The sequence below is a fragment of the Methylobacterium sp. WL69 genome, from assembly GCF_008039485.1.
In the GTDB taxonomy this organism is placed as follows: domain Bacteria; phylum Pseudomonadota; class Alphaproteobacteria; order Rhizobiales; family Beijerinckiaceae; genus Methylobacterium.
In genome coordinates this window covers 1-57,031 of sequence record NZ_VRUZ01000018.1, presented here as the reverse complement: position 1 = coordinate 57,031, position 57,031 = coordinate 1, and the positions used below count along the sequence as shown (strand labels likewise).

50 protein-coding genes and 2 pseudogenes (1 of these 52 cut by a window edge) are annotated in these 57,031 nt (G+C 70.2%); 15 read left to right on the top strand and 37 right to left on the bottom strand.

Annotated features, from left to right (window positions below; all coding sequences use genetic code 11):
* Both FV218_RS07980 and serA read left to right on the top strand, forming a co-directional pair.
* Positions 1–490: the 3' end of a phosphoserine transaminase gene (locus tag FV218_RS07980; protein ID WP_147709330.1), read on the top strand. It extends 677 nt beyond the left edge of the window; only the last 490 of its 1,167 coding nucleotides appear in the window; its start codon lies off the left edge, out of view; it ends in the stop codon at positions 488–490.
* 206 nt (positions 491–696) lie between these two features.
* On the top strand, positions 697–2,289 hold the full coding sequence (gene serA / locus FV218_RS07975) for a phosphoglycerate dehydrogenase (RefSeq protein ID WP_147709329.1): 1,593 nt from the start codon (positions 697–699) through the stop codon (positions 2,287–2,289).
* Between the two features lie 81 nt (positions 2,290–2,370).
* Here serA and FV218_RS07970 read toward each other — a convergent pair whose 3' ends face one another.
* The 6 genes from FV218_RS07970 to FV218_RS07945 form a co-directional block, all read right to left on the bottom strand.
* Positions 2,371–4,521, bottom strand: a complete 2,151-nt coding sequence (locus FV218_RS07970; RefSeq protein WP_147709328.1) for a methyl-accepting chemotaxis protein — start codon at positions 4,519–4,521, stop codon at positions 2,371–2,373.
* 246 nt (positions 4,522–4,767) lie between these two features.
* Positions 4,768–6,372, bottom strand: a complete 1,605-nt coding sequence (ilvA, locus tag FV218_RS07965; protein ID WP_281407807.1) for a threonine ammonia-lyase, biosynthetic — start codon at positions 6,370–6,372, stop codon at positions 4,768–4,770.
* A 33-nt stretch (positions 6,373–6,405) separates the two neighbouring features.
* Complete coding sequence (locus FV218_RS07960; RefSeq protein ID WP_147709327.1) at positions 6,406–6,960, bottom strand: pyridoxamine 5'-phosphate oxidase family protein; 555 nt, start codon at positions 6,958–6,960, stop codon at positions 6,406–6,408.
* 66 nt (positions 6,961–7,026) lie between these two features.
* Positions 7,027–7,374, bottom strand: coding sequence for a diacylglycerol kinase (locus tag FV218_RS07955; protein ID WP_147709326.1), 348 nt, complete (start codon positions 7,372–7,374; stop codon positions 7,027–7,029).
* Positions 7,375–7,376: 2 nt separating this feature from the next.
* Positions 7,377–8,438 (bottom strand): AbrB family transcriptional regulator, encoded by a 1,062-nt coding sequence (locus FV218_RS07950; RefSeq protein ID WP_246685029.1) that lies wholly within the window; start codon positions 8,436–8,438, stop codon positions 7,377–7,379.
* Positions 8,439–8,478: 40 nt separating this feature from the next.
* The gene (locus FV218_RS07945; protein WP_147709324.1) at positions 8,479–9,453 is read right to left on the bottom strand and encodes a LysR substrate-binding domain-containing protein; all 975 of its coding nucleotides are present in this window, start codon (positions 9,451–9,453) and stop codon (positions 8,479–8,481) included.
* 160 nt (positions 9,454–9,613) lie between these two features.
* On the opposite strand from FV218_RS07945, the gene FV218_RS07940 reads away from it, so the two are divergent.
* A complete protein-coding gene (locus FV218_RS07940) occupies positions 9,614–11,203 on the top strand; it encodes a catalase (protein ID WP_147709323.1) in 1,590 nt (529 codons plus the stop codon).
* Positions 11,204–11,728: 525 nt separating this feature from the next.
* Entirely contained in the window at positions 11,729–13,738 is a 2,010-nt protein-coding gene (locus FV218_RS07935; protein WP_187272998.1) for an EAL domain-containing protein, read from the top strand.
* A gap of 40 nt (positions 13,739–13,778) precedes the next feature.
* On the opposite strand, the gene FV218_RS07930 is transcribed toward FV218_RS07935, so the two are convergent.
* From FV218_RS07930 to FV218_RS07885, 10 genes are all read right to left on the bottom strand, one after another.
* Positions 13,779–14,948, bottom strand: coding sequence for an MFS transporter (locus tag FV218_RS07930; protein ID WP_348642017.1), 1,170 nt, complete (start codon positions 14,946–14,948; stop codon positions 13,779–13,781).
* 29 nt (positions 14,949–14,977) lie between these two features.
* Positions 14,978–16,651 carry an apolipoprotein N-acyltransferase gene (gene lnt, locus FV218_RS07925; RefSeq protein ID WP_147709320.1) on the bottom strand — a complete coding sequence of 558 codons (1,674 nt, stop codon included), beginning with the start codon at positions 16,649–16,651 and terminating at the stop codon, positions 14,978–14,980.
* Positions 16,652–16,667: 16 nt separating this feature from the next.
* Positions 16,668–17,777, bottom strand: a complete 1,110-nt coding sequence (locus tag FV218_RS07920) for a hemolysin family protein (RefSeq protein WP_056093755.1) — start codon at positions 17,775–17,777, stop codon at positions 16,668–16,670.
* Between the two features lie 36 nt (positions 17,778–17,813).
* Positions 17,814–18,302, bottom strand: coding sequence for an rRNA maturation RNase YbeY (gene ybeY / locus FV218_RS07915; RefSeq protein WP_056093753.1), 489 nt, complete (start codon positions 18,300–18,302; stop codon positions 17,814–17,816).
* Positions 18,299–19,369, bottom strand: a complete 1,071-nt coding sequence (locus tag FV218_RS07910) for a PhoH family protein (protein WP_246685031.1) — start codon at positions 19,367–19,369, stop codon at positions 18,299–18,301. Before FV218_RS07910 ends, ybeY begins: the two co-directional genes overlap by 4 nt.
* 81 nt (positions 19,370–19,450) lie before the next feature.
* On the bottom strand, positions 19,451–20,791 hold the full coding sequence (gene miaB / locus FV218_RS07905) for a tRNA (N6-isopentenyl adenosine(37)-C2)-methylthiotransferase MiaB (RefSeq protein ID WP_147709318.1): 1,341 nt from the start codon (positions 20,789–20,791) through the stop codon (positions 19,451–19,453).
* An 85-nt stretch (positions 20,792–20,876) separates the two neighbouring features.
* The gene (locus FV218_RS07900) at positions 20,877–21,752 is read right to left on the bottom strand and encodes a lysophospholipid acyltransferase family protein (protein WP_147709317.1); all 876 of its coding nucleotides are present in this window, start codon (positions 21,750–21,752) and stop codon (positions 20,877–20,879) included.
* Between the two features lie 16 nt (positions 21,753–21,768).
* Complete coding sequence (locus tag FV218_RS07895; protein WP_056093747.1) at positions 21,769–22,290, bottom strand: GNAT family N-acetyltransferase; 522 nt, start codon at positions 22,288–22,290, stop codon at positions 21,769–21,771.
* Positions 22,287–22,964: a tRNA (adenosine(37)-N6)-threonylcarbamoyltransferase complex dimerization subunit type 1 TsaB gene (gene tsaB / locus FV218_RS07890; protein ID WP_056094238.1), complete on the bottom strand. Its 678-nt coding sequence runs from the start codon at positions 22,962–22,964 to the stop codon at positions 22,287–22,289. The genes FV218_RS07895 and tsaB overlap by 4 nt, the downstream gene beginning before the upstream one ends.
* Positions 22,965–23,151: 187 nt before the next feature.
* Positions 23,152–23,718: a NifU family protein gene (locus FV218_RS07885; protein ID WP_147709316.1), complete on the bottom strand. Its 567-nt coding sequence runs from the start codon at positions 23,716–23,718 to the stop codon at positions 23,152–23,154.
* Positions 23,719–24,004: 286 nt separating this feature from the next.
* On the opposite strand from FV218_RS07885, the gene rplS reads away from it, so the two are divergent.
* Positions 24,005–24,460, top strand: coding sequence for a 50S ribosomal protein L19 (gene rplS, locus FV218_RS07880; protein ID WP_056093741.1), 456 nt, complete (start codon positions 24,005–24,007; stop codon positions 24,458–24,460).
* A gap of 230 nt (positions 24,461–24,690) precedes the next feature.
* Here rplS and FV218_RS07875 read toward each other — a convergent pair whose 3' ends face one another.
* The gene (locus FV218_RS07875; protein ID WP_147709315.1) at positions 24,691–25,881 is read right to left on the bottom strand and encodes a lytic murein transglycosylase; all 1,191 of its coding nucleotides are present in this window, start codon (positions 25,879–25,881) and stop codon (positions 24,691–24,693) included.
* Between the two features lie 80 nt (positions 25,882–25,961).
* Complete coding sequence (leuD, locus tag FV218_RS07870) at positions 25,962–26,564, bottom strand: 3-isopropylmalate dehydratase small subunit (protein WP_147709314.1); 603 nt, start codon at positions 26,562–26,564, stop codon at positions 25,962–25,964.
* 141 nt (positions 26,565–26,705) lie between these two features.
* Between leuD and FV218_RS22685 the strand changes: the two genes are divergently transcribed.
* Complete coding sequence (locus tag FV218_RS22685) at positions 26,706–26,873, top strand: hypothetical protein (protein WP_187272997.1); 168 nt, start codon at positions 26,706–26,708, stop codon at positions 26,871–26,873.
* 11 nt (positions 26,874–26,884) lie between these two features.
* Here FV218_RS22685 and ccrA read toward each other — a convergent pair whose 3' ends face one another.
* Positions 26,885–28,165, bottom strand: a complete 1,281-nt coding sequence (gene ccrA, locus FV218_RS07865) for a crotonyl-CoA carboxylase/reductase (RefSeq protein WP_056093729.1) — start codon at positions 28,163–28,165, stop codon at positions 26,885–26,887.
* Positions 28,166–28,559: 394 nt separating this feature from the next.
* Between ccrA and FV218_RS07860 the strand changes: the two genes are divergently transcribed.
* The 3 genes from FV218_RS07860 (at position 28,560) to FV218_RS07850 (ending at position 32,791) form a co-directional block, all read left to right on the top strand.
* Complete coding sequence (locus FV218_RS07860) at positions 28,560–30,605, top strand: protein meaA (protein ID WP_147709313.1); 2,046 nt, start codon at positions 28,560–28,562, stop codon at positions 30,603–30,605.
* Positions 30,606–30,845: 240 nt separating this feature from the next.
* Positions 30,846–31,850: a glycosyl transferase gene (locus tag FV218_RS07855; protein ID WP_147709312.1), complete on the top strand. Its 1,005-nt coding sequence runs from the start codon at positions 30,846–30,848 to the stop codon at positions 31,848–31,850.
* A 14-nt stretch (positions 31,851–31,864) separates the two neighbouring features.
* Positions 31,865–32,791 (top strand): NAD-dependent epimerase/dehydratase family protein, encoded by a 927-nt coding sequence (locus tag FV218_RS07850; RefSeq protein ID WP_147709311.1) that lies wholly within the window; start codon positions 31,865–31,867, stop codon positions 32,789–32,791.
* A gap of 70 nt (positions 32,792–32,861) precedes the next feature.
* On the opposite strand, the gene FV218_RS07845 is transcribed toward FV218_RS07850, so the two are convergent.
* The 7 genes and pseudogenes from FV218_RS07845 to FV218_RS07815 all read right to left on the bottom strand — a co-directional run bounded on the left by FV218_RS07845 (position 32,862) and on the right by FV218_RS07815 (position 39,328).
* Complete coding sequence (locus FV218_RS07845; protein ID WP_244475021.1) at positions 32,862–33,197, bottom strand: PepSY domain-containing protein; 336 nt, start codon at positions 33,195–33,197, stop codon at positions 32,862–32,864.
* A 70-nt stretch (positions 33,198–33,267) separates the two neighbouring features.
* Positions 33,268–35,283 (bottom strand): SDR family NAD(P)-dependent oxidoreductase, encoded by a 2,016-nt coding sequence (locus tag FV218_RS07840; protein WP_147709310.1) that lies wholly within the window; start codon positions 35,281–35,283, stop codon positions 33,268–33,270.
* A gap of 58 nt (positions 35,284–35,341) precedes the next feature.
* Positions 35,342–36,190, bottom strand: a complete 849-nt coding sequence (locus FV218_RS07835; protein WP_147709309.1) for a DUF1206 domain-containing protein — start codon at positions 36,188–36,190, stop codon at positions 35,342–35,344.
* A 25-nt stretch (positions 36,191–36,215) separates the two neighbouring features.
* On the bottom strand, positions 36,216–36,557 hold the full coding sequence (locus FV218_RS07830; RefSeq protein WP_056093714.1) for a hypothetical protein: 342 nt from the start codon (positions 36,555–36,557) through the stop codon (positions 36,216–36,218).
* 40 nt (positions 36,558–36,597) lie between these two features.
* The gene (locus FV218_RS07825; protein WP_147709308.1) at positions 36,598–37,161 is read right to left on the bottom strand and encodes a Uma2 family endonuclease; all 564 of its coding nucleotides are present in this window, start codon (positions 37,159–37,161) and stop codon (positions 36,598–36,600) included.
* A 72-nt stretch (positions 37,162–37,233) separates the two neighbouring features.
* Positions 37,234–37,800, bottom strand: coding sequence for a Uma2 family endonuclease (locus tag FV218_RS07820; RefSeq protein ID WP_147709307.1), 567 nt, complete (start codon positions 37,798–37,800; stop codon positions 37,234–37,236).
* Positions 37,801–37,882: 82 nt separating this feature from the next.
* Positions 37,883–39,328 (bottom strand): annotated as a pseudogene (locus FV218_RS07815) (saccharopine dehydrogenase NADP-binding domain-containing protein).
* A 297-nt stretch (positions 39,329–39,625) separates the two neighbouring features.
* On the opposite strand from FV218_RS07815, the gene FV218_RS22680 reads away from it, so the two are divergent.
* Entirely contained in the window at positions 39,626–39,796 is a 171-nt protein-coding gene (locus tag FV218_RS22680; protein ID WP_187272996.1) for a hypothetical protein, read from the top strand.
* A 17-nt stretch (positions 39,797–39,813) separates the two neighbouring features.
* Here FV218_RS22680 and FV218_RS07810 read toward each other — a convergent pair whose 3' ends face one another.
* Positions 39,814–40,377 carry an N-acetyltransferase gene (locus FV218_RS07810; protein WP_147709306.1) on the bottom strand — a complete coding sequence of 188 codons (564 nt, stop codon included), beginning with the start codon at positions 40,375–40,377 and terminating at the stop codon, positions 39,814–39,816.
* A 127-nt stretch (positions 40,378–40,504) separates the two neighbouring features.
* A complete protein-coding gene (locus FV218_RS07805) occupies positions 40,505–41,671 on the bottom strand; it encodes a type III PLP-dependent enzyme (RefSeq protein ID WP_147709305.1) in 1,167 nt (388 codons plus the stop codon).
* A gap of 671 nt (positions 41,672–42,342) precedes the next feature.
* Here FV218_RS07805 and FV218_RS23175 point away from each other — a divergent pair.
* Together FV218_RS23175 and FV218_RS23170 are read left to right on the top strand one after the other, a co-directional pair.
* Positions 42,343–43,905, top strand: a complete 1,563-nt coding sequence (locus FV218_RS23175; RefSeq protein WP_147709304.1) for a glucan biosynthesis protein G — start codon at positions 42,343–42,345, stop codon at positions 43,903–43,905.
* Complete coding sequence (locus tag FV218_RS23170) at positions 43,902–44,399, top strand: N-acetyltransferase (protein ID WP_246685028.1); 498 nt, start codon at positions 43,902–43,904, stop codon at positions 44,397–44,399. Before FV218_RS23175 ends, FV218_RS23170 begins: the two co-directional genes overlap by 4 nt.
* 82 nt (positions 44,400–44,481) lie before the next feature.
* Here FV218_RS23170 and FV218_RS07790 read toward each other — a convergent pair whose 3' ends face one another.
* From FV218_RS07790 to FV218_RS07780, 3 genes are all read right to left on the bottom strand, one after another.
* Positions 44,482–44,721 carry a hypothetical protein gene (locus FV218_RS07790; RefSeq protein ID WP_147709303.1) on the bottom strand — a complete coding sequence of 80 codons (240 nt, stop codon included), beginning with the start codon at positions 44,719–44,721 and terminating at the stop codon, positions 44,482–44,484.
* A 412-nt stretch (positions 44,722–45,133) separates the two neighbouring features.
* Positions 45,134–47,257, bottom strand: coding sequence for a glycine--tRNA ligase subunit beta (gene glyS, locus FV218_RS07785; protein ID WP_147709302.1), 2,124 nt, complete (start codon positions 47,255–47,257; stop codon positions 45,134–45,136).
* A gap of 99 nt (positions 47,258–47,356) precedes the next feature.
* Positions 47,357–48,304 (bottom strand): glycine--tRNA ligase subunit alpha, encoded by a 948-nt coding sequence (locus FV218_RS07780; protein ID WP_147709301.1) that lies wholly within the window; start codon positions 48,302–48,304, stop codon positions 47,357–47,359.
* 201 nt (positions 48,305–48,505) lie between these two features.
* Between FV218_RS07780 and FV218_RS07775 the strand changes: the two genes are divergently transcribed.
* Positions 48,506–48,745, top strand: coding sequence for a hypothetical protein (locus FV218_RS07775; RefSeq protein ID WP_056093688.1), 240 nt, complete (start codon positions 48,506–48,508; stop codon positions 48,743–48,745).
* Between the two features lie 17 nt (positions 48,746–48,762).
* Here the strand turns inward: FV218_RS07775 and FV218_RS07770 are convergent, their stop codons facing one another.
* The 3 genes from FV218_RS07770 to FV218_RS07760 all read right to left on the bottom strand — a co-directional run bounded on the left by FV218_RS07770 (position 48,763) and on the right by FV218_RS07760 (position 50,721).
* Positions 48,763–49,638, bottom strand: a complete 876-nt coding sequence (locus FV218_RS07770; RefSeq protein WP_147709300.1) for a S49 family peptidase — start codon at positions 49,636–49,638, stop codon at positions 48,763–48,765.
* Between the two features lie 95 nt (positions 49,639–49,733).
* The gene (locus FV218_RS07765) at positions 49,734–50,516 is read right to left on the bottom strand and encodes a methyltransferase (protein ID WP_147709299.1); all 783 of its coding nucleotides are present in this window, start codon (positions 50,514–50,516) and stop codon (positions 49,734–49,736) included.
* The gene (locus FV218_RS07760; protein ID WP_147709298.1) at positions 50,497–50,721 is read right to left on the bottom strand and encodes a DUF2007 domain-containing protein; all 225 of its coding nucleotides are present in this window, start codon (positions 50,719–50,721) and stop codon (positions 50,497–50,499) included. The genes FV218_RS07765 and FV218_RS07760 overlap by 20 nt, the downstream gene beginning before the upstream one ends.
* 191 nt (positions 50,722–50,912) lie before the next feature.
* On the opposite strand from FV218_RS07760, the gene FV218_RS07755 reads away from it, so the two are divergent.
* The gene (locus FV218_RS07755; RefSeq protein ID WP_147709297.1) at positions 50,913–51,932 is read left to right on the top strand and encodes a polyprenyl synthetase family protein; all 1,020 of its coding nucleotides are present in this window, start codon (positions 50,913–50,915) and stop codon (positions 51,930–51,932) included.
* A gap of 73 nt (positions 51,933–52,005) precedes the next feature.
* On the opposite strand, the gene FV218_RS07750 is transcribed toward FV218_RS07755, so the two are convergent.
* From FV218_RS07750 to FV218_RS07740, 3 genes are all read right to left on the bottom strand, one after another.
* A complete protein-coding gene (locus tag FV218_RS07750) occupies positions 52,006–52,881 on the bottom strand; it encodes a 4-(cytidine 5'-diphospho)-2-C-methyl-D-erythritol kinase (protein WP_147709296.1) in 876 nt (291 codons plus the stop codon).
* An 81-nt stretch (positions 52,882–52,962) separates the two neighbouring features.
* Complete coding sequence (locus FV218_RS07745) at positions 52,963–54,804, bottom strand: tetratricopeptide repeat protein (protein ID WP_147709295.1); 1,842 nt, start codon at positions 54,802–54,804, stop codon at positions 52,963–52,965.
* 139 nt (positions 54,805–54,943) lie between these two features.
* On the bottom strand, positions 54,944–56,605 hold the full coding sequence (locus tag FV218_RS07740; RefSeq protein WP_147709294.1) for an electron transfer flavoprotein-ubiquinone oxidoreductase: 1,662 nt from the start codon (positions 56,603–56,605) through the stop codon (positions 54,944–54,946).
* 211 nt (positions 56,606–56,816) lie between these two features.
* On the opposite strand from FV218_RS07740, the pseudogene FV218_RS22670 reads away from it, so the two are divergent.
* A pseudogene (locus FV218_RS22670) lies at positions 56,817–57,031 on the top strand (uracil-DNA glycosylase); the annotation flags it as partial.

Here is a 57,031-nt window from a genome sequence, read left to right as displayed (position 1 = left end):
CATGGCCAAGGACGGCAAGCTCATCGAGGGCATCTTCAAGGGCGACACCATCAACACGCCGTCCATGCTGGCGGTGGAGGATTACCTCGACACCCTGAAATGGGCCCAGGGCATCGGCGGCCTCGACGCGCTCCACGCGCGGGCCGACGCCAACGCGAAGGTGGTCCACGACTGGGTGGCCCGCACGCCCTGGATCGGCCATCTCGCCGCGGATTCCGCCACCTACACCAACACCGGCGTGTGCCTCGTCATCACCGATCCGGACGTGCTGGCCAAGGGCGACAAGGCCGTGGAGGCCGTGGCCAAGGGCATGGCCGACACCCTCGACCGCGAGGGCATCGCCTACGACATCGGCGCCTACCGCGACGCCCCCGCGGGCCTGCGCATCTGGTGCGGCGGCACGGTGGAGGCCTCGGACCTCGAAGCCCTGATGCCGTGGCTCGACTGGGCGTTCGCCGCCGAGAAGGCGAAGCTCGCGCAGGCCGCGTAGGACTGCGGCGCGCTTCCTTCCCCCATAAGGCAGCCCTCCCACCGACGGATGTGTCGGCGTAAGGCGCAACGGGCTCCCTCTCCTTCCAGGAGGGGGAACCCGTGCGTCCCGCGCCCCGTGTGCAGGCGGTCATTCGCAGGGAGGGGGTGAGGTACCCTGCGCGTCACCCGAAAAATCCCCTTTTCCCCAAAATCCCGGAGGCCGTCATGGCTGCTCCCAAGGTGCTTATTTCCGACGCCCTCTCCGACGCCGCCGTGCAGATCTTTCGCGATCGCGGCATCGACGTCGATTTCATCCCCGACCTCGGCAAGGACAAGGAGGCGTTCGCGGCCATCATCGGCCATTACGACGGCCTCGCCATCCGCTCGGCCTCCAAGGTCACCAGCAAGGTCATCGCCGAGGCGGGCCGCCTCAAGGTCATCGGCCGGGCCGGCATCGGCGTCGACAACGTCGACGTGGCGGCCGCCACCGCGCGGGGCATCATCGTGATGAACACGCCGTTCGGCAATTCCATCACCACCGCCGAGCACGCCATCGCGCTGATGTTCGCGCTGGCCCGCCAGCTGCCCCAGGCCGATGCCTCGACCCAGGCCGGCAAGTGGGAGAAGAACCGCTTCATGGGCGTCGAGCTGACGGCCAAGACGCTCGGCGTCATCGGCTGCGGCAACATCGGCGCCATCGTGGCCGACCGGGCCATCGGCCTCAAGCTCAAGGTCGTGGCCTACGACCCCTACCTGTCGCCGGAGCGCGCCGTCGAACTCGGCGTCGAGAAGGTCGAACTCGACGCCCTGCTGGCGCGGGCCGACATCATCACCCTGCACGTGCCGATGACGGACAAGACCCGCAACATCCTGTCGGCCGAGGCGCTGGCGAAGACCAGGCGCGGGGTGCGGATCATCAACTGCGCCCGCGGCGGCCTCGTCGACGAGGTCGCCCTGCGCGCCGCCCTCGATTCCGGCCACGTCGCGGGGGCGGCGCTGGACGTGTTCGTCACCGAGCCGGCCAGGGAGAACCCGCTGTTCGGGCACCCGAACGTCATCTGCACGCCGCATCTCGGCGCCTCCACCAACGAGGCGCAGGAGAACGTCGCCCTTCAGGTGGCCGAGCAGATGTCCGACTACCTGCTCCAGGGCGCCATCACCAACGCCATCAACTTCCCGTCCATCTCCGCCGACGAGGCGCCGCGCCTGAAACCCTTCGTCGCCTTGGCGGAAAAGCTCGGCTCGTTCCTCGGCCAGCTCACGGAAGCGCCGATCAAGGGCATCCGCATCACCTACGAGGGGGCGGTGGCCGCCATGAACACCCGCGCCCTGACCTCGGCGGCCATCACCGGGGTGCTGCGGCCGTTCCTCCAGGACATCAACATGGTGTCGGCGCCGGCACTGGCGCGGGAGCGCGGCATCGTCGTCGACGAGATCAAGCGCGAGGGCGCGGCCACGGACTTCGAATCGGTGATCCGCATCACCGTCGACGCCGAGGACATGCCGCGCGACGCCGCCGGCACTGTGTTCCACGACGGCAAGCCCCGCGTCATCGAGATCCGCTCCATCGCCATCGACGCGGCGTTCGCGCGCCACATGCTCTACGTGCGCAACCACGACAAGCCGGGCTTCATCGGGCGGCTCGGCAGCATCCTGGGCGACGCCGGGGTGAACGTCGCGACGTTCAACCTCGGCCGCGAGGAAGAGGGCGGCAGCGCCATCTGCTTCTGCGCGGTGGATGCGCCAGTCTCGGAGGCGGTAGTGAAGCAGATCGACGCGATCCCGCAGGTGCGCCGGGTCCGGGCGGTGAGCTTCTGAGACGACTCAGTAAACGTCCGACGCTCGGGCGATCCCGAGCGTCGGAGCAGACCGGGATCGTCCGATCGGTGGGAAGCCGGCTCAGGCGGCCCGCACGGTGGCGAGGAACCCGTCGACTTCCGCCCGCAGGCTCTCGGACTGGCGTGCGAGGTCGGCGGAGGCCTGCTGGACCTGTCCGGCGGAGGTCCCGGCTTCGTCGGCGGATCGGGCCACCGCCGCGATGTCCTGCGTCATCGCCCCGGTGCCGGCCGAGGCCTGGCCCATGTTGCGGACGATCTCCTGGGTGGTGACGCCCTGCTCCTCGACGGCCGCCGCGATGCTGCCGGTGACCTGGCTCATGCCCTCGATGCGGCTGACGATGCCCTGGATCGCGCCGGCGGCCTCCCCGGTGGCGGCCTGGATCGCCTCCACCTGCTGGCCGATCTCCGTGGTCGCGCGCGCGGTCTGCTCGGCCAGGCTCTTGACCTCGGCCGCGACCACGGCGAAGCCGCGTCCGGCTTCGCCGGCCCGGGCCGCCTCGATGGTGGCGTTGAGCGCCAGCAGGTTGGTCTGGCCGGCGATCTGCGAGACGATCCCGACGACGTCGCCGATGCGGGCGGCGGCGGCCGAGAGCCGGCGCATGGTCTCGGCAGTGCGGCTCGCCTCGTCCACGGCATTGCGCGACATGTCGGCGGCCTGTTCGACCTGACGGCCGATCTCCTCCACCGTCGCGCCGAGTTCCTCCGCCGCCGCCGCGACGGCGTCGACGTTCCCGGCGGTCTCGTGCGCCGTCGCCGCCACGGTGCCGGAGCGCCGCGCGGTCCCGGCCACGGCGCTGATCATGCTGTCCGAGGCGTGGTTGAGGCCGGAGGCCGCCTGCGAGACCGTCTCGACGATGCGGCCGACCGAGCGCTCGAAGCCGTCGGCGAGGTCGGCGAGCAGGGCGCGCCGATCGGATTCCTCGCGCATCCGCGCGGCCGCATTCGTCTCGAGCTGCCGGGCCGCGTCCTCGAGGGAGATGTCCCGGATGGTGACGACGGCGCGGGCGATGCCGCCGATCTCGTCGGTGCGGCCGGCGCCCGGCACGTCGGCCAGGGTCTCGCGGCGGGCGAGGGCGTCCAGCGCCCGGGTGAGGGCGCCGAGGGGACGGACGATGGAGCGCGCGAACAGCAGGCCGAGGAGCGCCGTGGCCGCGAGGACGCCGAGGGCCGCAAGGGCGAGGGCGCGGGTGAGGGTCGCCACGGCACCGAGGATCTCGTCGTCGGATTGCGTGGCGACCAGGGTCCACGGCGCGCCCATGACCGAGACCTTGGCCGTCGCCGCCATGCGCTCGCCGTCGGCGGCCGCGTAGCCGAAGGCGTGGCCGGTGCCGAGGAGGGCCGGCGTCAGGCCGAACCCCGCGGCCTCGGTTCCGGCGGTCGCACCGCCACCCAGGGGGGCATTGCTGCGCAGGCGCCCGTCGGCGCCGACCGCCACGACCTGACCGGTGTCGCCGAGGCCGCCGCGATCGGACAGGGTCCGGTCGAACAGGGCGGGCGTGACGCGCATCACCACGAAGCCGACGCGCTCGGCCGCCTGGCCGGTTCCCATGGCGACGTTGGCGCGGCGCGCGATGGACCGCCCGAGGAAGGCGGAGGGACCGGCCTCGGCCGGGTAGGGCGCGAAATCCTCGAACAGGGTCGCGTCCGCCTCGCCCGCCCTCAGGCGCTGGACCAGGCGGGCGAGGCCGGTTTCGGCGAACGCGCGCTCGGACAGGGCGTGGGCGAAATCCGCGCCTTTCGTGGTGGTGTAGACGAGGCGCCCGTCCTCGGAGACGAAGATGAGGTCGGCGTAGCCGCGCCGCTCGACGAGCTTGCGCGCCACCTCCTGCACCTTGCCGTGACGGCGCCCGTACATGGTGCCCGTCGCCTCGGCGGTGAGGCGATCCTCCGGTCTGGCCGAAGACGTGTAGGCCTGGACGATCTGGGCGAAGTCGGCCTTGGCCGGATCGAGGGCTTCGACGAGGTCCGCGAAGTTGCCGCCGACCTGCGGGTTGGCCGCCGTGGTGGCGAGATCGCCGGCGGCCCGCTCCGCCACGAGTTCGATGCCGATCTTGCGGGCGTCCGCCGCCAGTTCCAGCCGGTTCTGGGCGCCCTCGACGAGGCCGGACCGGGCGAAGTGCCAGCTCAGGCCCCCCATGGCCGTGGCGCTGACGAGGGCGAGGCCGACCGTGATGGCGGGGAGGCGGACCTTGAGACTGGCGAAAGCGGACATTCGGCGGCACCACGAGAAGGGGCCTTTCCTCTGCCGAAAGAACTCTAAGAATCTCTTATTAAGGCGCCTGCACGCAGGACCATCGTCCGATCAAGTCCAGACAAGTCCCTATAATAGGTCTGAATCCTGATCCTATTGCTAGTGTTGCCTCAGTAAACAACCGTAAGTTTTGCTTCTGATGCACAATTCGCGTTTTCGGACCCAAGCGGCCGCACGCGGAGAACCCGGCCGCGGGCGACCGATCGCTCAAGCGTGCGTCGCCGCCGTCCCGTCGTCGAGGAACATCCGGTAGGCCGGGTTGTCGGTCTCGTCGATGCAGGGATAGCCCAGTGCGTCGATGGCGGCGTCGAAGCGGGCGCGCTCGGCGGGCGGCACCGCGATGCCGGCCAGGACCCGGCCGTAATCGGCGCCGTGGTTGCGGTAGTGGAACAGGGTGATGTCGAACCCGTCGCCGAGGCCGTCGAGGAACTTCATCAGGGCGCCCGGGCGCTCGGGGAACTGGAAGCGGCAGAGGCGCTCGTCGGCGAGACCCGTCGCCCGGCCGCCGACCATGTAGCGGATATGGACCTTGGCCATCTCGTTGTCGCTCATGTCGAGGGCGCGGTAGCCGGCCGCCGCCAGTTCGGCGATGAGGGCGCGCTTCTCCGGCGCGCCGCCGGGCAGGTTGATGCCGACGAAGATCTGGGCGTCGCCACCCCGCGCGTAGCGGTAGTTGAACTCGGTGATGGCGCGCGGGCCCAGGGTCCGGATGAAGGCGCGGTAGGCGCCGGGCCGTTCGGGGATCGTCACGCCGAGCAGGACCTCGCGCTGCTCGCCGAGCTCGGCGCGCTCGGCGATGTGGCGCAGGCGGTCGAAGTTGAGGTTGGCGCCGCTGGAGATCGCCACCAGCGTCCCGGTGCCGCCGCCTTCGCGCGCCGCGTAGGCCTTGGCCCCGGCGAGCGCCAGGGCGCCGGACGGCTCCGAAATGGCGCGGGTATCATCGAAGATGTCCTTGACCGCCGCGCACATGGCGTCGGTGTCGACGGTGATGACCCCGTCGAGGTGTTCGCGGCAGAGCCGAAACGTCTCCGCGCCGGCCTGGCGCACGGCGACGCCGTCGGCGAACAGGCCGACGGTGGGCAGGATGACGCGCTCGTTCGCGGCGAGCGCCGCCGCCATGCAGGCGGCGTCGTCCGGCTCGACGCCGATCACCCTGGTCTCGGGCCGCAGGTACTTCACGAAGGTCGCGATGCCGGCCGCCAGGCCGCCGCCGCCGATGGGCACGAAGATCGCCTCGATGGGCCCGGAATGCTGGGTCAGGATCTCCATGCCGATGGTGCCCTGGCCGGCGATCACGTCGGGATCGTCGAACGGGTGCAGGAAGGTCAGGCCCTGGGCCGCCTCCAGTTCGCGGGCGTGGCCCAGGGCCTCGTCGAAGGCGTCGCCGAACAGGATCACCTCGGCGCCGCGTGCCCGGCAGGCATCGACCTTGATGGCCGGGGTGGTGCGCGGCATCACGATGACGGCGCGCACGTTCAGGCGCGCGGCGGCGAGCGCCACCCCCTGGGCGTGGTTGCCGGCCGAGGCGCAGACGACGCCCCGCGACAACACCTCCGCGGAGAGGCCCGACATCTTGTTGTAGGCCCCGCGCAACTTGAACGAGAACACCGGCTGCAGGTCCTCGCGCTTCAGGAGGACCGGGCGCCCGAGGCGCGCGGACATGCGCGGCATCGGATCCAGCGGGCTCTCGATGGCCACGTCGTAGACGCGGGCGGTGAGGATCTTTCGGATGTAGTCGGTCAAGGAGACACGGGCTCCGGCGGTGGTGCGGTGCGGAAGATTGTTGCCCGCACATAGGCCGTTGCCGGACAAGAAGCGAGGGAGGCCGATTCGCGAAGGGCGCGATTAGGGGTCGCGAAACCCCGTCGGCAGCCCGTCGATGCTGGCCGCGTTCTTCTCGGCCCGGTAGGCGCGTAAGCCCTCCTCGCCCTGGGCTTGCGCCCAGCGGTCGAGGATGGGGCGCTCGCCGACATGGTCGAAGAGCGGCACCGCATAGCCGCAGCTCGTCTGTACGAGGTCGACGGCGAGGAAGACGATCTGGCGCCCCCCGGCAGGCTCCGCGCTGCCATAGAAGCGATCGAGGACGGCGACGTAGTCCGGCGTTCCCCGGAACGCGATGCAGCCCTTTCCGTACAGGCGCAGAATCGAGGGCGGACCGTCGAAGGCGCACAGCATCACCGTCAGGGCGCCTTCGGCCTTCACGTGGGCCGCCGTTTCGCTGCCGCTGCCGGTGAGATCGAGATACGCGACCGCGTTCGGGCCGAGGACGTGAAGATGCTCGGTGGAGCGCGGCGAGATGTTGACCCGCGCCCCCGCGGCACAGGAACCGGTGAAGAAGACCTTCTGCGCTGCGATGAAGTCCCGATGCCGGTCACTGATCGACGAGAACTGCTTTGCCATCGTGGCCCACCTCCCGAACGGGCGGTAGGGGCAAATCGACGGCAATGCAAACGCCCCGCTCCCGCGTCAAGCGAGCCGCTCGATGAGGGCGGCGATCCAGATCAGGGCCGCGATGCCCTGAGCCGAGAAGGTCCCGGCCGAAGCCAGATCCTTGACGATTCCGATCCTCGGGTGATGGTCCGGATGGAGATGGTCGCACAGCTTCTCGATGGCGGTGTTGAGGAACTCGGCCGCCAGCATGAGGAGCAGGCTCGCCAGCAGGCCGACGCGCACCCACAGGGTCGTGCCCAGCAGCAGCCCCAGGGGCATGCCGAGGACGAGGAGAACGAGTTCGAGGCGCACGGCGCGCTCGGTGCGCGCTCCGTGGACGAGGCCGCGCCAGGAATTGAGGAAGGCGAGGTACAGGGCGTGCATGGTCAGGTCTGCGCCGGAGCGTCCTTGTCCGGCGCGCCCTTGGCGATCCACTTGGCCAAAAGCGGTCCGGTGAGCAGCACCACGAACAGCCGCAGGGTCTGCACCGCGAGGACGAACGACACGTCCGCCTTCGAGCCCACCGCGATGATCGCCACGGAATCGAGGCCGCCGGGGCTGGTGGCAAGGTAGGCCGTGAGGAAATCGATGCGCAGCAGGCGGGTGAGGCCGTAAGCCCAGACCGCGCAGAGGGCGATGACCGCCACCGTCGCCACGAGGATGCCCGGCAGGGCGACGACGGTCTCCCGCAGGGTCTCGCGGCGGAAGCGCAGGCCGACGTACCAGCCGATGGTCGCGTAGGCGAGGTCGAGGAGCGGCATCGGCAGGGCCATGCTGACGAGGCCCAGGGCGTGCAGCAGGGCGCCGAGGAGCATCGGCCCGATGAGGGCGGCGGCCGGCATCCGCAGGAGATGCGCGAGGCCGAAGCCCGCCGCCGCCACCGCGAGGGTCGCCAGCACGGCCAGCGGCGGCGTCGCGTCGGGCGCGGGCGCGGCGGGGGCGGTGACATCGGTGAGGAGGCGCGCCACCGCGGAGGCCGACAGCACCACGGCGACGACGCGGACGTACTGCATGAAGGCGACGAGGCGCGGGTCGGCGCCGTACTCTTCCGACATCGCCACCATGGCGGCGGCCCCGCCGGGCGAGGACCCCCAGGCGGCGGTGGTGCCGGGCAGGATGCGCAGGCGGGTCAGGGCCCAGCCGACGACGGCGCCCGCCACCACGGTGACGAGGACCACGGCGAGGATGAGCCAGCCGTCCTCCGTGATGGTGGCGACGATCTCCGTGGTCACGGCTTTCGCCACGAGGCAGCCGATCATCGCCTGCGCCGCGAGGAAACCGGGTTTCGGGACCCCGAGCCCGGCGCCGCCGACGCCGAACGCGATGGCGGCGAGCATCGGCCCGAGCAGGAGGGCGGCGGGGAAATGCGCGACGGCGAGGCCATACGCGAGGGCGCCCGAGGCCGCGACGAGGGCCGTCCAGAGGCCGAGGGACCGGAAAGGGAGCAAAGTCGAGAGCCGGGGGCAGGGGGGGACGGAGACCTGCGCGCTACACCGGATCGGCCACGCTGTCACGGCGCGCCCGTGGGAGGCGGGCGGCACCGTCGTCGCGGCAGGCGGCGGTCCCCATGGGCGCATGGGCCCGGAAAAACGCGGCCAGATGCGACAGGCCGGCGCCGCGCGGATCGCTGGCCCGCCAGGCAAGGGCGATGGTGCGGCCGGGTCCGTCGACGTCGAAGCCGCGCGTCACGGTCAAGCCGCTGGGATCGGGGCTGGTCGGCGCGGCCAGCGCCGGCAGCAGGGTGTAGCCCGCACCCGCCGCCACCATGGAGCGCAGGGTCTCGAGGCTCGTGGCGTGGCGGCCCGCGGCACTTCCGGCGCCGCAGGCCGCCACGGTCTGGTCGCGCAGGCAGTTGCCCTCGTCGAGGAGCAGGAGGTCCGGCCCGGCGATGTCGCGGGCCCGCAGCGCTCCGCCCCGGGCGAGGGCGTGATCGGCCGGGCAGGCGAGGAGGAACGGCTCGATGAACAGCGGCGAGAGCGTCAGTCCCGACGACGGCACCGGCAGGGACAGCAGGGCGGCATCGATGCGCCCGTCGCGGAGTCCCTCCAGGATCTCGGCCGTGCGGGCCTCGCTGAGCGCCAGGGCCAGCAGGGGAAACTCCTGGCGCAGGCTGCGCAGGACGAGGGGGAAGAGGTACGGTCCCAGGGTCTGAATCGCGGCGAGCACGAGGCGGCCGGTGAGGGGCGCCCCGCGTCCCTCGCTCGCCAGGACGAGCAGGCGCTGCGCCTCGGCCAGGACCGTGCGGGCCTGGCGGACGATGCCCTGCCCGGCGGGGGTGAGCATCACCCTGCGGTTGCCGCGCTCGAACAGGACGAGGCCCAGGGCTTCCTCGAGCTTGCGTACCTGCACGCTCAGGGTCGGCTGGCTGACGTTGCACCGTTCGGCGGCACGGCCGAAATGCGATTCCTCGGCGACGGCCACCACATATTCGAGGTCGCGCAGGGACAGGCCGGACAGGTTCATAGGCTTAGCCTATCAGAACGTTTGCCACGATGCATTGGCCAAACGATCGGGGAGGGTTCATAAGGCTGTCTCAGAACTATTCCAGGGTCGATGTGTTTTTGAGCCGTTCGGCTCCCGATCCGTCCCCTGGCTCGACACAACCTCTCGGAGAGACTGCCCGATGACCGACCAGCGCCCGATCCTGACCACCCGCCAGGGCCACCCGGTCCGCGACAACCAGAGCACCCGCACGGTGGGCGAGCGCGGTCCGGCGACCCTCGAGAACTACCAGTTCATCGAGAAGATCACCCATTTCGACCGTGAGCGCATCCCCGAGCGCGTGGTCCATGCCCGCGGCGCCGGCGCGCACGGCTACTTCGAGGCCTATGGCAAGATCGGCAACGAGCCGGCGTCCAAGTACACCCGTGCCCGCGTGCTCAACGAGACCGGCGTGAAGACCCCGATGTTCGTGCGCTTCTCCACGGTCGCGGGCGCCAAGGAGTCGCCTGAGACCGAGCGCGATCCGCGTGGCTTCGCGGTGAAGTTCAAGACCGTCGACGGCAACTGGGATCTGGTGGGCAACAACCTCAAGGTCTTCTTCATCCGCGACGCGATCAAGTTCCCCGACATGATCCACGCGTTCAAGCCCGACCCGGTGACGAACCGCCAGGAGGCGTGGCGCTTCTTCGACTTCGTGGCCCAGCACCCCGAAGCCATCCACATGGTCACCCACCTGAAGTCGCCCTGGGGCATTCCGGCCAACTATCGCGAGATGGAGGGCTCGGGCGTCAACACCTACAAGCTCGTCAACGACCAGGGCGAAGCCGTGCTCTGCAAGTTCCACTGGGAGCCGAAGCAGGGCATCCGCAACCTGACCTCGGCCCAGGCGTCCGAGATCCAGGCGAAGGACGTCGGCCACGCCACCCGCGACCTCTACGACAACATCTCCAAGGGCAACTTTCCCGAGTGGGAATTCTGCGTGCAGATCATGCCCGACGGTCCGAACGACCACCTGTCGTTCGATCCCCTGGACGACACCAAGCTGTGGCCGGTGGAGGACTTCCCGCTCCTGCCCGTGGGCCGCATGGTGCTCGACCGCGTGCCGGACAACTTCTTCGCGGAAGTCGAGCAGTCTGCCTTCGGCACCGGCGTTCTGGTCGACGGCATCGACTTCTCGGACGACAAGATGCTCCAGGGGCGCACGCTGTCCTACTCGGACACGCAGCGCTACCGCGTCGGCGCCAACTACCTGCAGCTGCCGATCAACGCGCCGCAGCCCGGCGTGAAGGTCTATTCGAACCAGCGCGACGGCCAGATGACCTACGGCGTCGACGGCACCGGCCGGAACCGGCACATCAACTACGAGCCCTCGACTCTCGGCGAGGGCCTCGCCGAGGCGCCGAAGCCCGCGAAGGACTATCACCAGCCGGTGCAGGGCCAGCTCGGCCGCTACCAGACCTCGCGCACCGAGGACGACTACGCTCAGGCCGGCGTGCGCTACCGCTCGTTCCAGGATTGGGAGCGGGACGACCTCATCGCCAACCTCGTCGGCGACATGAAGCAGTGCCCCGAGGCGATCCAGCTCCGGATGGTCTGGCACTTCTCGCACGCGGATGCGGATTACGGCCGCCGCGTCGCCGAGGGTGCGGGCATCGACCTGCAGAAGGCCCTGGCCCTGCCGCCCCTGCCGGGCCGCGCGGCCCCGGGCAAGCGCCTCCAGGCCGAGACCTACACGGATGGCAGCCAGGCCCACCGCGTCGCCGCCGAGTAACCTGAGACCCGCAGCGTTCGTGCGCGGCTAGAAGCCCCGCAGGGTCCGACCCTGCGGGGCTTTTCTTTGCGCGCAGGCCGTGCGTCGCCGGTCGCGGATGGATTTGGCCGCGACCGTCATGCACTGCGAGACATGTCGGAAGACGACGCGGCGCAAGCGACACGACGTTCGCGCGTCGAGGGACGAAACGGAAGTCGGCGCGTCCTGGGATATCATGCGTCATGGCTGCCACCACTTGCGCTGGAATGCCCCGATGCTTGCGGGCAGACCACGCGTCGTCGACATACAAATCTCGCCATGACTCAAATCCAGGGAAATTCGACTGTAAACTTCGATCAAAACAGGATCGCGAGGCCGACAGAACTCTGTACGATATGGTCTATTCTGGATTTATGGGGCAGGACTAGTCTCCTCCACTCGTCGGAGTCGCCCTCCGGCAAGATATTTTTCACGTTTCTCGCTGCCTTATGCCAACATCCGAAGGTGCGATGTTTGTGCTGGTTCGGCGGGAAAGTTGAGCAAGCGATGCGTAGAGGGCCGCAGACCATCGAGTCGCTCGTGATGCGCGATCAATTGAGCGCCGTCCATCATGCCCTGCTCCCGGCGCTGATCTCGAACGTCTTCGTGTCCTGCTCGTTCGCCATCATGATGTGGCCCAGCGTCGACCATGGTTTCCTGCTCGCCTGGGTCGGTTCCAATGCCGTCATCAATGCCACGCGCCTGACCTTGGCCTCCTACTGGTGGAAGACGGGAAGGTCGGAGAGAGAGCCCGCGCGAATACTCGTCGGTTATACGCTCGGCGCGTTTCTCTCCGGCTTCTGCTGGGCGGTGGGCCTCATCGGGGTCGCCGTCGCGGGGCAGGCTTTCACCATCGGCACGGGCCTGGCCTTCTGTGGGATCACCGCCGGTGCCGCCATCCAGTCGACGGCACACCGCGGGGTCGTCCTCGCCTTCGTCGGCCCGCACAATCTCGTGCTGATCCTGCTCCTCGCGACGGCCGATCCCATCGAGTCGCGGATCATCGCCCTGAACCTGTTCCTGCTCGCCGTCATGATGATCAAGGCGTCCACCAAGACCGAGCAGCAGTTCAAGCACGCCGCACGGCTGAAATACGAACCCACCCACCTCGCCGCGTCGTTGCAGGCCGCGAACGACGTTGCGACGCAGGCCGTCCATCGCCTGGAATACGTCGCGACCCACGACCATCTCACCGGACTCGCCAACAGGGTCGCCTATCAGAGGGCCTTCGACCAGTTCCTGGCCCGTTCCGCCTCGGGCGAGGGTGACCTCACGGTCATGTTGATCGACCTCGACCGCTTCAAGGAGATCAACGACACCCTGGGCCATGCGGAGGGCGACGCGGCGCTGATGGAAGTGGCCCGGCGCCTGAAAGACCTCCTGGGGCCCGACGATCTCATCGCGCGCCTGGGCGGCGACGAGTTCGCCGCGCTCATCTTCCGGCCCGGGATGGCGGCGGAGGACGAAGCGATCGCCGGGAGGATCGTGAGGCGGCTCGGCGAACCGTTCCTGCTCTCCGACCGGGCCTGGCAGACCGGCGCCAGCGTGGGTTTCGCGCGCTATCCCACGGACGGCGTCACGGTGAAGGACCTGCAGGGCTGCGCCGATCTCGCGCTCTACCGGGCCAAGTCGGAGGGACGCGCGACATGGCGCGCGTTCGGCGACGACATGAGGCGCGGGGCGGTGATCCGCCAGCTGATCGGCCGGGACCTCATCGAAGCCGTGGACGGGGGCGGAATCGAAGTGTGGTTCCAGCCGCAGGTCGAGAGCGGGACCGGCGAGGTCTGCGGATTGGAGGCCCTCCTGCGCTGGAACCATCCGGAACTCGGATGGCTGTCGCCGCCGGACGTGGTCAGGGCCGCCGCCGCCACGCGGCAGTCCGAGCGTCTCACCCGGGCGGTGGTCCAGGGCGTGTGCCGCATGGCCCAGAAGCTCGCACAGCTCGGACGCCCCAGCATCGTCGTCTCGCTCAACGTCTCGCCCGATGAGTTCGGCACCTACCGGGTCGCCGACATGATCGCCTGGGAGCTGACGGCCCACGGCGTCGCGCCGACCGCCATCGCCATCGAGATCACCGAAGAGGCCGTGTACTCCACCGAGCGCGGCGGGGCCGATCTCGCCGCCCTGAGGCGGATGGGCGTGCGCATCATCGTCGACGATTTCGGCGTCGCCTACTCGTCCATCGGCTCCCTGCGCACCATCAACTTCGACGGCATCAAGATCGACAAGAGCTTCATCCAGAATTTGGGCGACGTGCAGAAGGATCGCCGGCTGACGGGCGCGATCTTCGCGTTCGCCCAATCCCTCGGCGTCGACGTGGTGGCCGAGGGCGTGGAGACCAGGGCGCAGGCGGACATCCTGGTCGGACTCGGATGCCCCATCCTGCAGGGATACCATTTCGCGCGGCCGATGCCCCAGGCGCAGACCCTCGCCTGGATCATGCAGAACGGCCTCACCGCGTCGCGCCCGGCGGTCGGCATGACGGTGTACCACCCGCCCATGCGGGCGATCGCCTGAGCGCGTCGGGCATCCGCCATCGCGACGCGCGGCGCGGCCGTCAGGGGCCGCCGACCTTGCGGTCGCGGCCGGCCCCGAGGCCGAATAGCAGGGCGCCGAACGCGATGGCGCAGAACAGGCCGACGGAGGCGCCCCAGCGTCCGGTGAGGTCGTGCGCGAGGCCGAAGCCCAGGGGCCCGAGGGCGGCGAGGGTGTAGCCGACGCTCTGCGACATCGCCGCGAGGGACGCCGTCGCGGCGGCGTCGCGGGCGCGCAGGACGATGAGGGTGAGCCCGAGGCCGAACAGGCCGCCGATGCCGAAGCCGAGCACCATCCCGAAGGGCCGCACGAGGTCGACGGGGCCGATGGCGAGGGCGAGCAGGGCGACGACGGCCACGGCGAGGAGACCGGCCACGAAGGGGCGCTGATCGCGGGCGCGGGCGGCGAGGGTGGGCACCAGGAGGGCGGCCGGCGCCTGCCCGAGGCTCATCAGCGACGCCACGAAACCGGCATCGACGGCACTCAGACCGCGATCGTGCAGCAGCACCGGCAGCCAGCCGAACATGATGTAGGCCAGGGACGATTGCAGGCCCATGAAGCCGGTGACCTGCCAGGCGAGGGTGTCCCGCCACAGGGGCGGCCGGCGCACGGACGGCGCGGCCGGGTCGGCGCTGCGGGCGAACGGCAGCCAGGCCAGGGTCGCGACGAGGGCCGGCACGCCCCAGAGGCCGAGGGCCGGGGACCACCCGTCGACGGATTGGGCGAGGGGGACGCTGAGCCCGGCCCCGGCGGCGGCGCCGAGGCACAGGACCATGGTGTAGAGCCCGGTCATCAGGCCGACGCGGGCCGGAAAATCACGCTTGACCAGGCCCGGCAGCAGGACGCCGGCGAGGCCGATCCCCATGGCGGCGAGGCAGGCGCCGACGAAGAGCGGCGCGAGGCCGCCGAGGCCGCGCAAACCCGAGCCGAGGGCCACCACGGCGACGGCGAGGAGCACGCCCCGGTCGGCGCCGAGGCGGCGGATCACCACGGGTCCCAGCGCACAGGCGAGCCCGATGCACAGAACGGGCAGGGTGTTGAGGATAGCGGCCCCGGCGGTGCTCAGTCCCGTCGTCGCCCGGATCGCCTCGAGGAGGGGACCGACCGTGGTCAGGGCCGGGCGCAGGTTGAACGCGACGAGCATGATCCCGACGCCGACGAGGGCGGGGCGGAGGGCGGCCGGGCCGCTCACGTCACGCGGTCCCCGTCGTGCGGCCCTCGTCATGCGGCCCCGGGCGACCGGCGCCGCGCGGCCAGCGCCCCGAGGAACGCGAGGCCCAGCATCAGGGCGAAGGGCGCATCGCCGAAACGGGCATAGGGCGTGCGCTGGGTCAGGCGTACCGGAAGATCGGCGTCGAGGACGCCCTCGACCCCGACGGGCAGGCTCGCGGTGATCCGCCCATGGGCATCGACCACGGCCGAGATGCCGGTATTGGCGTCGCGCACCAGGGGCAGCCCCTCTTCGACGGCGCGCAGGCGCGCCTGGGCGAAGTGCTGGCGGGGGCCGGGGGTGTCGCCGAACCAGGCGTCGTTGGTGAGGTTGAGGATCAGCCCCGGCACCGGCGGCGGACCGCTCGGCGTCGCTTCCGGCACGATGGCACCGGGAAAGATCGCCTCGTAGCAGATGGTGGCGGCCACAGGCGGCAGGCCCGGCACCGACAGGATGCGCTGGCGCGCCCGGTCGCCGGCGGTGAAGCCGCCGGGGATCGCCACGAACTGCCGGATGCGCAGGGCGCGCAAGGTGGCGTCGAGGGGGCCGGGCAGGTACTCGCCGAAGGGGACGAGGTGGACCTTGTCGTAGACGTCGCCGAGCTTCGGTCTGGCCGCGAGGGTGAGGATCGAATTGAAGAAGCGCGGGCGCTCGCCCTCGGCCGGCGTGTCGGCGCGGGCCGCGCCGGTGATGAGCTGCGTGCCCGGCGGCAGGGCGGCGGCGATGCGCGCCAGGGCTTCCGGATCGCGCTGGATCAGGAAGGGAAACGCCGATTCCGGCCAGATCACGTGGGTGACGTCGGCGATCCCCGAACGGTCGGGGGCGGCGGCCCGGTCGCTGAGCTCGATGTAGCGGTCGAGGATGTCCGCGCGGTTCTCGGGGCGGAACTTGGCGTCCTGGTTGAGGTTCGGCTGGACGAGGCGCAGGCGGATTCCCGCCACCGTGGCGTCCGGACCGGCCGGCAGGCGCGCGGCGCCGAGGACGGCCATGGCCGCGAGGACCAGGCCCGCCGCGAGGGTCGGGACGAGGCGCCCTGATCGGGTCGCACCCGTGGCGAGGGTCGCGGGCGCGGCGGCGACGAGGACGGCGAGGAGGGTGAGGCCGTAGAGGCCGATGCCGGCGGCCGACTGCATCAGCCAGAGATTCTGGCCCAGCGCCATGCCGAGGCTGTTCCAGGGAAACCCGGTGAAGAGGTGCCCGCGCAGCCATTCGCAGGTGGCGAGGCCGAAGCCGAGGGCCAGAAGCCGCCCCGCGCCCGGCGACCAGAGGAGGCGGGCCAGCGCGAACCCGAGCCCGTAGAACAGGCCGAGGACCGCCGGCAGGCCGATCACCCCGAGGGGCAGGGCCCAGGCGAAGTCCTCCGCCTCCACGAGGAAGGCGGAGCCGAGCCACCACAGGCCGGCCGTGAGGTAGCCGAAGCCCCAGGCCCAGCCGATGAGGCCGGCGACCCGGAGGGTGCGCCAGGCGCTCCGGCCCGTGGCGGCCCCGTCGAGGAGCCAGACCCCGACGGCGAGGGCGACGGCGAGGGCCGGAAGCGCCCCGAAGGGCGGCATCGCCAGGGCCCCGAAGGCACCGGCGCAATAGGCGAGGAGCAGCCGGTGCCACCCCGCGCTCAGCATCACCCACTGGGCGAGGACGGCGAGGGGCCCCGCCGCCGGCACGGCGTCGGCGCGGCTGCGGTTCATGACGCGAGGGGCGCCGTCACGACGCGGGGGCTTCGAGGCTCGGGTTGGGCGCGGGCGGCGGCAGGGCCAGGGGCACCACTGCAGTGATCCGCGCGTCGCCGCGCTGCAGGCGCAGGCGCTTGACCCGGCGCGGGTCGGCGTCGAGCACCTCGAATTCGAGGTCGCCCGGACCGGCGATGAACTCGCCCCGCGACGGGACGCGGCCGGCCAGGGTGACGATGAGACCGCCGATGGTGTCGATCTCCTCGGCCATGTCGCCGACCGCCGCGACGAGGTCGACGCCGCTGGCCTCCGACACTTCGGCGAGGCCCGCGCGGGCATCGGCGACGAACACGTCGCCCTCGCCCTCGACGCGGTGGACGAGGCGCCCTTCGGCCACGTCGTGCTCGTCTTCGATGTCGCCCACCACCATCTCGACGAGATCCTCGATGGAGATGAGGCCGTCGGTGCCGCCGTACTCGTCGATGACGAGGGCCATGTGGGTCCGGGTCGCCTGCATCCGCACCAGGAGGTCGATGGCCGGCATGGAGGGGGGCACGAACAGGACCGGGCGCTGGATGCGGGTGGACGCCAGGGTCGCCGACAGATCGACGTTGCCGAGGTTGAGCGTGCGCAGGGCGCGGGCGCCCCGGCGGGGACGCGGGGGCGGCGCCTCGTCCGGGGTCTCGACGGGCGACGCACCCGGGCGCCGGAAACCGGCTTCCGCCCGCGCGGCGATGTGATCGACGAAATCGCGGATGTGGACCATGCCCTTCGGGTCGTCGAGGGTCTCGCCGTAGACGGGCAGGCGCGAATGCCCGGCCGTGCGGAACAGCTTGAGCAGTTCGCCGAGACTCGTGTCCATGGACACGGCGACGATGTCGATGCGCGGGATCATCACGTCGTCGACCCGCACCTTGTGCAGGCCGAGCACGTTCTTGAGCATGGCCCGCTCGATGGGCGAGAAGGCGTTCTCGCCCGAATCGGGCTCGGCCAGCCGGTCCTCGATGTCGTCGCGCAACGAATCGCGCGGCCGGAGGTGGAACACGTGCAGCAGGCGGTCGTACCAGGGCTCGCGGGCCTGAGCCTCACCGTCATGTGCGCTGGGCGCGGCCTGGGCCGCGCCGCGACTTCGATCGTTCGTCATGTCTCTCTGATCTGGGATGGCCGGCGTTGCTGCCGCTCAATCGGCGTAGGGATCGGGCACGCCGAGGGTGGCGAGGGCCGCGACTTCGAGCGCCTCCATGGCCTCGGCGTCCGCGTCGCCCGTCTCGTGGTCCTGACCGAGGAGGTGGAGGGTGCCATGGACAAGGAGGTGCGCGAGGTGATGGCTGAGCGGCTTCGACTGCTCCGCACTCTCGCGCAGCATCGTGTCATACGCAAGAACGACATCGCCCAGGGGCCGCGCCATTCCCGCATGGGGGGGCTGCGGGGGGCTTGGAAACGACAGGACGTTGGTGGGCTTGTCTTGGGCCCGCCAGGTCTTGTTCAGCGCCCGCACGGCCGCATCGGTGGTGAGCAGGATGCTGACCTCGACCGCCCCCTCGGGCAAGTCCGGCGCCACGGCGAGGCCGGCCTCCACGGCGCGGACGACGAAGGCTTCGAGGTCGGGCGTCACGCCTTCCCAGCGCTCGTCCTCGACGGCGACGTCGATCTCGTTCTCGACGGTCATGCGAGGGGCCGGCGGCGCGGGTTCGGGTTGCGGTCGGAATCGTGCTCGCCGTGGGCGGCCGACTCGTAGGCGGTGACGATGCGGCGGACGAGGTCGTGGCGGACCACGTCGACGTCGCGGAACGTGACGCGGCCGATGCCCTCGACGCCGTCGAGGATGTTCACCGCCTCGACGAGGCCCGAGCGCTGGCCCGGCGGCAGATCGACCTGGCTCGGATCGCCCGTGATGATCATCCGCGAGTTCTCGCCGAGGCGGGTCAGAAACATCTTCATCTGCATGGAGGTGGTGTTCTGCGCCTCGTCGAGGAGCACCACGGCGTTGGTCAGGGTGCGCCCGCGCATGAAGGCCAGGGGCGCGATCTCGATGATCCCGGTCTGCAGGCCGCGATCGACGTGGCGGGCCTCCATGAAGTCGTAGAGGGCGTCGTAGATCGGGCGCAGGTACGGATCGACCTTGTCGCGCATGTCGCCGGGCAGGAAGCCGAGGCGCTCGCCGGCCTCGACGGCGGGACGGGACAGGATGATGCGCTCGACATGGCCCTGTTCCAGCAGGGAGACGGCGTGGCCCACGGCGAGCCAGGTCTTGCCGGTGCCGGCCGGACCCTCGGCGAAGACGAGCTCGCGGGTGCGCAGGAGCTTGATGTAGGCGTCCTGCGCCGGATTGCGGGCGCGCACGGCGCCGCGCCGGCGGGTGGCGATCTGGTCGAAGACCGGCCGGTCGGGCTCGGCGCTGACCTCGGCCGCCGGGAACAGGGTGCCCTGCTGCGTCGTCTCCTGGATCGCGCCGTCGACGTCGCCGAGGGTCAGGGCGGTGCCGCTCGCCCGCACCCGGGCGTAGAGGCGCTCGAACACCTTGCGGGCCTTCTCCGCCGCCTCGGGCGAACCCTTGATGACGAGGTGGTTGCCGAGCGCCGTGGCGACGACGTCGAGGCGCCGCTCGATATGGGCGACGTTCTGGTCGTACTGGCCGAAGACGAGGCTCGCGAGGCGGTTGTCGTCGAAGGTCAGGGACGCCTCGAGGGATTCGACGATCTCGCCCGTGCGCGCCGCCGGGCCGCGCCCGCGCAAGGGGCCGCCCCGGCCGATCCCGTCAGATGCTGCCACGCCGGTTTCCTTCGATGGTGATCACACGGAACGGGATCGCTCGGCTCACGCCGCGACCGCCGCGTCGGCCACGGCCTCGCCGAACAGGCTGTTGGAGCCGGCCCGGACGATCCGCACGGGCACCAGGGTGCCGATGGTGGATGTGGGCGCGTCGAACTGAACGGGAAGGAGGTGAGGCGTCTTGCCCGCGACCTGACCCGCGTGACGCCCGGCCTTCTCCACCAGCACTTCCACGACAGAATCGACGAAGGAGGCGTTGAAGGCGTGGCGCTGGGCATCGAGCAGGGCCTGGAGGGCGTGGAGACGGCGGGTCTTCACGTCCTCCGGCACCGCGTCGGCCCACTCCGCCGCCGGGGTGCCGGGGCGGGCGCTGTACTTGAACGAGTAGGCGCTGGCGAAGCCGATGTCGGCGACGAGCCGCATCGTCTCCTCGAACTCGGACTCGGTCTCGCCGGGGAAGCCGACGATGAAATCCGACGACAGGGCGATGTCGGGCCGCACGGCCCGCACCGCGGCGATGCGTTCGCGGTAGACCTCCGCCGTGTGCTTGCGGTTCATCGCCTTCAGCACCCGGTCCGAGCCCGACTGCACCGGCAGGTGGAGGAACGGCATCAGGGCCGGCAGGCTGCCATGCGCCGCCACGAGGTCGGGCGCCATGTCGTTGGGGTGGCTCGTGGTGTAGCGCAGGCGCAGGAGCCCCGGCAGTCCAGCGATGGTGCGCATGAGGTCCGGCAGGGACGCCGCGCCGCCGTCGAGGCCGAGGCCGTGATAGGCGTTCACGTTCTGGCCGATGAGGGTGATCTCGCGGGCGCCGCCCAGGAGCAGCCGTTCCGCCTCGGCCCGGATCGCCGCCACGGAGCGGGAGACCTCGGCGCCGCGGGTGTAGGGCACCACGCAGAAGGCGCAGAACTTGTCGCAGCCTTCCTGCACCGTGAGGAAGGCCGTGACCCCGAGGGTGCGCCGCGCCGGCAGGTGGTCGAACTTGTCCTCGATGGGGAATTCCGTGTCGACGACGCGCTTCGTCCGCGAGCGGGCGAGCAGGTCGGGCAGGCGGTGATAGTTCTGCGGGCCGACGACCACGTCGACGCTCGGCGCCCGGGAGAGGATTTCGGCCCCCTCGGCCTGGGCGACGCAGCCGGCGACGACGATGCGGGTGTCGTGGCCGGCCGCCGCGCGCTCGGTCTTGAGGACGCGCAGGCGCCCGAGTTCGGAATAGACCTTGTCGGCCGCCTTCTCGCGGATGTGGCAGGTGTTGAGGATGACGACATCCGCCTCCTCCACCGTCTCCGTCGCGACGTAGCCCTCGGCGCCGAGCACGTCCGCCATCCGGGTGGCGTCGTAGGCGTTCATCTGGCAGCCGTAGGATTTGACGAAGGCTTTCTTCAACAGTCCGGTCCCGACCCGCGTTTCGCCCGAGCCCTTAGCACGGTTCCCGCGCGGCGTCGCGACCGGCAGGGCGGGCGCAAACGCTTCAGAGGGCGGGTATGCCGGAGGCCGTCCCGTCGGACGCCGTGTCGGGCAGGCGGCGCGTGCCGCTCCAGACCGCGCCTTTCGGCGGCCGGCCCGTGACCGCGCGTTGGAGGGCGTCGCGGACGGAGGCTTGCGCCAGGGCCGTCGCGCGCTTGCGGTCGGTGCCGGCCTCGAAGGCGATGGGGGCGCCCCAGACCACGTGCACGTCGACGGGGCCGTTGGCGAAGAAGTCGGACAGGTGGGGCGCGAGCTCCATGTCGCCGTACCAGGCGATGCCCGGCCGCTCGGCCCGCACCAGGGGCAGGCCGTTGCGGCGCGGATAGGTGATGGCGAGGGGCTGCAGGCGGATGCGCTCGGGTCCGGTTCCGTCGATGGCGGCGCGGGCCGCGCCCACCAGGGACGAGCGGAACGGCAGCAGGCGGGTGCCGTCGCCCGTGGTGCCCTCGGCGAACAGCACGATGAGATCCCCATCGGCGAGGCGGTCGGCGACGGTGGCGTTGACGTCCGCCGTGGCCGCCCGCCGGGCCCGGTCGATGAACACCGTCCGTTGCAAGCGCGCCAGGGTGCCGATGACCGGCCAGGCGGCGATCTCGGATTTGGCCACGAAGGACAGGGGGCGCAGGGACCCCAGCACGAGGATGTCGAGCCAGGAGATGTGGTTGGCGAGGACCAAAGCCGGCTCGCCCGGCGCCGGCGGGGTGCCGCTCTGGGTCACGCGCACGCCGAACAGGCGCAGGAAGGTCCGGTGGAACCGCGTCGGCAGGTCGCCGGCGAGGCGCCCGCGGCCGTAGCGCCGGCTCAGCAGATGCGGCCCGACCATCAGCCCGAAGGCGAGGGCGCAGAGCGCAAGGCGCAGGATCGTACCGATGCGGGTCATCGGGCCGCCGGGAGCCTCACGCCAGCTCGGCCGTCATGGTGAGGGCGGTGGCGCGGCCGCCGTCGGCGCGGGCGTAGTAGCCCGTGCGCTCGCCGACCTGCCGGAAGCCGTGGCGGGCATAGAGCTTGAGGGCGGGCGCGTTGCCCTCGTCGACTTCGAGGTGGACCCGGCGCACGCCGCTTAACGCGAGGTGGGCGAGGTGGTCGGCCACGAGCTTGCGGCTCAGGCCGTTGCCACGCATGCCCGGCGCCAGGACGACGGTGAGGATCTCGGCCTCGTCCGCGGCTTTTCGCGAGAGGACGAAGCCCTGGATGGTGCCGCCCTTCCACAGGGCGTGGGCCTCCGTGGAGCGCTCGCATAGCATGCGCTCGAACTCGTGGGCGTCCCAGGGCCGGGCGAAAGCGGTGGCGTGGAGGCGGGCGAGGGCCCGGGCCTGACCCGAATCGCGCAGGATGGCGACGTAGGGTGCCCCGCCCCAGGCCTCCCACCACGCGGACCACATCTCGAACGGCCAGAACGGGGTCATCGGTCGCGTCATCGGCGGGCGAGCCTCGCGTGATCCTGGGGCTGGGCGTCGGGGCCGCGCAGGTAGAGCGGGCGGGGCAGGGCCTGGGCGGGGTCGGCCAGCATGCCCAGGGAGGCGATCCAGGCGATGTCGGCGGGTCCCGTCCCGGCGAGCTGCACGTCGAGGCCGCGCGCCTTCAGCAGGGCGGCGAGCGCCGGCGCGCCGGAGCCGACCAGGGTCACGGTGCCGTCGAGCATGGCGGCGGCCTCTTCCAAGGGCAGCAAACTGGGTGGGACGACGATGCCGTCGGCCATGCTCATGGCCTGGAGGTAGACCGCGCCGTGGCGGGCATCGACGGCGGCGACGATGAGACCGGCGCCGTTGAGGGCCAGGAGGGGAGCGAGCAGGGCCGACAGGGTGGTGACGCCGACGACGGGAATGCCCGTGGCGAGGCCGATGGCGCGGGCCGCCGAGAGGCCGACGCGCAGGCCGGTGTAGCTGCCGGGACCGACGGTGACGGCGACGCGGTCGAGGGCTTCGAAGCCGCCATCCACGCGCGAGACCACGCGCTCGACCATGGGCAACAGGGCTTCGGCGTGGCCGCGCCCGAGGATCATCGACTCGTGAGCGAGGAGATCGTCGGACGCATCCGTCGCGATGCAGACGGAGCAGGCGTCGAGCGCCGTGTCGATGGCCAGGATACGCAACGTCACTCCCGATGTGCCCCGGCCCGCTCGAGCCGATCACGCTCCCGCCGGGGCCTTGAATGCCAGCCCGCCGGGGACTGGATGGTAGGACAAAAACGGCCGCCCCGTGAGTGCGGAGCGGCCGGATCGGCGAGATTCGCGGTGCAGTGTTGCCGCTTTGCGCCGAAAGTCGGCGCGCGTCAGGTCCTCAGATGGCCTGGACTTCGCGGATTTCCGGCAGGAAGTGGCGGAACAGGTTCTGGACGCCGTTGCGCAGGGTCGCGGTGGAAGAGGGGCAGCCCGAACAGGCGCCCTTCATCTCGAGGTAGACCACGCCCTCCTTGTAGCCCCGGAAGGTGATGTCGCCGCCGTCGCCGGCCACGGCCGGGCGCACGCGGGTCTCGAGCAGGTCCTTGATGGTGACCACCGTGTCGGCGTCGGCCGGATCGAAGAACTCCTCCGCCTCGTCGTCCGCGGAGCTGGTGCCCTCGGCGAGCACGGGGGCACCGGACTGGAAGTGCTCCATGATCGCGCCGAGGATGGCGGGCTTCACCTGCGGCCACAGGTTCTCGTCCTCCGCCTTGGTGACGGAGATGAAGTCGTGGCCGAAATAGACCCCGGCGACGCCCGGCACGTCGAACAGGCGCTGGGCCAGGGGCGAGCGGGTCGCGGCCTCTGAGTCGCGCGCCTCGAAGGTGCCGCTGTCGAGCACAACGCGGCCGGGCAGGAACTTCAGGGTGGCGGGGTTCGGGGTGGCTTCGGTCTGGATGAACATGGCTGCGAGAATCCTCGTCCGCTGCGCCGGTTCAAGGCCGGCCGGGAATGATGCCGGGAGAGCCCGGCACCGTCCTCATGTGGACCGTGCTGCGGATTTTCTCAACCGCACGCCGCGGATGGGAGGCGGGCTCGACCGGTTCCCAGGGGGGAATGAGCGACACCGGTTGTTGGACAAGTCCCGGCCCCTCGTGTAAGGCCCGCCTCAACTCAAAACAGGATGCCGAAATCCTGACGCACGCGGTCCCATCCGGGGACCCCGGGCGCGCACCGGCAGGACGTAACCGATGAACATCATCCAGCAGCTCGAGCAGGAGCAGATCGCTTCGCTCGGCAAGACCATCCCCGATTTCCAGCCCGGCGACACGGTCATCGTGAACGTCAAGGTGAAGGAAGGCGAGCGCACCCGCGTGCAAGCCTACGAGGGCGTGTGCATCGCCCGCTCCGGCGGCAGCCTCAACGAGAGCTTCACCGTCCGCAAGATCTCCTACGGCGAGGGCGTCGAGCGCGTGTTCCCGCTCTACTCGCCGCTCATCGATTCGATCACCGTGGTGCGCCGCGGCAAGGTGCGTCGCGCCAAGCTGTACTACCTGCGCGACCGTCGCGGGAAGTCCGCCCGCATCGTCGAGCGCGCCGACCGCCCCGCCGAGAAGGCCGCCAAGGCCGACGCCTCGAAGGCGAACAAGGACGCCCGCAAGGCCGAGAAGGCCGCCAAGTCCGCCGCGAAGACCGCCGCCGAGTAAGTTCTTTCGCCGTCTGGCGACACGGAAAAGGCCGGGCGATTGCCCGGCCTTTTTCGTTTGTGCGTCGTCCCGACCCGCTTCCTCATCCTGAGGTGGTGGAGCAGAGCAGAACCCTCGAAGGAGGGCTCCAGGGATCACATCGCGAACTGGAGCCGTCCTTCGAGGCCGCTGACGCGGCCCCACCGGATGAGGCGATGGGTGGGATCGAGCGTTCGAGAAACGCTCCCCGCTCACCCCCGCCGCAACGCCTCCAGCACCTTCGCGCCGGGACGGCCCGTCTGCGGCATGCCGAGGCTGCGCTCGATCTCCTTGATGGCGTCGCGGGTCTTGGAGCCGACCTTGCCGTCGGGCTCGCCGACGTCGTAGCCGCGGGCGGCCAGACGGGTCTGGAGGTCGCGGCGCTCGGCCCGCGACAGGGGCGGATCGTCCGTCGGCCACTCGGCCTGGATGCCGGGGCGCCCGCGCAGGCGGTCGGACAGGACCGCGATGGCGAGGCCGTAGGATTCGGCGGCGTTGTAGGAATAGAGCGCGTCGAAGTTCTTCGTCACCGCGAAGGCGGGGCCGTTGACCCCGGCGGGGATGAGAATGCCGATGGGCGCATCACCGGTCAGCGGACGCCCGTCCATGCGGGTCACGCCCATGGACGCCCAGTGCGACACGGCGTGGCGGTTCTTGCGGCCGGCGGAGCCGGCGTTGAAGCCGCGCGGCAGGCGGACCTCGTAGCCCCAGGGCTGGCCGTTCTGCCACTTCGCCACGCGCAGGAAGTTGGCCGTGGAGGCGACGGCATCGGGGACCGAATCGACGAGGTCGCGGCGCCCGTCGCCGTCGCCGTCGACGGCGAGGCGCTGGTAGGTGGTGGGCATGAACTGGGTCTGGCCGAAGGCGCCGGCCCAGGAGCCGTTGAGGCGCGAGGGATCGATGTCGCCGCGCTCGATGATCTTGAGGGTCGCCATGAGCTCGCCCTTGAAGAAGTCCTTCCGGCGGTGGTTGGCGCAGATCAGGGTGGCGAAGGACTGGACCAGGGGCATCTTGCCGAGGTTCTTGCCGAAGTTCGATTCGACGCCCCACACCGCCGCGATGGTGTAGCGGTCGACGCTGTAGCGGCTCTCCGCGTTGGCCAGGGCCTGGGCGTGCTGCTTCATGGCCGCCTTGCCGTCGTCGACGCGCTCCTCGTCGACGAGGGCCGCCATGTAATCCCAGATCGGCGTCTTGAACTCGGGCTGGGCCCCGGCGAGTTCGAGGACCTTGGGGTCGTGGGCGATGCCGTTCGTCGCCGCGCGAAACGCCTGGGCCGAGATCCCCTGCGCGGCGGCCTGGGACTGGAGGCCGGCGAGGCAATCCTGGAAGTCGGCCCGGGCCGCCGGCGCGGCGGCCGTGCCGGCGAGGCAGAAGAGGGCGGTGAGCGTCGCGCGCGGCGTCATGGGGCGGTCTCCGGAGCGGGTTCGGGTCTACCCACCCTTAAGGCGTGCCCATGGTAAACGAACCATGAGCACGCGGGATCTCAGGCCCAGCCGCGCGCGGCGATCTTCTGCTCGTAGGCGTCGATGGACGGCGCCCGCTTCAGGGTCAGGCCGATCTCGTCGAGGCCGTTGAGCAGGCTCTCCTTGCGGCCCGGATCGATGTCGAAATGCAGGGTGCCGCCGTCCGGCCCCTTGATGGTCTGGGCCTCCAGATCCACCGACAGGGTGGCGTTGGCGCCGCGCTCGGCATCCTCGAACAGTTTTTCGAGGTCTTCCGCCGAGACCGTGATCGCCAGGATGCCGTTCTTGGCGCAGTTGTTGAAGAAGATGTCGGCGAAGCTCGTGGAGATCACGCAGCGGATGCCGAAATCCGTCAGCGCCCAGGGCGCGTGCTCGCGCGACGAGCCGCAGCCGAAATTGTCGCCGACGACGAGGATCCGGGTGTTGCGGTAGGCCGGCTTGTTGAGGACGAAGTCGGGATTCTCCGAGCCGTCGTCGCGGTAGCGCATCTCCGAGAACAGGCCCTTGCCGAGTCCCGTGCGCTTGATGGTCTTGAGGTACTGCTTGGGGATGATCCGGTCGGTGTCGACGTTGATGATCCGCATGGGCGCCGCGACGCCCTCCAGGGTGGTGAATTTTTCCATTTGTTTCGTCCGGTCCGGAAATCGCGTTGGACCGTCTCTATCAGTGCGCGGGGCCGACCGGAACCATCCGCCCTTCCTGTCTCGCGAACGTCGCCGGCCTGGCCTATGCTTGGGGCGACGCGACCCATCCGGAACCAGCCGATGACCGAGACCGCCAACCAGTTCAAGAAAGCGCCCAAGCGGAAGAAGGAGAAGACCCGCTCCGTCTCCGTCTCGCCCGAGATGCGGCAGGCCTATGCGGACCTCATCAAGCAGAAAGAGGAGCGCGAGGACTACGCCAAGCACCTGCCCTCCGAGAAGGGCAGGTGAGGGGTTGAGGCTCAGCCCTTGCGGCCGGCCTCGATCACGTCTTCCACCGTGCGCAGGCCGGCGCGGGGGGCGTTGACGAGGCAGGCCATGTTGCCGGGCGGGTGCTGGTTCTTCCACATCTTGGTGTGGGCCTGCGGAATCTTCTCCCAGGGGAACACCTCGCTCATGCACGGGTCGATGCGCTGATCCATGACGAACTGGTTGGCGGCGGACGCCTGCTTCAGGTGGGCGAAGTGCGAGCCCTGGATGCGCTTCTGGCGCATCCAGACGTAGCGGGCGTCGAAGGTGATGTTGAAGCCGGTGGTGCCGGCGCAGAACACGATCATGCCGCCGCGCTTGGCCACCAGGGTCGAGACCGGGAAGGTCGATTCGCCCGGGTGCTCGAACACGATGTCGACGTCGTTGCCCTTGCCGGTGATGTCCCAGATCGCCTTGCCGAACTTGCGGGCTTCCTTGAGCCAGGTGTTGTACTCAGGCGAGTTCACCTTCGGCAGCTGGCCCCAGCAATCGAACTCCTTGCGGTTGATGACGCCCTTGGCGCCGAGGCTCATGACGTAGTCGCGCTTCGACTCGTCGGAGATCACCGCGATGGCGTTGGCGCCGGACGCGGCGCAGAGCTGGACGCCGAACACGCCGAGACCGCCGCTTGCCCCCCAGATCAGGACGTTCTGGCCGGGCCGGACGGTGTGCGGCGCGTGGCCGAACAGCATGCGGTAGGCGGTGGCGAGGGTCAGGGTGTAGCAGGCCGCCTCTTCCCAGGTCAGGTGCTTGGGGCGGGCCATGAGCTGGCGCGACTGCACCCGGCAATATTGGGCGAAGGAGCCGTCCCCGGTCTCGTAGCCCCAGATGCGCTGGGACGACGAGAACATCGGATCGCCGCCGTTGCACTCCTCGTCGTCGCCGTCGTCCTGGTTGCAGTGGACGATGACCTCGTCGCCGACCTTCCAGCGCTTCACCTTGGCGCCGACCTTCCAGACGATGCCCGACGCGTCGGAGCCGGCGATGTGGTATTCGCCCTTGTGCACGTCGAAGGGCGAGATCGGCTCGCCGAGGCCGGCCCAGACGCCGTTGTAGTTGACGCCGGCGGCCATGACGTAGACGAGCACTTCGTCGTCGCCGATGTCCCACACCGGCAGCACCTCGAGCAGGTGCGACTGCTCCGGCGGTCCGTGGCGCTCGCGACGGATCGCCCAGGCGTACATCTTCGCCGGCACGTGACCGAGGGGCGGAACCTCGCCCATCTCGTACAAGTCCTTGATTTCAGTGGTGCTCGACGCAGCGCTCGCGGCCATCCTGGCTCTCCCTTATCTTGTTCTGAGCGACCCTATATCGGCGAACCCGGACCGCTCCAAGGCCCCACAAAGGCCATGATGGCGCCGCGCTTGTGGGCGAATCGCCGATCGCGCCGCGGTCAGTATTCGTATTCAATATTCATCGACGCTCTTCTACGCGATCCGAACGCGTATCTCGCCGGTATCTCAGGTGCTTAGGTCCAGCGCGGCGGCTGCTTTCGGCGATCCGCCGTTCAATTCGCTTGCGCCGCGCATCTAGAATTTTTCCAAGGGTTTGCACGTCGACACCCGCCCGCCGAACCTTCGGCCAGATGACGCGCGCGCCTCGCTTGGTTAGGGTGCCGCGCAAGACGCGCGGCCAAGCGCGATACACAATGGAACGGAGTCGAGTGGAATGAGCGCGAACGCGACCGTCGCCGAGGTCAAGCGCGACAAGCCCTGGATCATCCGGACCTATGCCGGGCATTCCAATGCCAAGGAGTCGAACGAGCTCTACCGGGGCAACCTCGCCAAGGGCCAGACCGGCCTATCCGTGGCCTTCGATCTGCCGACGCAGACGGGCTACGACCCCGACCACGAACTGGCCCGCGGCGAGGTCGGCAAGGTCGGCGTCTCCATCGCGCATCTCGGCGACATGCGGACCCTGTTCGACCAGATTCCGCTGCAGCAGATGAACACCTCGATGACCATCAACGCCACGGCGCCGTGGCTGCTGTCGCTCTACCTCGCCGTGGCCGAGGAACAGGGCGCGCCGTTCTCCGGGCTCCAGGGCACGACGCAGAACGACATCATCAAGGAGTACCTGTCGCGCGGCACCTACGTGTTCCCGCCGGCGCCGTCCCTGCGGCTGACCAAGGACGTGATCCTGTTCACCACCAAGGCGGTGCCGAAGTGGAACCCCATGAACGTGTGCTCCTACCACTTGCAGGAGGCCGGGGCGACGCCGGTGCAGGAGCTGTCCTACGCCCTGGCCATCGCCATCGCGGTCCTCGACACCGTGCGGGACGACCCCGATTTCGACGAGGCCAGCTTCGCCGACGTGTTCAGCCGCATCTCGTTCTTCGTGAATGCCGGCATGCGGTTCGTCACCGAGATCTGCAAGATGCGGGCGTTCTCGGAGCTCTGGGACGAGATCGCCCAGGAGCGCTACGGCATCACCGACCCGAAGAAGCGCATTTTTCGCTATGGCGTGCAGGTGAACTCCCTCGGCCTGACCGAGCAGCAGCCGGAGAACAACGTCCATCGCATCCTCATCGAGATGCTGGCGGTGACCCTGTCGAAGCGCGCCCGGGCGCGGGCCGTGCAGCTGCCGGCCTGGAACGAGGCGCTCGGCCTGCCGCGCCCGTGGGACCAGCAATGGTCCATGCGGATGCAGCAGATCCTGGCCTTCGAGACCGATCTGCTCGAATACGACGACATCTTCGACGGCTCGACGGTCATCGACGCCAAGGTCGAATCCCTCAAGGCCGAGACCCGCAAGGCCCTGGAAGAGATCGGCGGCATCGGCGGCGCCGTGGCCGCCGTCGAGACGGGCGCCCTCAAGCGCGCGCTCGTCGAATCCAACGCCAAGCGCATCTCGGCCATCGAGGCCGGCGATCAGGTCGTGGTCGGCGTCAACAAGTTCCAGGCCGGCGAGCCTTCGCCCCTGACCGCCGGGGAGGGCGCGATCTTCACCGTGTCCGAGACCGTGGAGATGGAGGCCGAGCAGCGCATCCGCGCCTGGCGCTCGCAAAGGGACGGCAAGGCCGTCGAGGCGGCCCTGGCCGATCTGGAAGCGGCGGCGCGCTCCGGCGCCAACATCATGCCGGTGTCCATCGCCGCCGCCAAGGCCGGCGTCACCACGGGCGAGTGGGGCACGCGCCTGCGCGAGGTGTTCGGCGAGTACCGCGCGCCCACGGGCGTCACCCTGGAGACGGTGTCGTCGGGGGCGGCCGAGGAAGCCAAGCTCCTCATCGCGGATCTCGGCGAGCGTCTCGGCGAGACCCCGAAGCTCGTGGTCGGCAAGCCCGGCCTCGACGGCCATTCCAACGGCGCCGAGCAGATCGCGCTCCGGGCCCGCGACGTCGGCTTCGACGTGACCTATGACGGCATCCGCCAGACCCCGGCCGAGATCGTCGCCAAGGCGAAGGAGACCGGCGCCCACGTGGTCGGCCTGTCGATCCTGTCGGGCAGCCACGTGCCGCTCGTGCGCGACGTGAAGGCGAAGATGCGCGAAGCCGGCCTCGACGACATCCCCGTGGTGGTCGGCGGCATCATCTCGCCCGACGACGAGCTGGTGCTCAAGAACATGGGCGTCACCGCGGTCTACACCCCGAAGGACTACATCCTCGACACCATCATGGTTGGCCTCGCCAAGGTGGTGAACCGGGCCCTGGACAAGCAGGCCGCCGACAAGGCCGATGGGGTGAGCCAACGCAAGGATGCCGAGAAGGTGTTCTGACGGGGCTAAAAGGACTGGGCGCTACGGCAAGCGAAACCCACTCGTTCGATCGGGCACCGTTGCCTCGGCTGATCTCGCGGGCTGCTCGGGTCCCCTCTCCTGAAAGGAGAGGGACTGGGTGAGGTGTGCGACCTTTCCGGAGAATCCACACACCTCACCCCAACCCTCTCCTTCCAGGAGAGGGAGCCCGTCGCGACCGCACGATCCAAAGCGAACAAGCGTATTCGGTATCAACACGCCATGGTCCTCGCGCCCCTCGCCGCCGTCCCCCTCGCCGCGGGGTTAAGCGCGGGGCTGATCCTCGCCCTGCGTCCGCTGCTCCAGCGCTACGCCCTGGCCCGCCCCAATGCCCGCTCCAGCCACACGGTGCCGACGCCGCAGGGCGGCGGCATCGCCATCGTGCTGGCGGTGCTGTGCAGCGTCGGCGCGGTGCTGGCCCTGCGCGGGGCCGGGCTCGACGCCCTCGAGGCCCTCATCCTCGCCCATGCGACCCTGGCGCTAGCGATCCTCGGCGCCGTCGATGACATCCGCCCGCTGCCGGCTTCGCTCCGCCTCGGCGTGCAGGCCGTCGTCGTCGCCGGGCTGGTGATGGCGGTGGGCGGGCGCCTGATGCCGGGCGTGCCGGTGCCGGTGGAGCGCGCCGTGGCGATCCTCGCCGGGATCTGGTTCGTCAACCTCGTCAACTTCATGGACGGGCTCGACTGGATGACCGTCGCCGCGTTCGTGCCCCTCACCGCCGCCCTGCTGCTCCTCGGCGCTTCGGGGGGGCTGCCGTTCCTGCCGACCCTGGTCGCCGCCGCGCTCCTCGGGGGGCTCCTCGGCTTCGCGCCGTTCAACCGGCCCGTGGCGCGGCTGTTCCTCGGCGATGTCGGCTCCCTGCCCCTCGGCCTGCTCGGGGCATGGCTGCTCTATCGCCTCGCCGTCGCGGGTGGGCTCGCCGCCGCGATCCTGCTGCCCCTGTACTACCTCGCCGACGCGACCCTGACCCTGGGGCGCCGGCTCCTGCGGCGCGAGCCGGTCTGGCAGGCCCATCGCTCGCACTGGTACCAGCGCGCCACCGACAACGGGTTCCCGGTGATCGCCGTCGTGGGCCGGGTCTTCATCCTCAACCTCGCCCTGGCGGGGCTCGCCGGTGCGACCTTGCTTTGGCCGTCCTGGCCCGTCACCGTCCTGGCCTGCGGGGCGGGGATCGCCCTGGTGGCAAGCGTCCTGCACGCCTTCGCGCGGCGCCGGACCATCGGTTGAGGCAGGAGGGGACCTTGGGCGGACAGCTCATCGCGTTGACGGGGGCCACGGGCTTCATCGGCCGCCACCTCCTCCGCGCCCTGTCGGCCCGGGGCTACCGGGTGCGCGTCCTGTTGCGCCGGCCCGTCGCCGTGCCGGAGGGCGCGAGCGGCGCCGTGGTGGGCGATCTCAGCCGCCCCATGAACATGGCGGCGGCGCTTGCCGGCGTCGACGCCATCGTGCATTCGGCCGGGCTGGCGCATGCCATGTCGGGCACGCCCGAGGACGACTTTCGCACGTCCAACATCGAAGCCACGCGGCGACTGGCCGAATGCGCCGCCCGGGCGCGGGTGCGCCGCTTCGTGTTCCTGTCCTCGATCCGGGCCCAGTCCGGCCCTGGTGCCGCCGGCACCCTGTCCGAGACCGACGCGCCCGTGCCCACGGACGCCTACGGCCGCTCGAAACTGGCCGCGGAAGCGGCGCTCGCCGAGATCGGCCTCGACTGGGTCGCCCTGCGACCGGTCCTTGTCTACGGCGCCGGGGTGAAGGGCAACATGGCCGCGCTGCTGCGCCTCGCCCGCACGCCCTATCCGTTGCCCCTTGCGGGCTTCACGGCGCGGCGCTCCCTCGTGTCGGTGGACAACCTCGCGGCGGCCGTCGCCACGGCGCTCGCCGCGCCAGCCCCCATCGGCCGGGCCCTCGTCGTCGCCGAGCCCGACCCCTTGAGCCTGCCGGAGATGATCGGCGCCCTGCGCCTCGGGCTCGACCGCGCACCGAAGCTCGTCGCCGTGCCCACGGGCCTGATCGGCCTGGCCTGCCGGCTCGCGGGACGGGACGAGGCCTACGCCCGGCTCTCGACGAACCTCGTCGTCCGGACCGACGGCCTGTCGGCCCTGGGCTGGACGCCGTCACACCCGACGCGGGACGGACTCGCGCGCTTCGCCCGCGCCGAGACCGCATGAGACCGAGACCGCATGGAAAAGGGTCCGGCGCATCGCGCCGGACCCTCGGGAGACGAAACGGGGAGGCGGCTCAGCGGCGCACGTCGATGACGTCGCCGGAGCGGCTGTCGAGGACGACGGTCATGTCGTCGCCCCGGCGGTCGGACCCGCGCACGATCATCCGGGGGCCACGGCGATCGACGCCGTCGACGTCGACGAGGCCCTCGCGGCGGGCGATGCGGCTGGCTTCGCCGCGGCTGAGCTCGCTGCGCGGCGGACCGCGATCGTCGTAGCCGCGCCGGTAGCCCGGATCGACCTGGACGCCGCCCGGTCCGATGGAGATACCCTGGGCGAAGGCGGGCGCGGCGGTGAGGCCGAGGGCCATCGCGAACACGCTGCCTGCCAGGAGCTTCGAAACACTCTGCAAGATCTTCTCCTCGGATCGTCCGACCGCGCCGATGAAATCCGGTACGGCATCTACCATTCGGATCAGCGCCTCAATGACGAAACGCTGCCGTTGGTTCCCGTGATTTGGGTGAGGGACCAACAGGAAACGGCTGGTCCGGTTCCGTCGCCGGCAATGGCGGCGTCGTCTTCGGCCGATTGCGGAAATCGGGGATCGCCTCTTCGAACACCGCCTCCGCCGCCGCCCGGTCCTGGCCCGCGACCGCCGCCCGCAGGCGCGCGATCCAGCCGTCGAGCACGGTGCGGTCGGCGAAGACCGGGCGCGCCGCCATGACGCCGTCGATTCCGTCGAGGGCGACGCGGGGCTCCTCGCGGGCGAACAGGATCTCGTTGAGGCGCTCGCCGGGGCGCGAGCCCGTGTGGACGATGTCGATATCGATGCCGGGCTCGAAGCCGGCGAGGCGGATCATCCGCTCGGCGAGGTCGCCGATCCGCACCGGCTGGCCCATCTTGAGCACGTAGACGGCGGCGCGCTGATCGACGCCGCCCGCACAGGTGGCGGCGCGGGCCTCCCGGTCGGCGTGCGAAGCGGCGGTGAGCACAAGGTCGGCTGCTTCCCGCACGGTCATGAAGTAGCGCACCATCTCGGGGTCCGTGACGGTGACCGGGCCGCCCCGGGCGATCTGCGCCTTGAACACCGGCACGACGGAGCCGACGGAGCCGAGCACGTTGCCGAAGCGCACGGCGATGAGCCGGGTCGGAACCGCGTCCGCCGCGCAGCCCTGAGCGGCATCGTAGGCCTGGGCCACCATCTCGGCGAAGCGCTTGGTGGCGCCGAGCTGCGACACCGGCTCGATGGCCTTGTCGGTGGAGATCATCACCAGCGCCCGTGCCCCCACGGCCAACGTCGCATCGGCGACGTTGATGGAGCCGAAGACGTTGGTCTTGATGCCCTCGGTCCAGTCGCGTTCGAGGTAGGGCACCTGCTTGAGGGCGGCGGCGTGGAAGACGTAGTCCGGCCGGAATTCAGCGAAGACCGCCAGGAGCCGGTCGCGGTCGCGGATGTCGGCGAGGACGCCGGCGACGTCGGCCTCGGCGAGATCCGGTTGGCTCAGGATGCCATGCAGCGCCGGCTCCGAACTCTCGACCACTAGGATCGCCGCCGCGCCGAACGCCACGGCCCGGGCGCAGATCTCCGAACCGATGGAGCCGCCGCCGCCGGTCACGATCACACGCGCGCCGGTGAGCAGGCGCTCCAGGCGCGGCCGGTCGATGGCGACGGTGGGGCGCAGTAGCAGGTCCTCGATCTCCAGGGGCGCGAGGCCGGCGTCGCGCATGTTCTCGCCGAGACTCGTCACCCGCGACAGGGGCAGGCCGAGGCGGCGGGCACGGGCGATGAGGTCGTCGGGCTCGGCCTCGGGCGCGAGCGCGCTCGGCACGGCAACGAGGCGGCGCACGGGCGTCCCGTCGCGGGCGAGATCGGCCACCACCCGTTCGAGATCGGCGAACGAGCCGAGGACGGGGACGCCGCGCATGGTCTGGCCGGTCTCGTCCTCGCGCGGCGACAGGATGCCCTTGGGGGCCAGGCGCCGCACGGAGCCGGATTCGATGGCCCGCACCAGGATCTCGATCTCGCTGCCGCGCCCGAGCAGCAGGGTCGGGGTCGTCGCCGCGCGGGCCTGGCTCTGCCGCGAGCGGGTGTACTTGAGGTAGCGGAAGGCGAGGCGCGGGCCGCCGAGCAGGAAGATCTGCAGCACCCAGTACAGGCCGATGGCGATCTTGCCGAAGAAGTAGAAGCCGTACATCGTCGATGAGACGAGGACGTAGTCCAGCACCAGCAGCGTCAGGGCGAGGACGCTCGCCGCCCGCACGATTCCGGCGAGGTCCGGCAGGGAGGCGAAGCGCCACTTGGTCCGGTAGAGCCAGAACCGCGCGTAGACGAGGGCCGCGAACAGCACGAAGGGCGGCAGCAGCAGGGGAAGCGCGTGCAGCCGCTCGGCGAGGGGATCGCCGTTGAAGCGGAAGACGAAGGTGAGGATCACGGCCAGGGCGGTCGCCACGCAATCGTGGACCACCATCACCGCGTTCTTGTAGGTGCGCTTCTGCATGGGTTCCGGGCCGAAGCGGGGTATCGGCGCCGATCCCGGATCTGTCAACGCATCGGCCTCAGGGGTTGGGGCGGATCGCCCTCAGAACCGCATCGTCGGTCTCGTCGATGTCGGGCGCGTCGATGTGGCGGAACCGCGCCTGGATCAGCCCGAAGGCGCCGAAGGCGAAATGGCCGGCAGCCACGATGGCGAGCAGAACCCAGCCGTAGGGCTGCGCCCGCAGGGCGGCGAAGGCCCCGGCGAGGCCCTTCACCTCCGACGAGGCCTGATACCAGGCCGCCGCGATGAAGAAACCGCCGATGATGAGGAAGGCGATGCCCCGGGCGGCATAACCGAACTGGCCCACGGGCTTGGCCCACCAGCATTGGCTCCCGGCGAGCTTCAACCGGTCCGTGACCTTGCCGGTGGCCGCCTTGACCAGGAAGGCGACGCCCCCGCCCATCACCCCGACGCCGATGAGACCGACGAGCCACAGGCCGAAGGGCTTGGAAAGAAGCCAGGCGGTCCAATCCTGCATCCCATCGCCGCCCCCCGAGCGACGGCCGAGACCGAGGGCGAGGCTGCCGGCGGTGATGGCGAGACCCGTGTAGATGACTGCGCTGCCGACATGGGCGACCCGGACCACGAGGCCCTTCGCCGAGGTGCCGCGCCGGTCGGCGTCGGTCAGGCCCTCGACGAAGCGCCAGAGGGCGAAGCCCAGGAGGCCCACCGCGATGAGCCCGACGAGGACGGCCCCGAACGGTCCGGCGAGAACCCAGCGGATCGCGCTCTCGCTGTCGTCGGCCCGGCCGCCGCGCCCGAGGGCGGCCAGGAGCGCGAGGCCGCCGACGATGCAGTAGACGATTCCGCGCGCCCCGTAGCCGAAGCGGGCAAGGCGTTCGATGACGTTTCGGCCGAGGAGATGCACGGATTTGCCTGACGTCCGGAGGAGATCACTCCACCGAACGCGCGGCCTTGCCGGTGAGTGCCACGTAGAATCCGAGACCGTCGCCGGCCGGCAGGGTCTGGAGGCGTTCGACCAGCCCCTTGCGCTTGGCGTCGAGGAGCAGGCGGCCGGTGGGCTGGAACAGGGTCTCGCCCCCGCCCTCGGGCGGCGGATCGAGGCGGATGGCCACGGTCTTGCCCTTCCCGAAGCGGCTGCGCTCCAGCATGTCGGCGAGGGAGGCCTCCGCCGTCGGGCGGTTGGTGCCGCGCAGGTCGAGCACGGATTCGGCGTCGGTGACGCCGAGGGAGCCGCGGAGCTTGTCGGCGTAGAAATCTTCGAAATGAGGCAAGGGCGAAACCTTGGATGGGCGCGCCGGACGGCGGGCGATTCTAGAAGACGATGTCGGTGTAGAGGTCCCGGACCGCAACCGATCCGCCGAGCTCCGGCAGATCGAGGATCCCGTCACCGTACAGGATGTCGATGGCCCACCCCTCCGCCGCACGGCGCCACACCTCGATCCGCGCCTCGTCCTGCGAGACGAGGAGGAAGCGGTGGAGGCTCGAAACGGTGCGGTAGAAGTCGGTCTTGCGGCCGCGGTCGAGACTCATGGTGGTGGGCGAGAGCACCTCGGCGACGAGGATGGGGTCGGACGAGTACCCGTCCGGCAGCAGGGGACCGCAGCGCACGATGATGTCGGGGATCGGCGCGAAATCGTCCATGGCGGCGCTGAGGACGGCGAGGCCGGGCAGGGCGCGGCAACCCTTCTCCTGCGCGAGTCCCGCCAGGCTCACGATGAAATTCGCCACGATCGCCTGATGCCGCTCGCGCGGCGGCGACATGAGCAGGGGCTCGCCGTCGATGAGTTCCCAGCGTTCGCTGTCGGGCCGGTCCTCGACCCAGACGCGATACTCGGCCACACACATGCGGGTCTCGCGTCGTGCCGCGACGGCCATGGCGGTCTCTCCCGATCGACCCCCCGATGGTAGCATCCTGGCGCGCGCCCGCAACGGCGGCGCGCGCCCGATTCAAACGATCCCGGCGCGCGCGTAGATCTCGGAGACGGCGAGGGTTCCGTCGAGTTCGGGCAGGTCGACGGTGTCGTCGGGCCCGACCCCGCGCATGCTCCATCCCGCGTCGCCGCGGCGCCAGACTTCGACCCGCGTCGTCTCCTGATGGACCATGAGGAAGACGCGCAGGCTCGGCACCGTGCGGTAGAACATCGTCTTCGCGCCGAGGTCGGTCTGCTGGGTCGACGGGGAGAGCACTTCGGCGAGAAGCACCGGGTCGCTCGTGTAGCCGTCCGGCCCGAGGGGGCCGCAGATCACGACGACGTCGGGGATCGGTGCGTAGTCGTCCATGGCCGCGCTGAGCACGCCGAGGCCCGGGAGGGCATGGCAGTCACGCCGTTCGCCCAACGCGTCGAGTCTGCAACAGATGTTGGCGACGATGCGCTGATGTCGGCTCGTCTGCAGCGACTGAACGACCGGTGTGCCGTCGATCAGTTCCCAGCGCTCGTCACCCGGCCGATGCTCAACCCAGGCCCGGAATTCTTCGTAGCGCATTCGGGTTTCGCAGCGGGCCGCAGGCACCATCGTCCGACCTCCGGGGGGGGCGGTTGCAGGGTACCACCGCGAACGCCGCCCGCAATCGCGGGCGGCGTCGGTCGCCCAATGATCAGCCCTGGACCAGCACGTTGCGGAACTGCCAGGGATCGGTCTCGTCGATGTTCTCCGGGAACAGGCCCGGACGGCCGGTCAGCGGGGTCCAGTCGGTGTAGACGCCGACGACGGGCCCAAGATACGGCATCTGCACTTCGAGGCAGCGGCGGAAATCCATCTCGTCGGCCTCGACGATGCCGGCCTGCGGGTTCTCCAGGGCCCAGACCATGCCGGCGAGGACGGCCGAGGTCACCTGAAGGCCGGTGGCGTTCTGGTAGGGGGCGATGCGGCGGGTCTCCTCGATGGAGAGCTGCGAGCCGAACCAGTAGGCGTTCTTCTCGTGGCCGTAGAGGAGCACGCCGAGCTCGTCGATGCCGTCGACGATCTCGGTCTCGTCGAGGATGTGGTGCGTCTCCTGCACCACGGCCGCCTTGCCGAACATCTCGTGGAGCGACAGCACGGCATCGTCGGCCGGGTGATAGGCGTAGTGACAGGTCGGACGGTAGGCGGCGCGGTCGCCCTCCAGCACGGTGTAGTAATCCGAGATCTACACCGCCTCGTTGTGGGTCACGAGGAAGCCGAACTGCGCCTGGGCCGTCGGCGTCCACGAGCGCACGCGGGTGTCGGCGCCGGGCTGCAGCAGGTAGATGGCGCAGCGCGACCCCTTTTCCTGATCGCGGGCATTGTCGGGACGCCAGGTCTCGTGGGTGCCCCAGCCGAGCTCGGCCGGCTGGTTGCCCTCGGAGACGAAGCCCTCCACCGACCAGGTGTTGACGAACACACCCCGGGGCTTCGGGTTCTTGGCGCGCTGGGTGTCGCGCTCGGCGATGTGGATGCCCTTGACGCCGACTTCGCGCATGAGCTTGGCCCAGCCGGCGCGGTCCGTCGGCTCGGCCGCGGCGAGGCCGATGTCGTTGGCGACGTTGAGGAGCGCCTGCTTGACGAACCACGACACCATGCCGGGATTGGCACCGCAGCACGACACGGCCGTGGTGCCGCCGGGGCTGGCGGTGCGGGCATCCAGAATGTCCTGCCGCAGGGCGTAGTTGGTGCGGTCGCCCTGGCTCTTCGACTTGTCGAAGTAGAAGCCCGGCCACGGCTCGGCGACGGTGTCGATGTAGAAGGCGCCGAGTTCGCGGCACAGTTCCATGATGGCACGCGACGAGGTGTCGACGGAGACGTTGACGCAGAAGCCCTGACCGCCGCCCTCGGTGAGGAGGGGGGTCAGGATCTCGCGATAGTTCTCCCGGGTCAGCGCCACCTGCTCGAAGCGCAGGCCGTGCTGGTCGGCCAGGGCCTTGTGAGCGTCGGAGGGCTCGACCACGGTGAAGCGGCTCTTGTCGTACGCGAAGTGGCGCTCGATCAGCGGCAGGGTGCCGCGTCCGATGGAGCCGAAGCCGATCATCACGATGGGGCCGGTGATGCGGCCGTGGACGGGCCAGGCGGTGGCGGCTTCGGTCATGGGACAGGCACTCCTAACAACGGGTCGGACGTCGCGCCGTGCGCGCGTGCGGCCGACGCACCTAGCCGGCCAAGATGACGCGCACGCGACGGGCTCCAGTGACGGCTGGCGTCCGGCGGGTCAACCGCCGGGGTGCCACCGCAGGGCCGGACGCTAAGGGAGCATGAACGCGCCCATGCCCTCAGAGCAGGTTTGCATCCCAGCCAACGGGATTGCGGGGCCGCCGGGCGAGGTCGATATTGCACTGCAACAAAGCCGGAGGACGCGCCACCCATCGACGCCTAGGACCTGAAGCCCATGCTCGCCATCTTCGCCACCAACCGGCCTGCCCAGACCGAAGAGCCTATCGACCGCGATCCCGGCATCATCACCCTCGCCGCCGCGATGCTGCGGGCCCTGAATCGCCACACGGACGCCGCCTTCCGCCGCCGCTGCGATCTCGCCGGTCAGACCAACCCCAATCGCTGAGGCGACCACCGAGTCCGTCAGGCTACCCGTCGTCGCGACGCCGCACCGGCGTCGCCGAAGGCCGCGAGCGGCCTGTCCGCCTCGTCCCACGCCCCCGTGGCCCGCACGATGCCGCGCGCGCCGTCGAGGGTGCCCGCCTGGAGCTCGAGGCCGAGGAAGCGCTCACGCTCGAACGGACCCGGCATGGACAATCCGGCCACCAGATCTCGCGTGAAGCCGAACCGCGCATAGTACGGCGCGTCGCCAACCAGCAGCACGCCGCCGTGACCGAGGGCGCCGGCCCGGGCCAGGGCGTGGCGCATCAGGACGGCGCCGAGGCCGAGGCCCTGGCACTCCGGATCGACGGCCAGGGGTCCGAGCAGGAGAGCGTGACGGCGCGAGCCCGCCTCGACGTGCCAGAGCCGGACGGTCCCGACGACGCGGCCGCGCTGCTCCGCCGTGAAGGCCAAGCCTTCGGCGGGAAGCCGCCCCTCGCGCAGGCGCTCGGACGTCTTCAGGCGTCGGCCCTCGCCGAAGCACAGGTCGAGCAGATGCTCGCGGGCGACGATATCGCCCGGACGTTCGTGACGGATCTCAACCAAGGCCACACCCTTTCCCGAAGCTTGGGCGGGGGACGAACGATCCTCGCGTCGGGCGCTGGCCCTCGGTCCGGGATGGATCTGCTGGCAGGACCGGTGTCCGGTCCTGCGGGGATGCTCGTAAGCCGAACTAGATGACGAATTGCTGAAGGGGCGGGAAACCGTTGAACGCCACCGCCGCGTAGGTGGTGGTGTAGGCGCCCGCGCCCTCGATCAGCACCTTGTCGCCGATGGAGAGGGAGACGGGCAGGGGATACGGCACCTTCTCGTAGAGCACGTCGGCCGAATCGCAGGTCGGACCGGCCAGCACGCACGGGCTCGTGCGATCCCCGTCGTGATCCGTGCGGATGGCGTAGCGAATCGACTCGTCCATGGTCTCGGCGAGCCCCCCGAACTTGCCGATGTCGAGGTAGACCCAGCGGATCTCGTCCTCGGCCTCCGACTTCTTCGAGACGAGCACGACTTCGGCCTCGATCATCCCGGCATTGCCGACCATGCCGCGGCCCGGCTCGATGATGGTCTCGGGCAGGTGGTTGCCGAAATGCTTGGTCAGCGCGCGGAAGATCGCGTCGCCGTAGGATTCCACGCCGGGCACCGCCTTGAGGTACCGGGTGGGGAAGCCGCCGCCGAGGTTGACCATGGAGAGGGCGATGCCCCGGTCGGCGCAGTCGCGGAAGATGGTGGACGCCGAGGCCAGCGCGCCGTCCCAGGCTTCGGTGTTGCCCTGCTGCGAGCCGACGTGGAACGACACGCCGTAGGCGTGCAGGCCCTGGCGGCAGGCATGCTCCAGCACGTCGACGGCCATCTCGGGCACGCACCCGAATTTTCGCGAGAGCGGCCATTCGGCGCCGGCGCCGTCGCAGAGGATGCGGCAGAACACCTGCACCTCGGCCGCCTCGATCCCGGCGGCGTCGGCGGCCCGCGCGATCTTCTCGACCTCGGCCGCGCAATCGACGGCGAACAGGCGCACGCCGAGCTTGAGGGCGCGGCCGATGCAGCGCTCCTTCTTGATGGTGTTGCCGAAGGAAATGCGGTCGGCGGTGGCGCCGGCGGCGAGGGCCATCTCGACTTCCACCACGGAGGCCGTGTCGAAGCACGAGCCCATCTCGGCGAGCAGCCGCAGGACTTCCGGCGCCGGGTTCGCCTTCACGGCGTAGAACACCCGCGTATCCGGAAGTGCGCGGGCGAAAGCCGTGTAGTTGTCGCGCACCACATCGAGGTCGAGGACCATCACGGGGCCTTCGTCCTGGCCCATGTCACGGCGCGCGCGCAGGAAGTCGCGGATGCGATCGGTCATGCTGTTTCCAACCCACAGGTTCGCGAGCGCCCGTCTTGGGGCGCGCTGTCGAATGTCAGGACGACGTGAGCCGTCCGGCGTCTGGGGGCGCTGCGCCACGACGCACCGCGTGCTTTGGAGACACGCGAAGGCGTTGTGGGCGCGGAGTGCACCCGGAAGCTGCCTTGGATTGGAAGGGGGATCCCCACCGCACGCCGGGCAAAGAGAAACAAGCCTCTTCGGTGCCGGCCTTTGGAGGGCCGACGAGACCAAAAAAGCCCGTTCGTCGTTGCTTTAAGCTGCGTCCCCCGTGGAGAGCGGGGTTCGCCGGTTTCGCCTCCGGCTGCCGGTTGTTGTCGGGGTCCGGTGTTGCCACCTGGATGCCGGCCGGAGGGAATCCACCCTGTCGACCATCGATCCTTTAAGACCCCTGGCGGCTGTCCGGCAGTTGGCCGGATGCCCACCAACCGACACGCGGCCACAGGCACGTGCGAAATTGGGCAAGGGCGCTATACGCCCAGGGCCTTCCCGCCACAAGGAAAAACGCGGATTTTCCCCGCTCCGCGATGCCGCACCGGGGGGATTGTTGCACAAACACCGCGCCGGCACGCGCGGCCCCTTTCCAAGCCCGGACGGACGCGCCATCAAGCGGGCGATTCGCCGATCGACGGTTTCCACCAGGGCGCAGGATCATGACAGAACCGAACCGCCGCGCCGTCGTCACGGGCCTCGCCCTCACCAGCCTGCTCGCCGGCTCCGCCGCGGGACAGGAGGGGCGTCCGAAACCCTTCGCCTTCGCCGATGTCGAGCGGCGGGCCGAGACCCTGGCGAAGGTCCCCTACGCCGCGAAGGCGCCGAGCCTGCCGGCCCCCATCGCCAAGCTCGACTACGATGCCTGGCGGGACATCCGGTTCAAGCCCGAGAAAGCCTTCCTCGGCGCCGAGGGCAGCCCGTTCCGGCTGCAGCTGTTCCACCTCGGCTTCCTCTACGACCGGCCGGTGACCGTGAACCTCGTGCGCGGCGGGGTCGCGACGCCCATCGCCTATCAGGCGAGCCTGTTCGACATGGGCCGGACCAAGGTCGACAAGCCCCTGCCGGTGGATCTCGGATTTGCCGGCATCCGCATCCATGCCTTCCTCAACAGCCCGAGCCTCCTCGACGAACTCATCGTCTTCCTCGGGGCGAGCTACTACCGCTTCCTCGGACGCGACGAACTCTACGGCCTGTCGGCGCGCGGGCTGGCGGTGAATGTCGAGGGGCAGGGCGGACCGGAGGAATTTCCGGTGTTCCGCGAGTTCTGGGTGACCATGCCGGAGGCGAACGCCGATGCCCTGGTCGTCGACGCGCTCCTCGACAGCCCCGGTCTCGCCGGGGCCTTCCGCTTCACGGTGCACCCCGGCGACGAGACCTCGGTGGCGGTGCAGGCCACCCTGCATCCGCGCACGGAGCTCACGACCCTCGGCCTCGCGCCCCTGACGTCGATGTTCTTCATCGGCGAGAACGACCGGCGCCATTCCGACGATTACCGGCCCGAACTCCACGATTCGGACGGACTCCAGATCGCGGCCGGCAGCGGCGAATGGCTGTGGCGTCCCCTCGACAACCCCAAGGGCCGGCGCATCTCCCGCTTCGCCGACACCGACCCGAAGGGGTTCGGCCTGCTTCAGCGCGACCGCAGCTTCGAGTCCTATCAGGACCTCGAAGCCTCGTACCAGCGCCGGCCCGGCTACTTCGTCGAGCCCGACGGCGCTTGGGGGGAGGGGGCCGTGACGCTGATGGAACTGCCCACCGACACGGAGACCAACGACAACGTCGTCGCCTGCTGGCGCCCGCGCCAGCCCTACCCGGCCGGCGAGGCGGTGCACCTGTCCTACCGGGTCCGCAGCGTCGGCGGCGGCGCCCTCCATCCCGGTGCCCGCGTGGTGAACACCTTCGGGGCTGCGGCGCTGGCGAGCGGCACCGCCAAGGCCGACGAGGCGAAGGGCGCCTTCAGCCGCCGCTTCCTCGTGGATTTCGCCGGCGGCGATCTGGCCTATTACCGCGCCGACCCGGCCAGGGTCGAAATCGTCGCCAGCGCCTCGGACGCCCGGGTCACGGCGACGTCCCTCGTCGCCAACCCCCATACGGGCGGCCTGCGCGCGGCCATCGACGTCACGGTCTCCGCGCCCGGACAGACGACGGACCTGCGCGCCTTCCTGCGGGCCGGCGGGCGGGCGCTCTCGGAAACCTGGGTCTATCCCTGGACCGCCGCGTGAGCGCGGCCTTGCAGCAGCCCGCCGCCGCACCCGCCATCGCCATCCGCCCGGCGCGGATCGAGGATCTCGACGCCCTCGTCGCCCTGGAGCACGCCGCGTTCTCCATCGACCGGGCAGAACGCAGGGCGATCCGCCACGCCATCCGCTCGGCCAGCATGACGGTGCTGGTGGCGCTCACCGACGACGGCGACGGGCGCGAGGTTCTGGTGGGCGCCGCCACCCTGGAGCGCCGCAAGGGCAGCCGCAATGCGCGCCTCTCTTCCATAGCCGTCTCGCCCGCCCGCGCCGGCCTCGGGCTCGGCGGCCTCGTCCTCGACGCGGCGGAGGCGGATGCGCGGACCCATGGCTGCACGCACCTTCGCCTCGAAGTCCGCGCCGACAACGGCGCCGGCATCCGCCTCTACGAGCGCCGGGGCTACACGCGCTTTGCCGTGATCGCGGACTATTACGAGGATGGCATGGAGGCGTGGCGCTACGTCAAGGCGCTGGCGTAGGCGTAAAAAAACCCGCCCCGGCGAAAGCCGGGACGGGCGTCGTGGACTCGTCATGCCCCGGCATTGCGCCGTGGCAAACAGATCAATCGCAGACTTCCTTCGTGACCGTCTTGCGGTCGCCGACGTCGTTTTCCCTCGTCACCGTCTTGGTGGCGCAACCATCGGCGGTCTCACGGGTCTCGACGGTCTTGCGCTCGCTCGCGGGCCGCTCGACGACCACGTCCGGCGCATCGCGGCGGATGATCGTGGTCTCGGCCTGGGCCAGGGCCGGAGCGCCGACGAGGAACGCCAGGGTGGCGGCGGCGAAGAGCGGATTGCGCATGGGGGACCTCCGTATTGAAACGTCGGCATCCAACGGCACGCCGAGCCAGACGGTTCCAGACTTTCCCAATGGTCTTGCGCAAATCTCCCGAGGCGCCCGGGCGTCTCATACCAGCTCCGGTTGATCACTTCGGATTGAGCAGCCGCGACGGGCCCCCTCTCCTGTTTGGGCTACCGGATTCACAGAACTGCGAATGGGCCGATTCCATGCAGAGACAGGCATCCGGACGGGGGCGGGAGGCGCACCGGGGCTCCCTCTCCTGAAAGGAGAGGGTTGGGGTGAGGTGTGCGAACTCTCCGAAGAAGTCCCACACCTCACCCTGTCCCTCTCCTTCCAGGAGAGGGGACCCGCGCCAGGGGAGGAGGGGACCCGCATGGCACCGCGTCACCGAACGGATCAGGCGGAAACCGTATCAGCCCTCGATCTTCGAAAAATCCGCGACCTCCCGCGTCGCCGCCCGCAGGGCGTTGAGGAGGGCGAGGCGGTTTTCGCGGAGCGCCCGGTCTTCGGCGTTCACCGTGACCTTTTCGAAGAAGGCATCGACGGGTGCGCGCAGGGTCGAGAGCGCCTGCATCGCTGCGCCGAAATCCTCCCGCTCGACGGCGGCCGATGCCGCCGCGCGGGCGGTGACGAGCGCCTCCGACAGGGCCCGCTCCTCGGGCTCGCCCGCGGCGGCCAGGACCGCATCAGGCGCAGCCTCGTAGGTTCGCCCGTCCTTCTTCTCCTCGATGCGGAGGATGTTGGCCGCGCGCTTGTAGCCGGCGAGCAGATTCCTGCCGTCGTCGGTATCGAGGAATTTGCCGAGGGCTTCGACGCGGCGGACCACCATCAGGAGGTCGTCCTGGCCCGGCAGGGCGAAGACGGCGTCGATGAGATCGTGACGGGCGCCCTTGTCGCGGAGGTAGACTTTTAGGCGGTCGGCGAAGAACGCAAGGAGGTCCGGAAGGTATTCGCCCTCCAATTTTTCTGGAGCATTAAGTCCTTTCTCCATAAGGCTGAAGTCTGCCGATTCAATCTTATCAGAAAGCGGCAGTTTAAGCTGGCGTTCGCTTATGAGGCGGATAATGCCTAGAGCTGCCCGACGTAACGCATACGGGTCCTTGCTGCCGGTCGGCTTCTCGTCGATGGCCCAGAAACCCACCAGCGTGTCCAACTTGTCGGCGAGAGCAACGGCAACGGCGACGGGATCGGTCGGCACGCGGTCGGAGGGACCGACCGGCTTGTAGTGGTCTTCGATAGCTGCAGCGACGCTGGCGTGTTCGCCTTGCAAGGCAGCGTATTTCCGTCCCATGAGGCCCTGAAGTTCAGGAAACTCGCCGACCATCTCAGTGACGAGGTCGGCTTTGGCCAAGCGTGCGGCACGCTCCGCCAGTTCGACATCAGCGCCGACGAGGGGCGCAAGTTGACGTGCCAGGCTAGCGATCCGCTCCACGCGCTTGCCCTGCGTCCCGAGCTTTTCATGGAATACGATCGAATCGAGCTTCGGCAGCCGGTCTTCCAACCGGATCGCCTTGTCGGTCTCCCAAAAGAACTTCGCATCCGACAGCCGCGCCCGCACCACCCGCTCGTTGCCCGCCGTGATGGCGAGGCCGCCGTCGCTGGCGACGAGGTTCGAGGTCAGGATGAAGGCCGGCGCCAGGCGCTCGGCGCCGGGCTCGCGCAGGACGAAGCATTTCTGGTTGGCCTTGATGGTGGCGCGGATGGCCTCGGCCGGGATGTCGAGGAAGGCGGGATCGAAGGTGCCGAGCAGCACCACGGGCCATTCGACGAGACCGGCGACCTCTTCGAGCAGGCCCTCGTCCTCGACGAGCTCCAGGCCGCGCGCGAAGGCGAGGTCGCGGGCGTCGTGCAGGATGATGTCCTTGCGGCGGTCGGCGTCGAGGACGACCTTGGCGCGCTCCAGGGCGGCGACGTAATCGTCGAAGCGACGGACCTCGATGGCGTCCGGCGCGAGGAAGCGGTGGCCGTAGGTGGTGGTGCCGGCCGCGATCCCGTCGACGCCGAAAGGCACCACGTCGGGCGTCTCGGTCTCGGGCCCGAAGGTGGCGACGATGGACTGGAGCGGACGCACCCAGCGTAAGCTGCCGGGTTGGGCCGAGGCCTGGCCCCAGCGCATGGATTTCGGCCACGGGAAGCTGCGGATGATCCCGGGTAGGATCTCGGCCAGGACGTCGAGCGTGTCGCGACCGGGCTTTTCGATGACGGCGACGTAGGACTCGCCCTTCTTCGGGTCGGAGACGATGGTCGCCTGATCGAGGCTGGCGAGGCCGGCGCTCTTCAGGAAGCCCTGGACGGCCGCCTCGGGGGCGCCGACGCGGGGGCCCTTGCGCTCCTCGCGCACGTCCTTGCCGCGGGCCGGCAGGCCGGCGACGTGGAGGGCGAGGCGGCGGGGCGTCGCGAACGCCTTGGCGCCGTCGTAGAGGAAGCCGCGCTCCACCAGGGCGTCGGTGACGAGCTTCCGCAGGTCGTCGGCCGCGCGCCGCTGCATGCGGGCCGGGATCTCTTCGGAGCGGAGTTCGAGGAGCAGGTCGGGCATGGGATCAGGCGGCGTCCGAGATGATTTTTCCGGGGTGTCGCTGGCGCGGCGGGGGGTGCCATCGACGTCGAGAGGCCAGGTCGCAGTGTGGCCCTCGGATCAGGCCGCGCCGCCGCCGGCCGTCTTCAGATACGCGGCGCCGCAGGCCTTGGCGAGTTCGCGCACCCGCAGGATGTAGCTCTGCCGCTCGGTCACGGAGATCACCCCGCGCGCGTCGAGCAGATTGAAGACGTGGCTCGCCTTGATGCACTGGTCGTAGGCCGGCTGCGCCATCCGGTGCCGTCCCGACTCGGTCTCCGGCGCACCGGCGTCGAGGTAGGTCCGGCACGCCTTCTCCGCGTCGGTGAACTGGCGGAACAGCATCGCGGTGTCGGCGGCCTCGAAGTTGTGGCGCGAGTATTCCTGCTCCGATTGCAGGAAGACGTCGCCGTAGGTGACCTTGTCGTCGCCCGTGCCACCGTTGAAGTTCAGGTCGTAGACGTTCTCGACGCCCTGGACGTACATGGCCAGCCGCTCGAGGCCGTAGGTGAGCTCGCCCGCCACCGGCGAACATTCGACGCCGGCGACCTGCTGGAAGTAGGTGAACTGGCTCACCTCCATGCCGTCGCACCAGCACTCCCAGCCGAGCCCCCAGGCGCCGAGGGTCGGGCTCTCCCAATCGTCCTCGACGAAGCGGATGTCGTGGAGCTTCAGGTCGACGCCGATGGCGTCGAGCGACGCGAGGTAGAGCTCCTGAAGGTTCGGCGGGTTCGGCTTCAGGATCACCTGGAACTGATAATAATGCTGCAGCCGGTTGGGGTTCTCGCCGTAGCGCCCATCCTTGGGGCGGCGGGACGGCTGGACGTAGGCCGCCTTCCAGGGCTTGGGCCCGAGGGCCCGCAGGGTCGTAGCCGGATGGAAGGTGCCGGCGCCAACCTCCATGTCGTAGGGCTGCAGGATCACGCAGCCCTGCGCCGCCCAGAACCGCTGCAGCGTCAGGATCAGGCCCTGGAACGAGGTATGGGGCGCGAGATCGACGGCGCTCGACAGGGGGAGGGCGCTCGACATGGGCAATCCGGTCCGTGGAGGGGCGGCCAGCGTTTAAGAGCCGGGTCGGGGGTGTCAAGCGAAGCCGGTGCGCGGGCGCACGCAATTTCGCCCCAATTCCGCCGGGCGGCCGGAACTGTCACGCTCCCTGCCAAGTTTATCCGACAATCAGGCAGTCTTCGCCGTCGCAGAGCGACGGGCGACCATTTGGATCAACGCGCCATGCGCTCGTCTTTCGCAGTCTTCGCCGCCCTCGCCGCCGCTTCCCTCGCCGCCACGCCCCTGGTGATGGGCGCCTCGAACGCTCTCGCGACGCAGGAGCCCGCCAACGTCGTCACCATGCCGGCGGTGGTGACCCCCATCGACGTCGTCACCGTGCCGGCCCCCGCCGCGGCCGAGACCTGCACCCGCAAGGTGCGGGTGGTCTATGCCGGCTACGGCGGCGAGTCCTGTGCCCGCTAAGTCCTGCGCCCGATGATCTAAAGACCGAAGCGCGCCCAGGCGGCGCGCTCTTCGATGACCGCCAGGGCCTCACCGGCAAGGCCGGCACCGGCAAGCCCTGCGGTGCTCCCTGGGTTCGCCCGCCGCAGCAGGCGCGCCACGAGCGAACCCCGCTTCTCAGCGACCATGACGAGTTGGACCTCGTCGCCGAAGCGCGCCCGCAGGGTCGAACGCGCGTCCCCCAACCCATCGACGAGGCCGAGGCGCAGGGCCTGACGTCCGGTCCAGACGGCGCCGGTGAACAGGTTTTCGCCGTTCGGATCGAGGGTTGGGCGCCGTCCGCGCACGAGGGTGGTGAAGAGATCCTGCACGTCGGCCTGGATCTGCTTGAGGCGGACGATGTCGTCGGGGTTCTCCGGCCGGAACGGGTCGAGCATCGCCTTGGCTTCGCCCTGGGTGTGGACCCGGCGGTCGACGCCGAGGCGTTCGATGAGGCGGTCGAAGCCGAATCCCGCCGAGACGACGCCGATGGAGCCGATGAGCGAGGTCGGGTCGGCGACGATTTCATCGGCCGCGCAGGCGATCATGTAGCCGCCCGACGCCGCCACATCCTCGACGAAGGCGTAGACCGGCAGCTTCTTCTCCGCCGCGAGGGCCCGGATGCGCTGATGGATGAGGTGCGACTGGGCCGGCGAGCCGCCCGGGGAGTTGATGACGAGGGCCACGGCCGCGATGTGCGGCGTCGCGAAGGCCTGCTCCAGGGGGCCGGCGAGGCCGGCGATGGACAGGCCCGGCCGGAACGGCGAGGCCGCCCCGATGGCGCCGCTCAAGCGGACGACGGCGACGCGCGGCTTGCGCCTGCGCCACCGGGCGGGGAGGAGCGCGCGCAGGGAGGCCGGGATCGTGAACGCCATCGGGTCTCGCTCGAGGGAAGATAGGGTCGGCGCGCCGACGACTCGGCGCGATCGCTCGATCTAGATGGGGCGCGGCGCCCGCTTCGCCAGCGCGGTCACGGTTGGTCTTCGGGCCCGATCCAGGCCGTTCCGGCGTTCAGGGCCGCGGCGAACGGCGTGAACGCGCCATCCGCCTCGTGGAGCACCACGGGCGCCAGCAGGGCGAACGGCGCGCGGCTTCCCTTCACGGCGGTGATGAGCACCCGGATCGCCGCCGCCCCGGCCCGCGCCTGGACCGGGCGGACCGCGATGGCGCCGAAGCGTCCGTGCAGGGCGTCGAGGCAGGCGGGCAGGGCATCGGCCCGGTGGATCATCCCGAGGCACCCCCGCGGGCGCAGGAGCTCGACGCAGGTGCGCAGCCACCCGTCGAGGCCGCCGACCGGGAAGGTGTGGGCGGACGCCTTGCCGGCGACGGGCGAGGCCCGGTGGCGTCCGGCCTCGAAGAACGGCGGATTGGTCAGGACGAGGTCGGCGAGGCCCGGAACGAGGCCGGCGGTCCGGCGCTCGGCACCCCGGGCGAGGACGTCCGCCTCGACGACCTCGACGCGTGCGCTCAGGCCGTTGAGACTCGCGTTGCTCCGGGCCAGGGCGGCGAGGGCCGGATCGCCCTCGACGAGGACGACGCGGCAGGTCGGCGCGCGCAGGGCCAGGGCGAGCCCCACCGCCCCCGTCGCGGCGCCGACATCGCAGACCGTCGCTCCGGGCGCGGGCTGGACGAGGCTCGCCAGCAGCACCGCATCCGTCCCGGCCCGGTGGGCGCCGCGCTCGGGCTGTCGCAGGTGGAGGCGGCCGCCGAACAACGCATCGGCGGAACGCGGTTCAGGCGTCGCGCAGTTCATGGGCGAGGCCCGCCTCCGTCAGCAGACGGCGGGCCTGCGCGGCGTGGTCCGCCGAAACCAGGAGCCGGCGCGCGAAGGCGCCGATGGACCCTTCGAGTCCGCTCATGTGGTTGTCGGCGACGAAAACCGGGATCTCGGCACCCGTCAGGAGGGACTCGGCGAAGCCGATCAGGACGATGTCGTTGCTGCGGATGAGTTCGTTCATCGTCCCTCCGACGCGGCGGAGGTTTCGCCCCCGGACGCGACTCTTGCGGCATGGTGCGTGTTGCAGCGCCTCCGAGCCCATGCGATGGGGTGCCGCACGGAAGTCGATCGCGCAAGACGAGGTTGTGGCATTCGGGTCGGCCGGTTCCGGCGGACCCGCACCAGACCCGTCGGTTGGGAGGCAGCGGGGTTTTGGGCGTCGTAGTACCCTTGGAAGAGAGCCGCCCCGATCCGGAGGCGAGCCTGACGGACCTCGTGGCCCTGGTGGCCGCCGGCATGGAGCGCGTCAACGCGACCATCCTGTCGCGCACCGGTTCGTCCGTGCAGATGATCCCGGAAGTGGCCAACCACCTCATCGCGTCGGGCGGCAAGCGCCTGCGCCCGATCCTGACCCTCGCCACGGCGGACCTGTGCGCCTACGCGGGCGACGGGGCGGTGAAGCTCGCCGCCAGCGTCGAGTTCATGCACACGGCGACCCTCCTGCACGACGACGTCGTGGACGAGAGCGACATGCGGCGCGGCACGGTGGCGGCGCGGATCAAGTGGGGCAACGAGGCCAGCGTGCTGGTCGGCGATTTCCTCCTCGGCCAGGCGTTCCGGATGATGGTCGAGGTCGGCTCGCTCAAGGCCCTCGACATCCTGTCGGCCGCCGCCACGGTGATCGCCGAGGGCGAGGTGATGCAGCTCTCCGCCGCGAAGAACACCGAGACCACGGAGGACGAGTACCTCGCCGTCATCCGCGCCAAGACCGCCGAACTGTTCGCCGCCGCCTGCGAGGTCGGGCCCGTCATCGCCGAGCGCCCCAAGGCCGAGCAGGCCGCCTGCCGCGCCTACGGCATGAACCTCGGCATCGCCTTCCAGCTCATCGACGACGTCCTCGATTACGGCGGGACCAGCGCCAGCCTCGGCAAGAATGTCGGCGACGATTTTCGCGAGGGCAAGATCACGCTCCCCATCGTCCTCGCGTTCCGGCGCGGGACCGACGCGGAGCGGACGTTCTGGAAGCGGGCCCTGGAGGACGGCGACGTGTCGGAGGACGACCTCGCCACGGCCCTCGCCATCCTGCGCCGGCACCGGGCCCTCGAGGACACCATCGAACGGGCGCGCCATTACGGCGCCATGGCCCGCGACGCCCTCGGCCTGTTTCCCAACGGCCCGATGAAGCAGGCGCTGCTCCAGGTCGTCGATTTCTGCATCGCCCGCGCCCACTAGGGGTCGCGGGCGGCCCGGAGGAACCCCGGTCCCTCACCGCGCCGGAACCGGGCTGCGCGACGCGGGTGGTGGATTACCGCAGCAGGGTCGGCTTCACCCACCAGCCCGGATGGTCCGCCCGGATGTGACGGGCTGCGAGCATCGCACTCCGGCGATCGGCGAACAGGCCGAACACCGTCGCGCCCGAACCCGACATCCGCGCGAGCCGGCATCCGGCCTGTGCCGCGAGGGCCCGGAGCGTCGCGTCGATGACCGGCGCGAGGCCGCGGGCCGGCGCTTCAAGATCGTTGCGCGCCGGGCGGATGAGCGACAGCACCGCCGCGCCATCGGCACCGTCGGGAATCGCGGGGTGCGGCTCCGGGCGATGGCGTTGACCGGCCGCCAGCCCCAGCGCCCGGAACACCGGCGCGGTCTCGACGGGGACGCCGGGATTGATCAGCACGGCGGGGAGGGGGGCCATGTCTAGGATAGGGCCCAGGGTCTCGCCGGCGCCCCGCATCATCCGGGCCCTGGGATCGAGGCAGACGGGCACGTCGGCGCCCGTGGCCCGCGCGGCCTCCAGTAGAACGGGGTCGGCCGGATCGAGGCCGTTGCTCCGGCCGAGCAGCCGCAGGGCGGCGGCGGCGTCGGACGAGCCACCCCCGATTCCCGCCGCCACGGGCAGGCGCTTGACGAGGTGGAACGCCCCGAGGCGCAGGCCCGGACGGCGCGCGGCGAGGTGGCGAGCGGCCCGGATCACCAGATTGTCGTCGAGGGGGCCGGCGGGCCCGGCCGTCGGACCCGACACCGTGAGGTCGAGATCCGCACCCGGCGTGAGCGACAGGGTGTCGCCGGCGCCCGTGAACGCCACGAGGCTTTCGAGCTCGTGGTAGCCGTCCCCGGCGCGGCGGCCGAGGACGTGGAGGGTCAGGTTGATCTTCGCCGGAGCGCGGGTGACGAGGATTGGCACGGGCTCTCGGCGGTTCTTCGGGGGATCGGGGCGCCGGTCTGGCCCCGCTTCCCCGCCCGCGTCAAGCCCGGGCCGAGCGGATCAGCCGCCGCTCTTCTTGTCGGCGGCGCCCGGGGGCTCGCTCGGGGCCGGGGCGCCCTTCGGCAATTCCGGGTTGGCCTTGGTGTCGGGAGGATTCTCGGCGGTGGCGGCCGGCTTGTCGAGCTCCGGCAGGCCGTCCTTCAACTTGGCGTTGATCTTCTCCAGCTCTTCCGGCTCGGGGTTCAGGTCCTTGGCGTGCTGCCACTGGAACTTGCCTTCGAGGCGGCGCCCGGCGCGCCAGTAGGCGTCGCCGAGGTGGTCGTTGATGGTCGGGTCGCCGGGCTTGAGCTCGATGGCCTTCTCCAGCTCGCGCATGGCTTCCTCCCAGCGCCCGAGGCGGAAATAGGCCCAGCCGAGGCTGTCGATGATCATGCCGTCGCGGGGACTCGCATCCACCGCCTGCTTGAGCATGGTGAAGGCCTCGTCGATGTTGATGTTCTGATCGACCCACGAATAGGCGAGGTAGTTCAGCACCTGCGCGCGTGCGCCGGGCTGCGACGGCGGCACCAGTTCGAGGGCCTTCTTCAGGTCGGCCTCGGCCTTGGCCCATTGCTTGGCGCGCTCGTAGGCGGTGCCGCGGAAGTAGAACGTGGTCCAGTAGTTCGAGGCCGGCTGGTCGCCGATGAGGGCGATGGCGCGGCTGTAGGTCTCGGCCGCCTCCTCGTACTTCTTGCGCGAGCGCTGGACGTTGCCGAGCGCCGTGATCACGTCGATGTCGTTGGGATGGGCCTTCATGGCCGCGTCGAGGTGCTGGATCGCCTCGTCGCCCTTGCCCATCTGCTCGAGGTTAAGGCCGACCTGCACGTCCGCGTTGAGGCGCAGGGGGGAGGTCGCCGGGATCTGGGCGTAGGCCTCGTTGGCGCGCTCGGGCTGCTTCATCCGGTCGAGGATGTCGGCGAGCGTCAGGCGGGCGAGGGCATGCTCGGGCGCGAGGTAGAGGGCGAGGCGCAGGTAGACCACCGCCGGCAGCTCGTCGCCCTGCGTCGAGCCGGCCGAACCGAGGCCGTACAGCACCTCGCCGGCGCCTTCCTGCGCCGTGTTGATGAGGCGGGTGAGGGGCTTGCCCTCTTTGAGCTTGTTCAGGGCGTCGCGCACGATGGGATGGCGCGGCAGCAGCTTGTCGAAGTCCGTATAGGCCTGGATCGCCAGATCGGTGCGGCCGGCCTGGGCCTCGAATCGGGCATAGGCGTCGACGACCCGCAGGGTGTTGCGGTCGCCGTCGTAGGCCGCCTTGAGGCGGCGCTCGGCCTCGGCCTGATCCCCGACGAGGGCGGCGATGAGGCCGGCATGGAAATCGCGGAAGGTGTTGTAGGTCCGCTCGCCCTTGAGCTTGTTGATGGTCTCCTGGGCGCGCTTGCCGTCACCGGACCCGGCATAGGTCCAGGCGGTCAGCAGCGTGGCGGTGAGGTCGGCGGCGGCACCCCGGCCGCTGCGGGCGAAGTTCTGGCGCGCCTGGGCGAACTGGCCGGCCTTGATCTGGCGGACACCGAGGGCGAGCTGGGCCAGGCCGTTGGCCCCGTCGCGGGTGGTCAGGCGCTCGGCGGCGCGGAACGCATCCGGCAGGGAGCCGTCGGCCAGCAGGGAGACGAAGGCGCGCTCGAGTAGTTCGGCGTTGCGCGGGTCGGCCTTCACCGCCTCGCGGTAGAAACTCGCCGCGGCGGCCGTGTCCTTCGAGGCCCCGGCGATGTAGGCCGCGAGGAAGTTGCCCTCCAGGGACTCGGCGGGCTCGAACTCGGGCAGCGGGGTCGATTCCCGCGGCTGCGCCGCCTGGGACGGCAGGGTCGCCGCGAGGCAGAAAGCGAGGGCCGATAGGGCTCGGCGAATCGCGGCGTTTCCGTTCATGGGCACCGTTCAGGGCTTCTGCGCACCGACCCGATCGGGGGTCGACGCTCGATCGGGCGGGACACTGAACTCTTCCCGCCCTCCTCGCAAGGCGTAAGGACGGCGACGCAAGGCCTCGCCACCCCACGCCCGGACCCCATCACATGTTCGGGTAGTTCGGGCCGCCCGGCCCCTCCGGTGTGACCCAGTTGATGTTCTGGTTCGGGTCCTTGATATCGCACGTCTTGCAGTGGACGCAGTTCTGCGCGTTGATCTGGTAGCGCACGCCGTCGCCCTGGGTCGCGTCCGCCACCCATTCGTAGACGCCGGCCGGACAGTAGCGTGCCGAGGGGCCGCCGTAGACGTCGTGCTCGGACGCCTTCTGCAGATCGAGGTTCTTCACGTTGAGGTGAGGCGGCTGGTCCTCTTCGTGGTTGGTGTTGGAGAGGTACACCGACGAGAGACGGTCGAAGGTTAGCTTGCCGTCCGGCTTCGGGTAGACGATGGGCGTCACCTCGGCGAGGGGCTTGGTGCAGGCGTAGTCGGGCTTGCCGTGCTTGAGCGTGCCGAACAGCGACGTGCCGAGCAGGGTGTTGGCCCACATGTCGACCCCGCCGAGGCCGACGCCCACGAGGGTGCCGTACTTCGACCACAGCGGCTTGACGTTGCGGACGCGCTTGAGGTCCTGGCCGATGGCGCTGTCGCGCCAGCCGTTCTCGTAGGCCGTCAGCTCGTCGCCCTGGCGGCCGGATTCCAGGGCCTGCGCGATGGCCTGCGCCGCCTGCATCCCCGAGAGCACCGCGTTGTGCGACCCCTTGATGCGCGGCACGTTCACGAAGCCGGCGGAATCGCCGACGAGGCAGCCGCCGGGGAAGACGAGCTTCGGCACCGACTGCCAGCCGCCCTCCATGATGGCGCGGGCGCCGTAGCCGATGCGCTTGGCGCCCTCGAAGGTCTCCCGGATCATCGGATGGGTCTTGAAGCGCTGGAACTCCTCGAACGGCGACAGGGTCGGGTTCTCGTAGTTCAGGTGCGTGACGAACCCCACCGAGAGCAGATGGTCGTCGAAATGGTACAGCCACGAGCCGCCGCCGGCCTTGTTCGGCAGGGGCCAGCCCATGGTGTGCTGCACGAGGCCGGCCTGGAACTTGTCGGGACTGAGCTGCCAGATCTCCTTGACGCCGAGGCCGTATTTCTGGTGGTCGCTGTCGGCGTTGAGCTTGAACCGGTCGATGAGCGTCTTCGTCAGCGAGCCGCGCGCGCCCTCGCCGAAGATCGTGTACTTGCCCCGCAATTCCATGCCGCGGGTGTAGTCGTCGCGCGGCTCGCCCGAGCGGCCGATGCCGAGGTCGCCCGTGGCGATGCCCACCACCACGCCGCGATCGTCGTAGAGCACCTCCGCGGCCGGGAAGCCCGGGTAGATCTCCACGCCGAGCGCCTCGGCCTTGGCGCCGAGATACTTGGTGACGTTCGAGAGCGAACCGACGAAATTGCCGTGGTTCGACATGAATTTCGGGAAGAACAGGTTCGGCATGGTCACGCCGCTGTTCTTGGTGAGGAACATGAACTCGTCGCGCTCCACCGCCGTCTTGAGGGGACGGTCGGGGTCGGTGCGCCATTCGGGCACGAGGTCGTCGAGGCCGTCCGGGTCGATGACGGCGCCCGACAGGATATGGGCGCCGACCTCGGACCCCTTCTCGACCACGACGATGCTGACGTCCGAGGACAGCTGCTTGAGGCGGATGGCGGCGGCGAGGCCGGCCGGCCCGGCGCCGACGATCACCACGTCGAAATCCATCCCCTCGCGTTCGGGCAGCGCCATTCCGTCATCCTCCTGTCACGCCCGCCGCGGGGCGGGGTCCGTGAATTGCTTCGGATCACTCTCAACCGATTCCAAGATAGGAACGCAAGCGGCCTCCGTTCCATGACGGCCGTCGTGATGAAGAGTCGCGCCGCGCGAAAGGGCGCGATCCGTCCGATGGAACGACACGACCCCGTTGTCCACAGGCGGCGAACGCGCCACATCTAGTTCCATGACTGCGAGTGACGACAGCCGGCGCGACCTCATCGCCGCCCTCGACTTCCATGTCGCGGCGGGGGTCGACCTCATGCTCGACGAGCATCCCCACGACCGTTTTTCGGAGACGGAGGCCCCGCCGCGTCCGGCGCTCCCGGCAATCGAGGCGACGCACACGCCCGACACGGACAGTCCCCCGCCCCACCGCGAGCTGCCGCCGCGCGGGGAGGC

Bases quoted from the DNA above. Each gene is read 5' to 3' on its own strand.
- serA (WP_147709329.1), top strand. From the start codon at position 697: ATGGCTGCTCCCAAGGTGCTTATTTCCGACGCCCTCTCCGACGCCGCC.
- FV218_RS07970 (WP_147709328.1), bottom strand. From the start codon at position 4,521: ATGTCCGCTTTCGCCAGTCTCAAGGTCCGCCTCCCCGCCATCACGGTC.
- FV218_RS07960 (WP_147709327.1), bottom strand. From the start codon at position 6,960: ATGGCAAAGCAGTTCTCGTCGATCAGTGACCGGCATCGGGACTTCATC.
- FV218_RS07955 (WP_147709326.1), bottom strand. From the start codon at position 7,374: ATGCACGCCCTGTACCTCGCCTTCCTCAATTCCTGGCGCGGCCTCGTC.
- FV218_RS07945 (WP_147709324.1), bottom strand. From the start codon at position 9,453: ATGAACCTGTCCGGCCTGTCCCTGCGCGACCTCGAATATGTGGTGGCC.
- FV218_RS07940 (WP_147709323.1), top strand. From the start codon at position 9,614: ATGACCGACCAGCGCCCGATCCTGACCACCCGCCAGGGCCACCCGGTC.
- FV218_RS07935 (WP_187272998.1), top strand. From the start codon at position 11,729: ATGCGTAGAGGGCCGCAGACCATCGAGTCGCTCGTGATGCGCGATCAA.
- lnt (WP_147709320.1), bottom strand. From the start codon at position 16,651: ATGAACCGCAGCCGCGCCGACGCCGTGCCGGCGGCGGGGCCCCTCGCC.
- FV218_RS07920 (WP_056093755.1), bottom strand. From the start codon at position 17,777: ATGACGAACGATCGAAGTCGCGGCGCGGCCCAGGCCGCGCCCAGCGCA.
- ybeY (WP_056093753.1), bottom strand. From the start codon at position 18,302: ATGACCGTCGAGAACGAGATCGACGTCGCCGTCGAGGACGAGCGCTGG.
- FV218_RS07900 (WP_147709317.1), bottom strand. From the start codon at position 21,752: ATGACCCGCATCGGTACGATCCTGCGCCTTGCGCTCTGCGCCCTCGCC.
- FV218_RS07895 (WP_056093747.1), bottom strand. From the start codon at position 22,290: ATGACGCGACCGATGACCCCGTTCTGGCCGTTCGAGATGTGGTCCGCG.
- FV218_RS07885 (WP_147709316.1), bottom strand. From the start codon at position 23,718: ATGTTCATCCAGACCGAAGCCACCCCGAACCCCGCCACCCTGAAGTTC.
- rplS (WP_056093741.1), top strand. From the start codon at position 24,005: ATGAACATCATCCAGCAGCTCGAGCAGGAGCAGATCGCTTCGCTCGGC.
- FV218_RS07875 (WP_147709315.1), bottom strand. From the start codon at position 25,881: ATGACGCCGCGCGCGACGCTCACCGCCCTCTTCTGCCTCGCCGGCACG.
- leuD (WP_147709314.1), bottom strand. From the start codon at position 26,564: ATGGAAAAATTCACCACCCTGGAGGGCGTCGCGGCGCCCATGCGGATC.
- FV218_RS22685 (WP_187272997.1), top strand. From the start codon at position 26,706: ATGACCGAGACCGCCAACCAGTTCAAGAAAGCGCCCAAGCGGAAGAAG.
- ccrA (WP_056093729.1), bottom strand. From the start codon at position 28,165: ATGGCCGCGAGCGCTGCGTCGAGCACCACTGAAATCAAGGACTTGTAC.
- FV218_RS07860 (WP_147709313.1), top strand. From the start codon at position 28,560: ATGAGCGCGAACGCGACCGTCGCCGAGGTCAAGCGCGACAAGCCCTGG.
- FV218_RS07855 (WP_147709312.1), top strand. From the start codon at position 30,846: ATGGTCCTCGCGCCCCTCGCCGCCGTCCCCCTCGCCGCGGGGTTAAGC.
- FV218_RS07840 (WP_147709310.1), bottom strand. From the start codon at position 35,283: ATGCAGAAGCGCACCTACAAGAACGCGGTGATGGTGGTCCACGATTGC.
- FV218_RS07825 (WP_147709308.1), bottom strand. From the start codon at position 37,161: ATGGCCGTCGCGGCACGACGCGAGACCCGCATGTGTGTGGCCGAGTAT.
- FV218_RS07820 (WP_147709307.1), bottom strand. From the start codon at position 37,800: ATGGTGCCTGCGGCCCGCTGCGAAACCCGAATGCGCTACGAAGAATTC.
- FV218_RS22680 (WP_187272996.1), top strand. From the start codon at position 39,626: ATGCTCGCCATCTTCGCCACCAACCGGCCTGCCCAGACCGAAGAGCCT.
- FV218_RS07805 (WP_147709305.1), bottom strand. From the start codon at position 41,671: ATGACCGATCGCATCCGCGACTTCCTGCGCGCGCGCCGTGACATGGGC.
- FV218_RS23175 (WP_147709304.1), top strand. From the start codon at position 42,343: ATGACAGAACCGAACCGCCGCGCCGTCGTCACGGGCCTCGCCCTCACC.
- FV218_RS07790 (WP_147709303.1), bottom strand. From the start codon at position 44,721: ATGCGCAATCCGCTCTTCGCCGCCGCCACCCTGGCGTTCCTCGTCGGC.
- glyS (WP_147709302.1), bottom strand. From the start codon at position 47,257: ATGCCCGACCTGCTCCTCGAACTCCGCTCCGAAGAGATCCCGGCCCGC.
- FV218_RS07780 (WP_147709301.1), bottom strand. From the start codon at position 48,304: ATGTCGAGCGCCCTCCCCCTGTCGAGCGCCGTCGATCTCGCGCCCCAT.
- FV218_RS07775 (WP_056093688.1), top strand. From the start codon at position 48,506: ATGCGCTCGTCTTTCGCAGTCTTCGCCGCCCTCGCCGCCGCTTCCCTC.
- FV218_RS07770 (WP_147709300.1), bottom strand. From the start codon at position 49,638: ATGGCGTTCACGATCCCGGCCTCCCTGCGCGCGCTCCTCCCCGCCCGG.
- FV218_RS07765 (WP_147709299.1), bottom strand. From the start codon at position 50,516: ATGAACTGCGCGACGCCTGAACCGCGTTCCGCCGATGCGTTGTTCGGC.
- FV218_RS07760 (WP_147709298.1), bottom strand. From the start codon at position 50,721: ATGAACGAACTCATCCGCAGCAACGACATCGTCCTGATCGGCTTCGCC.
- FV218_RS07745 (WP_147709295.1), bottom strand. From the start codon at position 54,804: ATGAACGGAAACGCCGCGATTCGCCGAGCCCTATCGGCCCTCGCTTTC.
- FV218_RS07740 (WP_147709294.1), bottom strand. From the start codon at position 56,605: ATGGCGCTGCCCGAACGCGAGGGGATGGATTTCGACGTGGTGATCGTC.